Raw genomic sequence first — 56,178 nt, 5'->3', positions numbered from 1 at the left:
GACGGCGAGCTTCTTGGCCACGGCTGTCCCCTTACTCCCTGTACACCTGCGTGTTCTTACGGCTCCTGGCCGGACCTTAGCGTCCGGGAGCGCGCCGTTGGGGGGTTAGAGATGCGCGTCACGTCCCGAATGACGGACATCACACCGAGACGGCCACGGGCCGGGCCACACGCTGCAGTTGAGCCACTCGGGCCTCAGGGATCACATCGCGGGGCGGGTGCCGTACTCCAGCAGACGGTCGCTCAGCAGCCCCTCGATCTCGTCGAGCAGGCCGAGCGCCGCCCGCGAGGTCTCGGCGGCGGTGCGACCCGCGACCAGCTCGCCCTGGATGAACTCGGTCACCTGCGCCTGGATCCAGCCCAGCTGACCGGCCACCAGCCCGGGCAGCGGCCCGGCGTCGTCCCCCGCCTCCTCGGCGAGCACGGCGGCGAGCCGGTCGACGGCGTGGCGGCGCATACCGAAGACCCGGGAACGGAGGGCGGGCGACTCCTCGATGACGCGCATGAACCGGTCGAACCCGTCGACGAGCCCCATCCGCGGTGAGACGGCCACCACTTCGGCGCGCAGGGTGCGCAGCACGGCCGCGGCGGGGGACTCGCCGGCGGGGCGGCCGCGGACGGCTGCGGCGAGCCAGCCGAGGGCGTCGTCCTCGCGGTCGAGGAAGAGGTCCTCTTTCGAACGGAAGTAGTTGTAAACGGTATTGACGGACACGTCCGCGGCCGCGGCCACATCCGCGATCGTCACCGCGTCGAAGCCGCGCTCCAGGAACAGGCCGGTCGCCACGTCCGAGATGTGCTGCCGCGTCTGCCGCTTCTTCCGCTCCCTGAGCCCTTCTCCGGTCATGCCCCCATCGTAACCTTCGCTGCACTCCCTGAAATTTTGGAGGCATTGCAAACTTTCAGGGACTCTGCTTTTCTTGCGGCATGGACAGCAGCTTGGACAGCTCCGACAGCATCCGCACGTCCGGACTCGCCCGGACCTTCACGACCCCGCGCGGCCCCGTCGAGGCGGTGCGCGGCATCGACCTCACCGTCCGGCGCGGCGAGATCCTCGGCTTCCTCGGCCCCAACGGCGCGGGCAAGACCACCACGCTGCGCATGCTCACGACCCTGCTCGCCCCCACCGGCGGCACCGCGACCGTCGCCGGCCACGACCTCGCCCGCGACCCCCGCGACGTCCGCCGCCGCACCGGATACGTGGCCCAGTCCGGAGGCGTCGACCCCGCCGTCTCCGTACGCGAGGAACTGGTCACCCAGGGACGGCTCTACGGGCTCCGCAAGGCCGAAGCGGCGGCACGCGCCGATGAGTTGGCGCACGAGCTCGGCCTCACCGGTCTTCTGGACCGGCCGTGCGCCGCCCTCTCCGGCGGCCAGCGGCGCCGGCTCGACATCGCCATGGCCCTCACCCACCGGCCCGAGGTCCTCTTCCTCGACGAGCCGACCACGGGCCTCGACCCCGGCAGCCGCGCCGACCTCTGGGACCTCGTACGCCGCATCCGCGCCGAGTGGGGCACGACGGTCTTCCTCACCACGCACTACCTCGACGAGGCCGACGCGCTCGCCGACCGGCTGGTCGTCGTCGACCGGGGCACCGTCGTGGCGGAGGGCACCCCGGCGGAGCTCAAGACCCGCTACGCCGGCTCTGCCGGCGCCACGCTGCAGGACGCGTTCCTCGCGATCACCGGGCGGGGGCCGGTGGAGCGGGATGCGGCGCCCGTGGCCGTATGACGCACCGCCCGTCAGGGCGGCTCCGCCCCGTGGGCGCGACCGGAGGCGCCCCGTAAGGGGCGCGGGCCCACGCGGCGGAGCCGCATATCGAGTTCAAGGAGTCACACCACCGTGCCCACCATCCTCACCGACACCGCCCTCGTCTTCGGCCGGTACGCCCGCCAGACCCTGCGCTCGAAGGCCGCCATGACCTTCGGCGCGCTGATGCCCTCGCTCTACCTCGTCCTCTACGGCCCGCTGCTCGCGCACATGCCGCTCGGCGGGACGGGCTCCTCCTGGCAGGTCCTCGTCCCGGGCCTGCTCCTCCAACTCGCCCTCTTCGGCGCCTCGTTCGCCGGCATGGCACTGATCATCGAGAAGCAGCACGGCATCGTCGACCGGATGCGGGTCACCCCGGTCAGCCGGCTGGCCCTGCTGCTGGGGCGCATCCTGCGGGACGCGGCGCTGCTCACCGTGCAGGCGGCCGTGATCGTCCTCGTGGCCGTGGCCATGGGCCTGCGGGCGCCGCTGCCCGGCGTCCTGCTGGGCTTCGCGTTCACGGCGGTGCTGGCGCTGTCGCTGGCGTCCCTGTCCTACGCGCTCGCCATGAAGGCGGCCGCGCCCACGTCCTTCGCCCCGCTCGTCAACGCCGTCAACATGCCGGCCATGCTGCTCTCCGGCCTCCTGCTCCCCATGTCCCTCGCACCCGGCTGGCTCGACGTGCTCTCCCACGTGATGCCGCTGCGCTATCTGGTGGACGCCGTCCGCGCCGCGTTCGTCGGCCACTACTCCGACCCGGCGCTGCTGCGCGGCACGTTGGCGGCCCTGGCACTGCTGGCCGTCTCGGTGACGGCCGGGACGCGGTACTTCCGGAAGGCCGGAGCATGATTACGCTCGGGGCATGGTCAATCTGACGCGTATCTACACCCGCACCGGCGACGACGGCACGACCGCCCTCGGCGACATGAGCCGGACCGTGAAGACCGACACCCGCATCGCGGCGTACGCCGACGCGAACGAGGCCAACGCCGCGATCGGGGTGGCCATCGCGCTCGGACAGCTGCCGGAGGACGTCGTCGCGGTGCTCGTCCGGGTCCAGAACGACCTCTTCGACGTGGGCGCCGACCTGGCGACCCCCGTCGTGGAGAACTCCGCGCTTTCCAAAAAAACGGCCCCGCCGCTGCGCGTCGAACAGTCCTACATCGACCGCCTGGAGGCGGACTGCGACCGCTTCCTGGAACCGCTGGAGAAGCTGCGCAGCTTCATCCTGCCGGGGGGCACACCGGGGGCGGCGCTGCTGCACCAGGCGTGCACGGTGGTGAGGCGCGCGGAGCGCTCGACGTGGGCGGCGCTGGAGATGCACGGCGACATCATGAACCACTTGACGGCCACGTACCTGAACCGGCTGTCGGACCTGCTGTTCATCCTGGCGCGCAGCGCCAACCGGGACGTCGGGGACGTCCTGTGGGTACCGGGCGAGAACCGCTGACACCTCGCCCCGTAAGGGGCGCGGGGGGCACCTCTGGGGATCCCCCAGCGCCCCTTACGGGGCGACTACGGCGCCTTCTTCGGCCACACCGTATAGCTCAGTGCAACGACCACGTTGATGCCCGCCACCCACAGCATCGTCGACTGCCACGCCCGCAGCGAGCTCACGTCGCCCGAACCGCCCACGTACCAAACCGCCGCCTGCAACAGCGCGGCGGCCACGGTCGCGGCCAGGATCCAGCGGCCCGCCGTCTTCCATTCGTGCACCGTGCGCGCCGTCCCGTACTTCGGCGGCCGCACCGGCGGCGGCCCGCCCGCGAAGCGGTGGGCGAAGCGGGCGTCGGCCCAGCGCAGCGTGGAGTGGCCGAGGCCGGCCGAGAAGCCGATGTAGACGGCCGCGAGGCCGTGCTTCCAGTCGGCGCTCGCGCCGTTCTTCAGGTCGATCGCAGTCGCGATGAGCAGCACGAGTTCCAGGACCGGCTCCAGCAGCAGTACCGCGACCCCCGCGCGCGGCATGCGCGCCAGATAGCGCAGGCTCAGTCCACCGGCCAGCAGCACCCAGAAGCCCACCTCGCAGGCGACGATCAGCGTGACGATCACGGCTCCGCTCCCTTCCCTTCCCTTTCCTCCCCTCCAGCGTCACCGACGCCGACCGCCCCCGCCTCGTCGCAGAAGACGATCCCCGACTGCATCGTTCGATGTACTGACCTGCGGCTACGGCATGCTGTGATGGACCTGTGCAGCTCACCCTCCCCCGCCGCCCCGACCGCGACGCCCTGCTCGTCGCGGCCGCCGGACTGCTCGGCGGTGTCCTGCTCCACGCGCTGGGGCTGCGCAGCAGACCCGCGCTGCCGCTGCCGCCGTGGCTCGCGCTCGTCGCGCTGGCCGTCATGGCCGGCGCCGAACTGCTGCGCCGCAGCGCCCCGCTGGCAGGGCTCGCCCTCGCCACGGGGGCGCTCGTGCTCGACATCTGCGCGGGCAGTCTCATCGCGAACGTCGGCATGTTCACGGACCTCGTCTACGCGGCGGTGCTGTACGGGCCGCAGGCCGCGTACCGGTTCATCCCGCGCGCGACCGAAGTGCTCACCGTGCTGGGCACGTTGCTGGCCGTCGCCCTGGTCCGCAAGCCGGAGGCGCTGCTGGTCGGCATCGGGCTGGGTCTGGTGACCATCGCACCCGCCTGGACCGGCGTGGGCGTCCGCGTGCACCGCGACGCCGCCCGGTCCGCACGGCTGGCGGCCGAGCGGACGGCGCTGCTGGCGGAGCTGGACCGGCGCGAGGCGGTGGGTGCGGAACGGTCCCGAATGGCACGGGAGTTGCACGACATGGTGGCGGGGCATCTGTCGGCCATCGCGATCCACTCCACGGCGGCGCTGTCGATCGGCGAGCCGGAGACGTCCCGGGAGGCGCTCGCGGTGATCCGCGAGAACAGCGTCCAGGGCCTCGCCGAGATGCGCCGTCTCATCACCCTCCTGCGCACCGGCGAGGAGGGGCCGGCGGCCACGCCCACACTGGCCGGTCTCGATGCGCTGCTGGCGCAGGCCCGCCGTGCCGTGCCGGACGAGGGCAGGTTCCGCTTCGTCCTGCACGACGAGCGCGGCCCCGGACGGCTGCCCGCGCCCGTCGAGTTGGCGGCCTACCGCATCGTGCAGGAGTCGCTGACGAACGCGGTCAAGCACGCGGCACCGGGCGAGGTGACGGTACGCCTGGCCCGCACGCCCGACGGCCCGCTGACCGTCCGCGTCACCAGCCCGCTGGACGACCGGCCGGCCCCGCGCGCCCCGGGTGCGGGGGCGGGAATCGTCGGCATGCGGGAGCGCGTCGCCCTCCTGGGCGGCCGGCTGGAGACGGGGCCGCAGGGCGACGGAAAGACGTTCTGGGAAGTACGGGCCGAACTGCCCGTCGAAGGCGAGGAGATGTGATGACGATCCGGGTGCTGGTCGCCGAGGACCAGGCCGCCGTCCGGTCCGGCCTGGTGCTCATCCTGCGTTCCGCACCCGGCATCGAGGTGGTCGGGGAGGCGGCGGACGGCGAGGAGGCGGTGCGGCTGACCCGGTCGCTGCGGCCCGATCTGGTCGTCATGGACATCCAGATGCCCCGCCTGGACGGGGTCTCGGCCACCCGGCAGATCACCACGGAACAGCTCGCCGACGTACTCGTACTGACCACCTTCGACCTCGACGAGTACGTGTTCGGGGCACTGCGCGCGGGCGCTGCGGGGTTCCTGCTCAAGGACAGCGAGGCCGCCGATCTGGTCGCCGCCGTGCGGACCGTGGCCCGGGGCGAGGGACTGATCTCCCCGGCCGTCACCCGCCGCCTGATCGCCGAGTTCGCCCGCCCGGCCTCGGCGGCACCGCGCCCGTCCGCGGACCTCGCCCTGCTGGACGCGCTCACGCGCCGCGAGCGCGAGGTGCTGGTCTGCCTCGGCGAGGGCCTGGCGAACGCGGAGATCGCGGCCCGGCTGCAGATGGCGGAGGCGACGGTGAAGACGCATGTGAGCCGCCTGCTGGGAAAGCTGGAGCTGCGCAGCAGGGTCCAAGCGGCGGTACTCGCCCAGGAGTTGGGCCTGGTCCAGACCTCTTGACCATTGGTACGGACCTTCTTACGCTCCCCACACAACTGCGCACCCCCCACCCTGTACAGACTCCACTCGAGGAGCACCCTTGAGCACAGGAACAGCGGGACACAGCAGACGCTTCACCCTCACCGCGGCGTTCGCCGCCTTCCTCCTCCCCCTCGCCGCCCTGATCGGGCTCGCGGCCCCGGCCCACGCAGCGGCCTCCGCGACGGCGGTCTTCGCCAAGACGTCCGACTGGGGCACCGGTTACCAGGGCGAATGGACGATCAAGAACACGGGCTCGACGGCCATCGACGGCTGGACCGTCGAGTGGGACTTCCCCTCCACCACCACCGTCGGCTCGTACTGGGACGCCCTGATCAGCAACAGCGGCACCCACTACACCGCCAGGAACCGCGACTACAACGGCACCGTCGCCCCCGGCGCCTCCGTCACCTTCGGCTTCGTCGCCGCAGGTGACAACGCGCCGAACGGCTGCAAGCTCAACGGCGGTTCCTGCGACGGCAGTTCCCAGGGCAGCCCGCCGAGCGCCCCCGGCGCCCCGCAGGCCACGGCCGTCACCGACACGACCGTCTCCCTCAAGTGGACGGCCGCCACGTCCGGTACGGGCATGAAGAACTACGACGTCTACCGCGGCACCAGCAAGGTCGCGACCGTCGCCAAACTCGCCTACACGGACACCGGATTGACCCCGGGCACCGGCTACACCTACACCGTCGTCGGCCGCGACACCGCCGACCGGACCGGGCCCGCCAGCCCGGCGCTGACCGTGAGGACCACCGGCGGGGGCGGCAGCCCGCAGCCCGGGACCGGCTACGCCAAGGTGGGCTACTTCGTGCAGTGGGGTATCTACGGCCGCGCGTACACCGTGAAGTCCCTGGACGCCACGGGCGCAGCCGCCAAGCTCACCCACCTCAACTACGCCTTCTCCAACATCGATCCGGTCAACCTGACGTGTCTCAACGGCGTCACCAAGGCGACCGGTTCCAACCCCGAGGACCCCAACCAGGGCGACGGCGCGGGCGACTCCTGGGCCGACTACGAGAAGGGCTTCGGGGCCGGCGACTCCGTCAACGGCGTGGCCGACACCTGGGACCAGCCGCTCGCCGGAAACTTCAACCAGCTCAAGGAACTCAAGGCCAAGTACCCCGACCTCAAGATCCTGATGTCGGTGGGCGGCTGGACCTACAGCAAGTACTTCTCGGACGTCGCGAGGACCGATGCCTCCCGGCAGAAGTTCGTCCAGTCCTGCATCGACATGTACATCAAGGGCAACCTCCCGGTCAGCAACGGCCGCGGCGGCCCGGGCACGGCGGCCGGGATCTTCGACGGCTTCGACATCGACTGGGAATGGCCGGGCTCCGACGGCCACCCCGGCAACCATGTCTCCCCGGACGACAAGGCCAACCTCACGCTGCTGATGGCCGAGTTCCGCAAGCAGCTGGACGCGCTGGGCGGCAAGCACTACCTGCTCACCGCCTTCACGCCGGCCGACCCGGCCAAGATCGCGGCAGGCTGGCAGATCGGCGGCAAACCGAACGTCTTCGACTCCATGGACTACGCGAACGTCCAGGGCTACGACTTCCACGGCTCGGGCAGCGACAACAGCTGGGAGCCCAACCGCACCGGCCACCAGGGCAACCTGTACGCCGACCCCAAGGACCCGTACCCCACGAAGTTCAGCGTGGAGAAGACCGTCCAGACGTACCTCGACGCGGGCGTCGACCCCCGCAAACTGGCCCTGGGGCTGGCGTTCTACGGGCGCGGATGGCAGCAGGTCGCCGACGGCGGGGCGCGTGGCGTCTGGCAGACGGCGAACGGGGCTGCGGCCGGGCAGTTCCCCGAGGAGGCGGGTACACGCGGCTACGACAACTTGATCGCTTCGGTGCCGAACATGACCGTCTACCACGACGATCAAGTCGTGGCCACCTATGGCTACACCGGCGACAACGGGCAGTGGTGGACGTTCGACGATGCCTGGTCGATCGCCAAGAAGACGGCTTGGCTTCGCCAGAAGAATCTGCTGGGCGTGATGATCTGGGAGATGTCCGGTGACAGCGGCACCCTGATGAGCGCCGTCAACGACGGACTGACTTGATCTGCGGGTCGGTTGTGGCTGATCGCGCAGTTCTCCGCGCCCCGTAAGGGGCGCGGCACTACGCCACGTTGACCCGCTGTCCCGGAGGCGCCGCCTCCAGCCACGCCAGGAAGCCCGTCAGTGCGTCCTCGCTCATCGCCAGTTCCAGGTGCGTGCCACGGTGCAGGCACGACAGGACCACCGCGTCCGAGAGCAGCGCCAGTTCCTCCTCGCCCTGCGGCGTGCGCCGCGCCTGCACCTCGATCGAGGCGCGCTCCAGGATGCGCCGGGGGCGCGGGGCGTACGAGAAGACCCTGAACCACTCGATCCGGTCACCGTTGTAGCGGGCGACGCCGTACACCCAGCCCTTGCCGAGGGGTTCGGGGTCGTCCTCGGGGACGTTCCACCGCAGACTGCAGTCGAAGGTCCCGCCGGACCGCTGGATGAGCCGTCTCCGCAGCCCGAAGACGAAGAGCCCCAGTACCACCAGCAGTACGACGATGCCGCTCACGAGCAGAGCGAGGACCATCTCCACCGACCTCCTCGCATCATCTAGAGCAACTGCACCTGTATTGCCTCAGCCGCGGACCGCCCTGGAAGATCCAGTGCGGCCCGCGGCTGAGGGACGTATCGATGGTCGGTCGCGGCCCTAGTGCCCCGCGACCGCACGCAGCCGGACATCCGCGCGCCGTTCGGCGGCGGCGTCCGCCTCCGACTTGGCCCGCTCCAGCGCACGCTCGGCGCGCTGGACGTCGATCTCGTCGGCCAGCTCCGCGATCTCGGCGAGCAGCGAGAGCTTGTCGTCGGCGAACGAGATGAAACCCCCGTGCACCGCGGCGACCACGGTGCCCTCGGCGGTCTTGATGGTCACCGGGCCGGACTCCAGCACACCGAGCAGCGGCTGGTGGCCGGGCATGACGCCGATGTCACCCGATGTGGTACGCGCGATGACCAGAGTGGCCTCGCCGGACCAGACGCTTCGGTCCGCCGCGACCAGCTCGACGTGCAACTCAGCAGCCAACGTGGCTCCTCGGGTCTCCACCTGCCGGGCGCGGCAGGTGTTGGGTCAAAGAATAGGGGACGTGACGTCCGGGGGCGGGACTGCCCCACCCCCGGACGCCGAGCACAAGGCTCAGGAGACGCCCAGCTCCTTGGCGTTCTTCTTCAGGTCCTCGAGGCCACCGCACATGAAGAAGGCCTGCTCCGGGAAGTGGTCGAACTCACCGTCGCAGATCGCGTTGAACGCGGCGATGGACTCGTCCAGCGGAACGTCCGAACCGTCGACACCGGTGAACTGCTTCGCCGCGTGGGTGTTCTGCGACAGGAAGCGCTCGACGCGACGGGCGCGGTGGACGACCAGCTTGTCCTCTTCGCCCAGCTCGTCGATACCGAGGATCGCGATGATGTCCTGGAGGTCCTTGTACTTCTGCAGGATTCCGCGGACCCGCATGGCGGTGTCGTAGTGGTCCTGCGCGACGTAGCGCGGGTCCAGGATGCGGGACGTCGAGTCCAGCGGGTCGACCGCCGGGTAGATGCCCTTCTCCGAGATCGGACGCGACAGAACGGTGGTGGCGTCCAGGTGGGCGAAGGTGGTCGCCGGGGCCGGGTCGGTCAGGTCGTCCGCGGGGACGTAGATCGCCTGCATCGAGGTGATCGAGTGACCACGGGTCGAGGTGATGCGCTCCTGCAGGATGCCCATCTCGTCGGCCAGGTTCGGCTGGTAGCCCACCGCGGAGGGCATGCGGCCGAGCAGGGTCGAGACCTCGGAACCGGCCTGCGTGAAGCGGAAGATGTTGTCGATGAAGAACAGCACGTCCTGCTTCTGCACATCGCGGAAGTACTCCGCCATGGTCAGACCGGCCAGGGCGACGCGCAGACGGGTGCCCGGGGGCTCGTCCATCTGACCGAAGACCAGCGCGGTCTTGTCGAGAACGCCGGCCTCCTCCATCTCGACCATGAGGTCGTTGCCCTCACGGGTGCGCTCACCGACACCGGCGAACACGGAAACACCCTCGTGCAGCTTCGCCACACGCATGATCATTTCCTGGATCAGAACGGTCTTGCCGACACCGGCACCACCGAACAGACCGATCTTGCCGCCCTTGACGTACGGGGTCAGCAGGTCGACGACCTTCAGGCCGGTCTCGAACATCTCGGTCTTGGACTCGAGCTGGTCGAAGGCCGGGGCCTTGCGGTGGATCGACCAGCGCTCGGAGCCCTCGACCGAGGCCGGGTCCTCGTTGAGGACCTGGCCCAGGGTGTTGAACACCTTGCCCTTGGTCACGTCACCGACCGGGACGGTGATGCCCGTGCCCGTGTCGGTCACCGGGGCCTGGCGGACCAGACCGTCGGTGGGCTGCATCGAGATGGAGCGCACGAGGCCCTCGCCGAGGTGCTGCGCGACCTCGAGCGTCAGGGTCTTCCTGCCACCCTCGACCGCCGGGTCCTCGACCTCGACGTGCAGGGCGTTGTAGATCTCCGGCATCGCGTCGACGGGGAACTCCACGTCGACGACGGGGCCGATGACCCGCGCGACGCGGCCCGTGGCGGCGGCCGTCTCAACAGTGGTCGTCATTACTTGTCACTCCCCGCGGTCGCGTCGGCCAGGGCGCTGGCGCCACCGACGATCTCGCTGATTTCCTGGGTGATGTCGGCCTGTCGGGCCGCATTGGCAAGCCGCGTCAGCGACTTGATGAGCTCTTCCGCATTGTCGGTCGCGGACTTCATCGCACGGCGGCGGGCGGCGTGCTCGGAAGCAGCCGACTGCAGCAGCGCGTTGTAGATCCGGGACTCGACGTACCGCGGCAGCAGCGCGTCGAGCACGCCTTCCACCGAGGGTTCGAACTCGTACAGCGGAAGGATCTTGCCCGTGGCGGCTTCCGTCTCCTCCGCCGTGGCCTCGAGGCTCAGCGGCAGCAGGCGGTTGTCCACCGGCGTCTGCGTCATCATCGAGACGAACTCGGTGAAGACGATGTGCAGTTCGTCCACGCCGCCCTCGGCGGTGTCCTGACGGACGGCCTCGATCAGCGGACCGGCCACGCGCTTGGCGTCGGCGTAGGTCGGGCTGTCGGTGAAGCCGGTCCAGGACTCGACCACCGGGCGGTCACGGAAGCCGTAGTACGCGACGCCCTTGCGGCCGACGATGTACGTGACGACGTCCTTGCCCTCGGCACGGAGCCGCTCGGTGAGCCGCTCGGCCGTCTTGATGGCGTTCGAGGAGTAGCCGCCGGCCAGACCGCGGTCGCTCGTGACGAGCAGCACCGCGGCCCGGACCGGGTTCTCCGCCTCGGTGGTCAGGGCGTGCTTGGTGTTGGAGCCGGTGGCAACCGCGGTCACTGCCCGGGTGAGCTCACTGGCGTACGGAGTGGATGCGGCCACCTGGCGCTGCGCCTTGACGATGCGCGAGGCGGCGATCATCTCCATCGCCTTGGTGATCTTCTTGGTCGCAGTGACGGACTTGATCCGTCGCTTGTAGACCCGGAGCTGGGCACCCATATGCTCAGCCCTCGCCCAGCAGCTTGCCGTCCGCGGTCTCGAACTGCTGCTTGAACGTTGCGATCGCGTCGGCCACGGACTGCAGCGTGTCGTCGGACATCTTGCCGCCCTCACGGATGCTGGTCATGAGGCCCTTGTGCTCGCGGTGCAGGTAGTCCAGCAGCTCGCGCTCGAAGCGGCGGATGTCCTCGACCGGAACGTCGTCCATCTTGCCGGTGGTGCCGGCCCAGACGGAGACGACCTGGTCCTCGGTGGAGTACGGGGCGTACTGCGCCTGCTTCAGCAGCTCGACCATGCGCTTGCCGCGCTCCAGCGCCGCCTTGGAGGACGCGTCCAGGTCGGAACCGAAGGCGGCGAACGCCTCCAGCTCGCGGAACTGGGCGAGGTCCACGCGGAGCCGGCCGGAGACCTGCTTCATGGCCTTGTGCTGGGCGGAGCCACCGACACGGGAGACCGAGATACCGACGTTCAGCGCGGGGCGCTGACCGGCGTTGAACAGGTCCGACTCCAGGAAGCACTGGCCGTCGGTGATGGAGATGACGTTGGTCGGGATGAACGCCGAGACGTCGTTCGCCTTGGTCTCGACGATCGGCAGACCGGTCATCGAACCGGCACCCATCTCGTCGGAGAGCTTGGCGCAGCGCTCCAGCAGACGCGAGTGCAGGTAGAAGACGTCACCCGGGTAGGCCTCACGGCCCGGCGGGCGGCGCAGCAGCAGGGAGACGGCGCGGTAGGCGTCGGCCTGCTTGGACAGGTCGTCGAAGACGATCAGGACGTGCTTGCCCTGGTACATCCAGTGCTGGCCGATGGCCGAACCGGTGTACGGGGCGAGGAACTTGAAGCCGGCCGGGTCGGACGCGGGAGCCGCGACGATCGTCGTGTACTCCAGGGCGCCGGCCTCCTCCAGCGCCGCACGCACCGACGCGATGGTGGAGCCCTTCTGGCCGATGGCGACGTAGATGCAGCGGACCTGCTTCTTCGGGTCGCCCGTGCGCCAGTTGTCGCGCTGGTTGATGATCGTGTCGACGGCCAGCGCGGTCTTGCCGGTCTGCCGGTCACCGATGATCAGCTGACGCTGACCGCGGCCGACCGGGGTCATGGCGTCGACGGCCTTGTAGCCGGTCTCCATCGGCTCGTGGACCGACTTGCGCTGCATGACCGTGGGGGCCTGCAGCTCGAGGGCGCGGCGGCCCTCGATGCCGGTGATCTCGCCGAGGCCGTCGATCGGGTTGCCCAGCGGGTCGACGACGCGGCCGAGGTAGCCCTCGCCCACCGCGACGGAGAGCACCTCACCGGTGCGCTGCACCGGCTGGCCCTCCTCGATGCCGCTGAACTCGCCGAGGACGACCGCACCGATCTCGCGCTCCTCGAGGTTGAGGGCGAGACCGAGGGTTCCGTCCTCGAACCGCAGCAGCTCGTTCGCCATGGCCGAGGGAAGGCCCTCGACCTTCGCGATGCCGTCGCCGGCAACGCTGACCGTACCGACCTCCTCGCGCGAGGCCGCGTCCGGCTTGTACGCCTGGACAAAGTTCTCCAGCGCGTCCCGGATCTCCTCCGGCCGGATCGTGAGCTCCGCCATCTGGGTTCCCTGCTCTCCTTGTTGGGCCCGAAGTATTTCTTCCCCGGGGGAGTTCCCCCGGAGGACACCGTCGGCCCAACCCGGGCCGTCAGTCATGCTCTTGAGTTGGTCGCCGGTCAGCCGGCCATCCGCCGTTCCGCCTCGGCGAGGCGGTCCGCGATGGTGCCGTTGATGACCTCGTCGCCGATGCGCACCTGGATGCCGCCGATGACCTCGGGGTCGACGTCCATGTTGAGGTGGACGCGACGCCCGTAGAGCTTCGCCAGGGCGTCGCCGAGGCGCTGCTTCTGCCGGTCGTCCAGCGGCACCGCCGAGGTGACCACCGCGACCGTGCGGTCCCGGCGCTCCGCGGCGAGCTTGGAGAGGGCGTTGAGCCCTGCCTCCAGGCTACGGCCACGCGGCACGGTCACCAGGCGGTCGACGAGCCGCGCGGTGAACGGGTTCGCCCGGCCGTCCAGCAGCTGGTGCACCAGGGCCGCCTTCGCGGCCCGGTCGGCGACCTTGTCGGTCAGCGCGGAGCGCAGTGCGGAGTCCGAGGCGACGATCCGGCCGAAGCGGAACAGCTCGTCCTCGACATCGTCCAGCACGCCCTGCCGCTCGGCGGCGATCAGGTCGGCGCTGCTCGCCAGCTCCTCGATGGCGTCCACCAGGTCGCGCGAGCGCGACCAGCGCAGGCGCACCATGCCGGCCACCAGGTCGGCGCACTCGCCGCCGACCTGACCGGACAGCAGGCGCTTCGCCAGATCGGCCTTGGCCTCGCCGGCCTGCGCCGGGTCGGTCAGGACCCGGCGCAGCGACACCTCGCGGTCCAGCAGTGCGGTGACGGCGGCGAGTTCGTCCGCCAGCTTCGCCGCGTCCACGGACGTGTTGTCCGCCAGCGCGTCGAGGCTCTCCCGTGCAGAGGCCAGGGCCTCGCGGCTCGCAAGGCTCATCGCTTCGCCTCGGCCTTCGTCATGTCCACCGACTTCTCCTCGAGGGCATCGAGGAAGCGGTCGATGGTCCGGCCCTGACGGGCGGAGTCCTGCAGGGACTCGCCCACGATCCGGCCCGCCAGGTCGATGGCCAGCTGGCCGACGTCCTGACGGAGCGAGGCGGAAGCGGCCTTGCGGTCGGCCTCGATCTGGGCGTGACCGGCAGCGATGATCTCCTCACGCTGCCGCTGGCCCTCGAGCCGCATCTCGGCGATCAGCGCGACGCCCTGCTCCTGCGCCTCCTGGCGCAGACGCGCGGACTCGTGGCGGGCGTCGGCGAGCTGAGCCCGGTAGTCCTCGAGTACCTGCTGAGCCTCGGCCTGGGCGGCCTCGGCCTTCTCCATGCCGCCCTCGATGGCCGCCCGGCGCTCGTCCAGAACCTTGTTGATGTTCGGGAGGAGCTTCTTGCCGAGGAACAGGAAGACGATGAGGAAGGCGACAAGGCCGATGACAAGCTCTGGGATCGGCGGGAGGAGAGGGTTCTCCATCTCCTCGGCCGCCAGCTGTGCCAGGGCGTTCACATCAGTGCCTTTCGTCGAAAAGGTGTGTCAGCAAGCAGTGATTACTTACCGAACACGAACGGCATGACGATGCCGATCAGGGCGAGCGCCTCACAGAAGGCGAAACCCATGATCTGGTTGGCGCGGATCAGGCCGGCCGCCTCGGGCTGACGGGCCAGCGCCTGGGTGCCGTTGCCGAAGATGATGCCGACGCCGACGCCGGGGCCGATCGCGGCGAGGCCGTAGCCGATGGAGCCGAGGGAGCCGGTGACGCCGTCGGCGGCAAGGGTCTGGAGAGCGGACATGCCGGTTCTTCCTTCTCTTTCACGGACCGGTGGGGGTTGGCCACCGGACGGTCAGTGGGTCTGGGTGAGGTGGGGCTCAGTGGTGCTCGGCGAGCGCGCCCTGCACGTAGTTGCAGGCCAGCAGCACGAACACATACGCCTGGACGGCCTGGATGAAGAGCTCGAAGGCGGTCATCAGGATGGTCATCACGAACGAGACACCGGCGTAGGCGATGCCGATGCCGTTCAGCAGGTACCAGCTGGCGATGGTGAACATCACGATCAGCAGGTGGCCGGCGAACATGTTGGCGAAGAGTCGGACCGCGTGGGTGAACGGCCGGACCAGGACGTTCGAGAAGAACTCGAGGACGACGACCATCGGCAGGATGCCACCGAGCGACTTGTCATAGCCGGTGATGTTCTTCAGGCCGCCGGTGAATCCGTGCTTCTTGAAGGTCAGGTACATCCACAGGACGTAGACGATCAGGGCGAGGCCCGCCGGGAAGGCGATGATCGACGTGACCGGGAACTGGGCGACCGGAATGATCGACCACAGGTTCATGATCCACACGAAGAAGAACAGGGAGACCATGAAGGGGACGTACTTGTCGCCCTCCTTCTTCCCGAGCGCCTCGTAGACGATGCCGCGGCGAACGAAGTCGTAACCGGCCTCGCCGACCATCTGCAGCTTGCCCGGCACCACCTTCGCCTTGCCGAAGGCCACCCAGAAGAAACCGATGATGGCGATCGAGCCCAGCAGGGCGAGCAGCATCGGCTTGTTGAAGTCGTATCCGCCGATCGAGAAGAGCGGCTTGAAGACGAACGAGTGGAGCCCTGGGGCCGGGAAGCCGCACCCATCGAAGATGTGGCAATCGGTCTCGAAGGCGAGCATCTGGTCAGCACTCACCGCGAGCTCCTTCAGCGTGGCGCATAGGTACGGCAACCTCGTTGTGTCGGCGCGGCGTGCAGCCACGGAACGGCACTGGACTGGTCTTACGGATGGGGGTGCGGCAGGTCGGCCGGCGGCCGGAAGACATCGCAGGCGTCAGCTGCACGGGCGGCCGATTCTCTCCCCCGGGACTCGGGGTTCCGGCTGCCTTCGTCCGCTGCACCTCAGATGGCACCGGACGATAGCAGGTGAGCACAGGAGCCTTTATCGCGGCCCTACCTCTCATGAGGGAGAACCGGCGGGCGCAGGCTTCTGCGCATCACCGGACTCCGGATCCACGTACAGGACCTTGGCCTTCATGTGGGCACGCGTCTGCGCCGCGATCCACACGAGGACCGCGGCGAGCAGGGCAAAGGCGAAAGCCTTGGTGTCGAACAGCGTGGTGTGCTTGAAGACCGCCAGAAAGACGGCGACGAGCAGGAACTGCGTCATGAAGAGCACGAGGCCCATCGACTGGAAGAGATGCGGAAGGTGCTTCGCCGTCCGCTGGAGGACGATCAGGCCCATGGCCATCACGCCGCCCGCGAGGAGCGTGCCGACGGCAGCACCGATGCCGCCCTTGCCCCCGGCGAGCACCAGGGCCGCGGCGACGGCGATGATCCCGCTCACGGCGGTCGGGACGGCGCACTGAAGAAGGGTCCGGGCGTCGTTGGACTGCATGAAGGGTTCTCCGGCGAAGGTCGGAAGCAACGATTCGTCGTGGGCGAGCGTATCCCCGGGAATCAGAGACGACTCTGCGACGAAGGGCCGCCGCGCAGCGATTTCATCGGGCCCTTCGCCTCTAGCACCGGGTTTAGTGAACGGTATCACAAACTATTTGATGAGGTCTTTACCTGGTTCGTGTGCCACGCGTCACACTCAAGGGTCAACCCCCTGGTCGACGGGCTGACGGACTGCCAGTTCGTCTGCTAGAGGCGGACTTTACCCATGGTTACCCGTGGTGCGTACTGGTGCGCGTGAAACGGGAGCGGTCCCCGATGGCGGTCGCGCCGTGCAGGCCGGCCGGCACGGGCTCGCGCGGCTCCCCCGGAACGGCGCCCTCCGGAGCCGCCTCCGGCGGGACGGCCCGTCGGCGGTAGCGCGGCGGAACGAACCGCTCCGCCCACCGCGGTGCCCGCGGGGTGAACCGCGGCATCAGCAGCAGGCCCAGGCCGACCGCGCTCAGTGCGGTGATGACCAGCAGGATCCACACACTGGCCGACTGCACCGAGTAGGCCACCGTGCCGAAGGCGATGAGCGCCGACCAGAAGTACATGATGAGCACCGCCCGGCTGTGCGAGTGCCCGATCTCCAGCAGCCGGTGGTGCAGGTGCCCGCGGTCGGCGGCGAACGGCGACTGGCCCTTCCAGGTGCGCCGGACGATGGCCAGCAGCAGGTCCGCGACCGGCACCGCGATCACCGTCAGCGGCAGCAGCAGCGGGATGTAGACCGGCACCGTGGCCTGCACGGCGGCCCGTTCGGATCCCTCGAAGAGCTTGAGGGCGTCCGGGTCGAGCTGCCCGGTCAGGGAGATCGCGCCGGCCGCCAGCACCAGGCCGATGAGCATGGAGCCGGAGTCGCCCATGAAGATCCGGGCGGGGTGCATGTTGTGCGGGAGGAAGCCCAGGCACATGCCCATCAGCACGGCCGCGAACAGCGCGGCCGGAGCGGCCGCTTCCAGGTTGTGCCCGTACCAGAGCCGGTAGGCGTAGACGAAGAACGCGGCGGCGGCGATGCAGACCATGCCGGACGCCAGGCCGTCGAGACCGTCGACGAAGTTCACGGCGTTGATGGTGATGACGACCAGCGCCACCGTGAGCAGCGTGCCCTGCATGGGGGTGAGCGAGACATTGCCGACGCCGGGGACGGGGATCCACAGGATCGTCAGGCCCTGCAGGACCATCACGCCGGCCGCGATCATCTGGCCGCCCAGCTTGACCAGCGCGTCCACGCCCCACTTGTCGTCGAGGACGCCGAGCAGCCAGATCAGCCCGGCGCCCGAGAGCAGCGCGCGCGGCTCGTTGGACAGCTCGAAGACGGGTTTGAGATTGGCCAGGTGCGCGGCGACCAGCAGGCCCGCGCAGAGTCCGCCGAACATGGCGATACCGCCGAGCCGTGGCGTCGGTTCGCGGTGCACGTCGCGGGCGCGGATCTCCGGCATGGCGCCGGCCGCGATCGCGAATTTCCGCACCGGACCCGTCAGCAGATAGGTGACTGCCGCGGTGACGCACAACGTCAGCAGGTATTCACGCACGGGCTGCCCCAGGAATCTCGCCGGACATCACAGCCCCACACCATATTCGCGTCCGCCCCCGATCCGTGAATGCCGGGGAAGACGCAAGGGCTCCGCGGGTGGTTGCCGGGGGCGCCAAATGATCACATGTGCGGCGGATACGGGGGGAAGTTTCCGGCCAGCTCGGCGACCTCCGCTCTGATCCCGGACTCCTTCCCCTCACCGCGCAGCGCGGCACCCAGCAGGGTGGCGACCCGCATCATCTCGGGTTCCCGCATGCCCTGGCTGGTGAGGGCCGCGGTGCCCAGCCGCAGGCCGCGGGCCCGGCCGTGCGGCAGGGCGCAAGTGTCCAGCACGATGCCCGCGGCGGCGAGCCGGCGGCGGGCCGTGAGGGCCTCCAGGGCGAGCGGGGAGACGTCGGCCGTGATGATGTGCGTGTCGGTGCCTCCCGTGGCGATGACGAGGCCTTCCGAGGCCAGGGCGGCGGCAAGAGCGCGGGCGTTGGCCACGACTTGGTGGGCGTAGGCGGTGAAGGCCGGGGTGGCGGCCTCCCCGAAGGCGACCGCCTTCGCGGCGACCGCGTGCATCTGGGCGCCGCCCTGGGTGAACGGGAAGACCGCCCGGTCCACCCGCTCCGCCAGCCGGGCACCGCACAGGACCAGCCCGCCGCGAGGCCCGCGCAGCACCTTGTGGGTGGTGGCGCAGACGATGTCGGCGTACGGGACCGGGCTCGGCGCGGCTCCCCCGGCGACCAGCCCGATGGGATGCGCCGCGTCGGCGATGAGGGCGGCGCCCGCCTCGTCGGCGATCTCCCGGAAGGCGGCGTAGTCGGGGTGCCGCGGGTAGGACATCGAGCCGCACACGATGGCGGCGGGCCGGCGCTCGCGGGCCAGGTCGCGCACCTGGTCGTAGTCGATGAGGCCGGTGTCCCGGCAGACCCCGTAGCCGACGAAGTCGAACCAGCGGCCCGAGAAGTTGGCCGGGGAGCCGTGGGTGAGGTGTCCGCCCTGCTGGAGGGACATGGCCAGCACCGTGTCACCGGGACGCAGCAGCGCGGCGTAGGCGGCCAGCACGGCGGAGGAGCCGGTGTGCGGCTGGACGTTGGCGTGCTCGGCGCCGAAGAGGCCTCTGGCGCGCTCGACGGCGATGCGCTCGGCGAGGTCGACGAGTTCGCAGCCGCCGTGGTGGCGGGCGCCGGGATAGCCCTCGGCGTACTTGTTGGCCAGCGGCGAGCCGAGGACGGCCAGGACCGCGGGCGAGGTGAAGTTCTCGGCGGCGATCAGCTGCAGCCCGGTCGCCTGCCGGTCGGCTTCGCCGAGGAGGAGCCCGGCCAGTTCGGGGTCCTGGCGCACCAGCGCCTCGAAGCCGGTGCCCCATGCGGGGGTGCTGCGCTGGGCTGCTGGTGCGGGGGTGACGGACATCGCCGGCTCCTAGCGGTGGGCGGCGGGTCTGTCACCACTGTATGTCCGTACGGCCTTGCATGCCCTATCGGGGCCGGGGCACTCCCGTGAGGGCTGTGACCACCGGGTCCAGGGCCTGGTTGATCTCGTCGCCGATGGAGCGGAAGAAGGTGATCGGGGCGCCGTAGGGGTCGTGCACCTCGTCGGCCTCCGCGCTGGGGGCGAGCAGCCAGCCGCGCAGGGCGGCGGCGGCCTGCACCAGGGCGCGGGCACGGTCGACGACGCCACCGGTGCGCTCGGGGTCCGGCAGGGTCGCGGGGTCTATGGCCCGCACCAGCCGGGTGAACTCCTTCAGCGTGAAGGTGCGCAGACCCGCGGAGTGGCCCATGGAGATGACCTGGGCGCGGTGGTCGCGGGTGGCCGTGAGCACCAGGTCGGCGCGGATGACGTGCTCGTCGAGGAGCTCGCGGCCGGTGAAGCCGTGCGGGTCCGCGCCGAAGTCGGCCAGGACGGTGGCGGCGTGCGCCTCCATCGGCGCCCCCTCGTGGCCCCAGGTGCCGGCGCTCTCGACCACCAGGCCGCCCGTGGAGGGGTCGCCGAGCCGGTGCGCGAGGGCATGCCGGGTCAGCCGCTCGGTGATGGGCGAGCGGCAGACGTTGCCGGTGCTGACGTGGAGGATGCGGAAGGTGCCGACGGAGGTGTCCGGTCCCGCTATGCCACGCCCCTGTGGGGCGATCAATTGGCCACCTCGAGGTCGGGTACCACCTCGCGGAGCTGCTCGGCGCTCACGGCACCGGCGCGCAGCAGGACGGGCACCGGGCCGGTGACGTCCACGATGGAGGACGGGACGTCCGCCGGGGTGTGGCCTCCGTCGAGGTAGACGGAGACGGAGTCGCCGAGCATCTCCTGGGCGGCGTCGCAGGACTGCGGCGCCGGGTGGCCGGTGAGGTTGGCGCTGGAGACGGCCATGGGGCCGAACTCGGTGAGCAGCTCGATGGCGACCGGGTGCAGCGGCATCCGCACGGCGACGGTGCCGCGGGTCTCGCCCAGGTCCCAGGTGAGCGAGGGCTGGTGCTTGGCGACGAGGGTCAGCGCGCCGGGCCAGAAGGCGTCGACGAGCTCCCAGGCCTGCTCGGAGAAGTCGGTGACCAGCCCGTGCAGGGTGTTGGGGGAGCCCACGAGGACGGGCGAGGGCATGCCGCGGCCACGGCCCTTGGCCTGGAGCAGGCCGCCGACGGCCTCGCGGCTGAAGGCGTCCGCACCGATGCCGTAGACGGTGTCGGTGGGCAGCACGACCAGCTCGCCGCGGCGGACCGCGGCGGCCGCTTCGCGCAGACCGGTCTTGCGGTCGGTCGCGTCGCTGCAGTCGTATCGCCGTGCCATCACATCTCCTTCGCGAAGCTGTCGGTTCCCTGGGCCGCGGTCACGGCATGGCCTTCCGGGCCGTCGCGAACCGCGGGCGGTTGTTGAGGTCGGGGTGGTCGGCCGCGTCCGCCCAGCCCGACTCCTCGGAGAAGATCCACGGCACCTGGCCGCCCTGGGTGTCGGCGTGCTCGATGACGACGACGCCGCCGGGGCGCAGCAGGCGGTGGGCCGTGCGTTCCAGGCCGCGGATGGTGTCGAGGCCGTCCTCGCCGGAGAACAGGGCGAGCTCCGGGTCGTGGTCGCGGGCCTCGGGTGCGACGTATTCCCACTCGGTGAGCGGGATGTAGGGCGGGTTGCTGATGACCAGGTCGACCTGGCCGTCGAGCTCGGGGAGCGCGGTGAGGGCGTTCCCGTGGTGCAGCGTGACCCTGGAGCCCTCGACGTTCTTGGCGGCCCAGCCGTGGGCGGTCTCGTCCAGCTCGACGGCGTGCACCCGGGAGCGGGGCACCTCCTGCGCGAGGGCGAGGGCGATGGCCCCGGAGCCGGTGCACAGGTCGACGATGAGGGGCTCGACCACGTCCATCGCGCGGACGGCGTCTATGGCCCAGCCGACCACGGACTCGGTCTCCGGGCGGGGCACGAACACGCCGGGGCCCACCTGGAGTTCGAGGTAGCGGAAGAACGCGCGGCCGGTGATGTGCTGCAGCGGCTCGCGGGCCTCGCGGCGGGCGACGGCCTCCCAGTAGCGGGCGTCGAAGTCCGCGTCGGCGACCATGTGCAGCTCACCCCGCTTGACGCCGTGCACGAAGGCGGCCAGCTCCTCCGCGTCGAAGCGCGGGGAGGGCACGCCGGCGTCGGCCAGCCGCTGGGTGGCCTGCGCCACCTCGGCGAGCAGCAGGTTCACGGTGTTCCCTCTCGCGTCGTCACGGTCGTTCCGGGGTTTTCGGGCCGGGCCTCGGGCAGCACGGCCCGGTGGTCAGCTGGTGGCCGCGAGCTTCGCGGCCGAGTCGGCGTCGACGCAGGCCTGGATGACCGCGTCCAGTTCGCCGTCGAGCACCTGGTCCAAGTTGTACGCCTTGAACCCCACGCGGTGGTCGGAGATCCGGTTTTCCGGGAAGTTGTACGTCCGGATCTTCTCGGAGCGGTCGACGGTGCGGACCTGGCTGCGGCGCGCGTCCGCGGCCTCGGCCTCGGCCTTCTCCTGCGCGGCGGCCAGCAGCCGGGAGCGCAGGATGCGCAGGGCCTGCTCCTTGTTCTGGAGCTGGCTCTTCTCGTTCTGGCAGGAGGCGACGACACCGGTCGGCAGGTGCGTGATGCGCACGGCCGAGTCGGTGGTGTTGACGGACTGGCCGCCGGGGCCGGACGAGCGGTAGACGTCGATCCGCAGGTCGTTGGGGTTGATCTCGACGTCGATCTCCTCGGCCTCGGGCGTGACGAGCACGCCGGCGGCGGAGGTGTGGATGCGGCCCTGGGACTCGGTCGCGGGCACGCGCTGGACGCGGTGCACCCCGCCCTCGTACTTCAGCCGGGCCCAGACGCCCTGGCCGGGCTCCGGGGTGGCGTTGCCCTTGGTCTTCACCGCGACCTGGACGTCCTTGTAGCCGCCGAGCTCGGACTCGGTGGAGTCGATGATCTCGGTCTTCCACCCGACGCGCTCGGCGTAGCGCAGGTACATGCGCAGCAGGTCGCCGGCGAACAGGGCGGACTCGTCGCCGCCCGCGCCCGCCTTGATCTCCAGGATGACGTCCTTGTCGTCGCTGGGGTCGCGCGGGATGAGCAGCAGGCGCAGCTTCTCGGTGAGCACCTCGCGCTGGGACTCCAGCACCTTGACCTCGGCGGCGAAGTCGGGGTCGTCGGCGGCGAACTCGCGCGCGGTGTCGATGTCGTCCCCGGTCTGCTTCCAGGCGCGGTACGTGCCGACGATGGGGGTCAGCTCGGCGTAGCGCTTGTTGAGCCTGCGGGCGTTCGCCTGGTCCGTGTGCACGGAGGGATCGGCGAGCCGCTTCTCGAGGTCGGCGTGCTCGCCGATCAGTTCCTCGACTGCCTCGAACATCAAGATTCCTTCACCGGAAGTGGGGCCTGCTGGACGCGAAAGCGCCGGTCCGGTCGCCCCTCGCATGCGAAGGGCGACCGTGAACCGGCGCCTGCGGGTCGCTACTTCTTGGCCGACCCGGCGTTCTTGCCGAAGCGGGCCTCGAACCGCGCCACACGGCCACCGGTGTCGAGGATCTTCTGCTTGCCCGTGTAGAACGGGTGGCACTCGGAGCAGACCTCGGCGCGGATGGCGCCGCCGGCGATCGTGCTACGGGTGGTGAAGGAGGCGCCACAGGTGCAGCTGACCTGGGTCTCCACGTACTCCGGGTGGATGTCGCGCTTCAAGGGGTTCTCCTAGGTTCGGGAGGGCACCGGGTCGTAGAGGCGGGATTGCCGTACGTGAACCGGGGCCGACGTACCAGTTTGCCAGTACTGGCCGCATCCCCCAAAACGGGGGGTGGGGCCCCGGTATTCCCGGGGCCCCGGCCCGCTACTTCACCGCGTTGTCGGCCTCGGTCTTCGTGCCCGCGCCGTCCTTGAGGGCGGACTCGGGGATCTCCTTGTCCTGCCGGAGCGCGTCCCAGACCTCCTGGGAGGCGGCCTTGATCGGGGCCACCCGGTTGCTGTCGAGCGGGTCGGTGCCCACCGGCAGCGTCACCATGTGCATGTCGTCGGCGCCGATGCCCTTGAGGCCCTCGGCGAAGCCCAGCAGCTTGTCCACGGAGGCCAGCTCGGAGTCGGTGGTCAGGGCCTTGGTGGCGGTGTCGGCGATCCCGTACAGCTTGGTGGGGCTGGTGAACAGGCCGATGGACTTCACCTGCTTGATCAGCGCCTTGACGAAGGCCTGCTGGACCTTGATCCGGCCCAGGTCGCTGCCGTCGCCGACGCCGTGCCGGGTGCGGACGAGGCCGAGGGACTGCTCCCCGTTGAGCTTGTGGGTGCCCGCGTCCAGGTCGAGGTGGCTGTACTTGTCGTGGATGGCCTTGGTGGTGGTGACCTCGACGCCGCCGAGCTGGTCGATCAGCTTCTGGAAGCCGGCGAAGTCGACCTCCATGTAGTGGTCCATGCGGATGTTCGTCATGGCCTCGACGGTCGCGACGGCGCAGGGCGCGCCGCCCACCGTGTAGGCCTCGTTGAACTGCGCCCGCTGGGTGGCCGGGACGGTCTTGCCGCTCGGGGCCTTGCACGCGGGCCGGGGGACCATCAGGTCCCGCGGGATGCTGACAACGCTGGCCTGCTTGTGGCCCGCATAGATGTGGACGATCATCGCCGTGTCGGAGCGGGCGGTGCCCTCGTCCCGGCCGTACTCGCTGTTGGCGCCGGCCCGGGAGTCGGAGCCGAGGACGAGGATGTCCTGCGAGCCGTTGTCGATGTTGGCCGGGCGGTTCTTGCCGAGGGCGGCGTTGATGTCGACGCCGTTGATGTTGCCGTTGAGCTTGAAGTAGGCGAAGCCCAGTCCGGAGCCGCCCACCAGCAGCACGGCGACGGCGCTCCAGCCGGCTATTCGCCAGCCCTTCTTGCGCTCCGGGGGCTTGCGTCGCCGGCCGCGCTTCCCGCCGGCACGGCGGCGGCCCGATTCCGCCCTCGTGCTCCTGCTCTCGTCGGCCATGCGCTCCTCAGTCCTTCGTGCTGGTCCGGCTGCCCCAGTCAGACGGGGAAGCTTGCGACAGGGTTGCACAACGGGTTCTGAGGACCGTCTTAGAAAACCGGGGGCCGCTCCCCCGCTCCGCAGGCCGCGCGCACCGCTGTCACCTGCGGTTTCGGCCGGATTGGCGAGATTGCCACCGCGTGTTTGCCAGTGGTGCGCCTGTGGCGGATGTCTCAAAAGGTCACAGGGAGATCACAAAGGGGCCGGGCCCCCGCCACGGCTGTGGCGGGGGCCCGGAATGCGCTGCGGTGCCTGCGCGGCGGATCAGTCGTTGCCGTTGCCCGGGGCGGGCGTGGTCTTGGCGATCTGCATCAGGAACTCCGCGTTGGACTTCGTCTGCTTCATCTTGTCGAGGAGCAGCTCGATGGCCTGCTGCGAGTCGAGCGCGTGCAGCACCCGGCGGAGCTTCCAGACGATGGACAGCTCCTCGCCGCCCAGCAGGATCTCCTCCTTGCGGGTGCTGGAGGCGTCCACGTCCACCGCGGGGAAGATGCGCTTGTCCGAGAGCTTCCGGTCGAGCTTGAGCTCCATGTTGCCGGTGCCCTTGAACTCCTCGAAGATCACCTCGTCCATCCGCGAGCCGGTCTCGACCAGCGCGGTGGCCAGGATGGTCAGCGAGCCGCCGTCCTCGATGTTGCGCGCGGCACCGAAGAACTTCTTCGGCGGGTAGAGCGCGGTCGAGTCGACACCACCGGACAGGATGCGGCCCGAGGCCGGGGCGGCCAGGTTGTAGGCACGGCCCAGACGGGTGATCGAGTCCAGCAGGACGACCACGTCGTGACCCAGCTCCACAAGACGCTTGGCGCGCTCGATGGCCAGCTCGGCGACGGTGGTGTGGTCCTCGGCCGGGCGGTCGAAGGTCGAGGAGATGACCTCGCCCTTGACCGACCGCTGCATGTCGGTGACCTCTTCCGGACGCTCGTCGACCAGGACGACCATCAGGTGGCACTCGGGGTTGTTGGTGGTGATCGCGTTGGCGATGGCCTGCATGATCATGGTCTTGCCGGTCTTCGGCGGGGCCACGATCAGACCGCGCTGGCCCTTGCCGATGGGCGCGACCAGGTCGATGATGCGGGTCGTCAGCACGCCCGGGTCCGTCTCCAGCCGCATACGGTCCTGCGGGTAGAGGGGGGTGAGCTTGCCGAACTCGGGGCGGCCGCGGCCGGTTTCGGGCGCCATGCCGTTCACCGAGTCCAGGCGGACGAGGGCGTTGAACTTCTCGCGCCGCTCGCCGTCCTTGGGCTGGCGGACCGCACCGGTGACGTGGTCGCCCTTGCGCAGGCCGTTCTTGCGGACCTGGGCCAGGGAGACGTAGACGTCGTTCGGGCCCGGCAGGTAGCCGGAGGTGCGGATGAAGGCGTAGTTGTCGAGGATGTCGAGGATGCCCGCGACCGGGATCAGGACGTCGTCCTCAGAGACCTGCGGCTCGTTGCCGAAGTCCTCGCGGCCACGGCGGCCACGGCGGTCGCGGTAGCGGCCGCGACGGCCACGGCGGCCGCCCTCGAAGTCGTCGTCCTCCTGCTGCGGGCGGTTGTCCCGCTGCTGACGGCCCTGGCCGCCCTGCTGGCCGGCCTCGCCGTCGCGGTTGCCGCGGCGGTCGCGGTCGCGCTGGCCGCGCTCCCGGCGCTCGCCCTTCTGGCCGCGCTCGGCGCGCTCGCCGCGCTCCTGGCGCTCGCCGCCCTTGGCGGCCTTGCCCTCGGCGCTGTCCAGCGCCGCCTCGGCCTTGGCCTCCTTGGCCTCGGCGCGGTCCTCGCCGCCGGCGGCCTGCTCGGCCTGCTCGGGGCTGCCGGCGGGCGCGGTGGCACGCCGACGGCGGCGCTCGCCGGCCGGGGCCTCGTCCCCGCCGGGCTGGCCCGGGATCTCGATCTGCTGCTGGGCAGCGGCCTTCTCGGCGGCCTTCTCCGCGTCACCGGTACGGGCGCGGGAGGTCGTACGGCGCTTGGGCTTCTCGGCTGCTGCGTCGGCCTCGGTCTTGGCGGGCGCCGCGGCACTGCCGCCGGCCTGCTTCTCCTTGATGACCTCGATCAGCTGGCCTTTGCGCATCCGCGCGGTGCCCTTGATGCCGAGGCTGGAGGCGAGCTGCTGGAGCTCGGCCAGGACCATGGCGTCGAGGCCCGTGCCCGAGCGGCGCCGCCTGGGGGCGGTGGTGGCACCGGTGGCGGACGCAGCGGGAGCGTCCGTGGCGGGCGCGGAGGCATTCACGCCCATCAGATCGGTGGTGTCGCTCACGAAGGGGTCCTTCCCTGGAGCGGGCGTCGGCCTGTCTGGCTCGGCGACCGGTTGTGCTGTCCGGCTGCGGTCCTGATGTGCGGACCGGCCGGGGCGGTGGTCCGCCGGTACGGCGGAAGAATCAGTTCATTGGTTCCGGCGTGAAGAAATCAGTGAAGACAAGACGACTACTTCACTCACGTCGCCCACGCCGATTCCGGAGCGTGCTCGAATCTGCTCAGGCAGGCTGCTCAGGCAGTTTGGGAGGCTCCCGGAAGAAAAGCGGTCCCTGATCGGGACACAGAGCACCGAGCCGATGCGACTTCGGGTGCAGACTTGAGGTTAACACTACCGGATCCCACAAACATTCCCCCTCTCCAAGACCGGCAACCGCGTTTTTCGTGGCCCCGGGGCCCCTCCCCGGAACGCACAGGTCAAGCGAGCGGCAGCACGCTCGTCCCCCCGGCGTCGAGGGACAGCCGATTGGCCGCCCACCCCTCGCCCGCCAGCCGTGCGACCTTGTCGGCCGCACCGTTCTCGACCAGTGCGAGCACCGTGGGGCCCGCACCGGAGATGACCGCGGCGACCCCGTCCGCACGCAGTCGATTGACCAGGGCGACGCTCTCCGGCATGGCCGGAGTGCGGTATTCCTGGTGCAGCCTGTCCTCGGTGGCCGGCAACAGCAGCTCGGGACGCCTGGTCAGGGCCTCGACGAGCAGTGCGGCGCGGCCCGCGTTGGCCGCCGCGTCCACATGGGGGACGGTGCGCGGCAGCAGCCCCCGTGCGGTTTCGGTCAGCACCGGGTTCGCCGGCACGAAGACCACCGGAACGATGGAATCCGCAGGGTCCATCCGCACGGCACGGGCCACTCCCGACTCCATCCAGGCCAGCGTGAATCCGCCCAGCAGACAGGCCGCGACATTGTCCGGATGACCCTCGATCTCGGTGGCCAGCTCCAGCATCGCCGCGTCGTCGAGCCGGGCGTCGCCGCCTATGGTCACCGCGCGGGCGGCCACGATGCCCGCGCAGATCGCCGCCGAGGAGGAACCCAGGCCCCGCCCGTGCGGAATCCTGTTGGCACAGACGACCTCCAGGCCGCGGGGCTGGCCGCCCAGCAGGTCGAAGGTGGTGCGCAGGGACCGGACGAGCAGATGACTCTCGTCGCGCGGGAGGGACTCGGCACCCTCTCCGGCGATGTCGATGTGCAGCCCGGATTCCGCCACCCGGACCACGACATCGTCGTAGAGACCCAGGGACAGGCCGAGGGCGTCGAAGCCGGGACCGAGGTTTGCGCTGGTGGCGGGGGTGCGCACTCGGACGGCGGCGGCGCGGAAGGCGGGACCGGCCATCGCTCGATGACTCTCCTTGGTGTGGCCTTGGCAGGGCGTGCGACTACCGCAAGGGCCGCGACGGCGATGCCGCGTGGGGGCGGCAGCGGTCTGCGACGGGGCGGAGTGAGCACAGCCTATCGAAGGAAGGTTCTGTGGCGACATAGGGCGCACGGGAGGCGCACGATGCGTTTCGCCTGCGGCGCGCCCGGTTTGAGGGCGTTGCCCCCGATTCCGGGTGGTGCCGCGCCCCGAAGGGGCGCGGGGAACTGCGCGACCGGCCACGGACAGCCCGCAGCCGAAGGACCAGGAACCCGGGGGCGGAGCCCCCGGGAGGAAACCCCTACCCCAACCCGAGCTGCTGCGCAGCAGCGTTGGCGTCCACCGGAACGGTGACCGGCTGCGGGGCACCCGCGACCGCCCAGTCCGGGTCCTTCAGGCCGTTGCCCGTGACCGTGCAGACGATGCGCTGGCCCGGGTCGACCAGGCCCAGTTCGGCCGCCTTGAGGAGGCCGGCCACGCTCGCGGCCGAGGCCGGCTCGACGAAGACGCCCTCCTGGGAGGCCAACAGGCGGTAGGCGGCGAGGATCTGGCGGTCGGTCACCTCGTCGATGAGGCCGCCGGATTCGTCGCGCGCCTGCTCGGCGAACTGCCAGGAGGCCGGGTTGCCGATGCGGATGGCGGTGGCGATGGTGTGCGGGTCCTTCACCGGCTCGCCGCGCACGATCGGCGCCGAACCGGAGGCCTGGAATCCCCACATCCGCGGGTTGTGCGTGGACACCGCGTCGGCGGCGTACTCGCGGTAACCCTTCCAATAGGCGGTGATGTTGCCCGCGTTGCCCACCGGGAGGACATGGATGTCGGGCGCGTCGCCGAGCGCGTCGACGATCTCGAAGGCCGCGGTCTTCTGGCCCTCGATGCGCACCGGGTTGACCGAGTTGACCAGCGCCACCGGGTAGTTGTCGGAGAGCGAACGGGCCAGCGTCAGGCAGTCGTCGAAGTTGCCGTCGACCTGGAGGATGCGGGCGCCGTGCACCAGCGCCTGGCCCATCTTGCCGAGCGCGATCTTGCCCTGCGGGACCAGCACGGCGCACACCATGCCGGCACGCACCGCGTAAGCGGCCGCGGACGCCGAGGTGTTGCCGGTGGAGGCGCAGATGACGGCCTGCGCGCCCTCCTCCTTGGCCCGCGTGATGGCCATCGTCATGCCGCGGTCCTTGAAGGAGCCGGTGGGGTTGGCGCCCTCGACCTTGAGGTGGACCTCGCAGCCGGTGCGCTCGGAGAGGACCTGCGCCGGGACGAGCGGCGTACCGCCCTCGCGCAGCGTCACCACCGGAGTGCTGTCCGTGACCGGAAGCCGGTCGCGGTACTCCTCGATGATGCCGCGCCACTGGTGAGTGCCCGCGGAACCGCGGGAGTTGCTGTTACCGGACATTGCTCTCGTTACTCCCCTTCAACCCGCATGATGCTCGCGACGCCGCGGACCGTGTCCAGCTTGCGCAGCGCCCCGACGGTCGCCTGCAGGGCGGCGTCGGCGGCGCGGTGGGTGACCACGACGAGGGACGCCTCGCCGTCCTTGCCCTGCTGGCGGACCGTGTCGATGGACACGCCGTGCTCGGCGAAGACGGTGGCGACCTGGGCCAGGACACCGGGCTTGTCGGCCACGTCGAGGCTGATGTGGTAGCGCGTGACGACCTCGCCCATGGGGCTCACGGGCAGCCGGGTGTAGGCGGACTCGCCGGGTCCGGTGGTCTCGGCGACCTTGTTGCGGCAGACGGCGACGAGGTCGCCGAGGACCGCGGAGGCGGTCGGCGAACCGCCCGCGCCGGGCCCGTAGAACATCAGCTGGCCGGCCGCCTCGGCCTCGACGAACACCGCGTTGTACGCCTCGCGGACGGAGGCGAGCGGGTGGCTGAGCGGGATCATCGCCGGGTGCACGCGGGCGGTGACCGACTTCCCGTCCTCGGCGCGCTCGCAGATGGCGAGCAGCTTGATGGTGCAGCCCATCTGCTTCGCGGACGCGAAGTCCGCGGACGTGACCTCCGTCATGCCCTCGCGGTGGACGTCGTCGAGGCGGACGCGGGTGTGGAAGGCGATGCCGGCCAGGATCGCGGCCTTGGCGGCGGCGTCGAAGCCCTCGACGTCGGCGGTCGGGTCCGCCTCGGCGTAGCCGAGGGCGGTGGCCTCGTCGAGCGCCTCGGAGTAACCGGCACCGCTCGTGTCCATCTTGTCGAGGATGAAGTTGGTGGTGCCGTTCACGATGCCCAGCACCCGGTTGACCTTGTCGCCCGCGAGGGACTCGCGCAGCGGGCGGATCAGCGGGATGGCGCCGGCCACGGCGGCCTCGTAGTAGAGGTCGGTGCCGTGCGTCTCGGCGGCCGCGTGAAGTTCCGCGCCGCCCTGGGCGAGCAGGGCCTTGTTGGCGGAGACGACGCTCGCACCGTGCTCGAAAGCCGTGGTGATCAGCGTGCGGGCGGGCTCGATGCCGCCGATGACCTCGACGACCACGTCGATGTCCCCGCGTTTGACGAGCGCCGTGGCGTCGGTGGTGACGAGCTCCGCCGGGACCCCCGCCCGGACCCGGTCCGGGCGGCGCACGGCGATGCCGGCCAGCTCGACCGGTGCACCGACACGGGCGGCGAGGTCGTCCGCGTGCGTCGTCATGATGCGCGCCACCTCTGAGCCGACCACTCCACAGCCCAGCAGCGCCACTTTCAGCGGACGCGTACGCATCATCCGACCTCGTTTCTCGCTCTTCATCGGTAGCACCAGTCTCACTCACTGGACGGGGCTTTTCGGACCCCGTCCACTATTCGAGATCTCTTGCGGCCTCAGCCGACATCGAGACGCAGAAGGTCCTCTTCCGTCTCGCGCCGGACGATCACCCGCGCCGTGCCGTCCTTCACCGCGACCACCGGCGGGCGCAGCGCGTGGTTGTAGTTGCTCGCCATCGAGCGGCAGTACGCGCCGGTGGCCGGGACGGCAAGCAGGTCGCCGGGGGCGGTGTCGGCGGGCAGGAAGGCGTCGCGCACGACGATGTCGCCGGACTCGCAGTGCTTGCCGACCACGCGCGCGAGCATCGGCTCGGCGGTGGAGGCGCGGGACGCCAGCGCCACGCTGTACTCGGCGTCGTAGAGCGCGGTGCGGATGTTGTCGGACATGCCGCCGTCCACGCTGACGTAGGTGCGCAGGCCCGGCAGCTCCTTGACCGTGCCGACCTCGTACAGCGTGAAGGCCGTCGGGCCGACGATCGCGCGGCCGGGCTCGACGGACAGCCGCGGCACGGTGAGCCCGGCGGCGCGGCACTCGCGGGTGACGATCTCGCGCAGCGCGGTGGCGATCTCGTACGGCTCGCGCGGGTCGTCCTCGGAGGTGTAGGCGATGCCGAGGCCGCCGCCGAGGTCGATCTCGGGCAGCTCGACGCCGTGTTCGTCGCGGATCTGCCGCAGCAGGCCGACGACGCGGTGGGCGGCGACCTCGAAGCCGGAGGTGTCGAAGATCTGCGAGCCGATGTGCGAGTGGATGCCGAGCAGTTCCAGCCCGTCGAGCTTGAGCGCCCGGCGCACGGCCTCGGCGGCCTGCCCGCCGCCCAGGGCGAGACCGAACTTCTGGTCCTCGTGTGCGGTGGCGATGAACTCGTGCGTGTGCGCCTCGACGCCGACCGTCACCCGGATCAGCACGCGCTGGCGCTTGCCGAGCCGCTCGGCGATGTGCGCGACGCGCGCGATCTCCTGGAAGGAGTCGACCACGATCCGCCCGACGCCGGCCTCGACGGCGCGGGTGATCTCCTCGGTCGACTTGTTGTTGCCGTGCAGGGCGATGCGCTCGGCGGGCATCCCGGCGTCGAGGGCGGTGAGCAGTTCGCCGCTGGAGCAGACGTCGAGGTTGAGGTCCTCCTCGTGGATCCAGCGCACGATCGCGCGGGAGAGGAAGGCCTTGCCGGCGTAGAAGACGTCGGCCTCCGTGCCGAAGGCGTCGCGCCAGGCGCGGCAGCGGGCGCGGAAGTCCTCCTCGTCGAGGAAGTAGGCCGGGGTGCCGAACTCCTCGGCGAGCGCGGTGGCCTTGAGGCCGCCGACGGTGATGACGCCGTCCGCGTCGCGGGTGACCGTCCGGGACCACACGTGCGCGTCGAGCGCGTTGAGGTCGGCCGGGGGTGCCGTGTAGTGGCCCTCCGGAAGGACGTCGGCGTAGCGGGGGCCGGCGGGGTGGGCGGAACGGCTCATGACTCTGATCCCCTCAGAGGTGTGCGGGTGCGGTGACGCCGAGCTGGTGGAGGCCGTCGGCCAGCACCTTGCCCGTGGCCGCGGCGACGGCCAGGCGGGCTCGGTGGACGGCCGAGGGTTTCTCCTCTCCGCGCGGCAGCACCGGGCAGTCGGCGTGCCATCGCAGGAAGGCGTCGGCGAGCCGCTCGAGATGCCGGGCGAGCCGGCCGGCGTCGCGGGCGGCGGCGATGCGGGGGTGGTCGGCGAGGGCGGCGAACAGCGGCCCGTCGGCGTCGGCGAGTTCCTCCGCGCCGTCCTCCGGGAGCTCCGGCCCGAAGCCGAGGTCGCGGGCGTTGCGCAGCAGGGCGGCGGTACGGGCGTGGGCGTACCGGACGCGGAAGAGGGGGTTGCTCTCGCGCTGGACGAGGAGCAGGTCCCGGTCGAGGCCGGGCGGGCTGAGCAGGCTCCAGCGGGCGGCGTCGGGGCCGAGGCGGGCGAGGAGTTCCGGCGGGGGCGGGGGCAGGTCCAGCGGCGTGCCGGGGTCCGCGGTCCGCAGGAGGCTGCGGACGACACGGGCCTGGGGGGCGCTCGCCAGCGTGATGTTGAGGAAGCCCGGCCCTGCGATGTCCACCCGGGCGATGCCGGGTTCCGCGGCGAGCCGGCGGCGCAGGATTTCGGCCACTTCGCGGGCGGGGCGGCCGCTGTCCTTGGCGAGCGGCAACGCGACGTTGGTGGCGTAGTCGCCGCAGTCGGGGCGGGGCGGAACGCGCACGGTGACCCGCGACGGCACGGCGGCGCGCAGCTCGTCGGCCTCGACGGCACAGCGCACGGTGTGCAGCACGGTGCGGGAGACATCGGCGGGGGTCACAGGGCAAGCCTATGCGCTCCGCTGGGGGTGGGGTTCGGCAACTGCGGGCTCGTCGTGGCCGGTCGCGCAGTTCCCCGCGCCGCGTGGGGCGCGATCGTGCACCGCACGCACCAGACCGCGGACGAGGCGGATCATTTCCGCGGGCTCGAAGGGTTTGGCCAGAAACGCATCCACCCCCGCGGCCCGGCCGTTCTCCAGTTCCCACTGGGTGCAGGCACTGATGACGGCCACGGGTATGTCCCGGGTGCGCGGGTCGGCCCGCAGCCGGGCGGCGGTGAGCAGCCCGTCGAGCCGGGGCATCACGACATCCAGGGTCACCACGTCGGGCCGCACCCGGTGCACGATCTCCAGACACTCGGCACCGTCGGCCGCGGTCACCACCTCGAAGCCCTCCAGCTCCAGGTTGACCCTGATCAACTGCCGGATGACCCTGTTGTCGTCCACAACAAGGACCCGGCCGGACAAGCCAGGCACAATCCCGAGAGTAGGCGCGCCCCCCGCGCTGCGTCCGGGTTTTCCCCACTTCCACCCCCTGCGAGCGAGCCCGCCGACGGCGAATGATCACTCGTTGCGGGGCACCCCTCGGGAGCTGCTAATGTTCTACCTGTCGCCGCGAGCGAGCGGACGACGAGCCCCCGTAGCTCAGGGGATAGAGCAACGGCCTCCGGAGCCGTGTGCGCAGGTTCGAATCCTGCCGGGGGCACCTCGCATGAGGTGCGAAAAAAATCCGCATCGGGCCCGACGGCCTGCTGCGGCAGATAGGCGCTCGTAGCTTAACGGATAGAGCACTTGACTACGGATCAAGAGGTTGCAGGTTCGAATCCTGCCGAGCGCACATGAGGCCGAAGGCCCGTTCCGATCGCTGTCGGAACGGGCCTTCGGTGTTTCTCAGACCTTCGGGAAGCTGAATGTGTACCCGTGTTCCTTCAGCCACGGAATCGCCTGCTCCAGTGCGGCGACCGTCTCCCCGCGGTCGCCGCCGCCGTCGTGGACGAGGACGATCGGGCCGTCGGCCAGGCCCTGCTCGATCGCCTTGACGATGTGGTCGACGCCGGGGCGTTCCCAGTCGCGGGTGTCGACGCTCCAGCCGAGCGGGCGCATGCCGTGCCGGGCGGCGAGCTCGCGGCTGTAGGGGGTGAAGGCGCCGCCGGGAGCCCGGTAGTAGCGGATCGGGGTGCCGGCGCCCGCCGCCTTTTCGATCATCCGGCGGGCGTCCATGACCTGCTGCTCCTGGTAGGACTCCGAGCGCTTGTCCATGGCCGTGTTGTGGTCCACGGAGTGGTCGCAGAGGCGGTGGCCGTCGGCGACGACCTTGCGGACCAGGTCCGGGCGGGCCTCCGCCTCCGGGCCGATCATGCAGAAGACGGCCTTGACGTCGTACTTCTTCAGCAGGGCCAGCACCTTGGGGGTCCAGACGGGGTCGGGGCCGTCGTCGACCGTGATGCTGACGGACCTGCCGCCGGCCTCGGTGTCATGCGTGATCGACGCGTCCACCGGGCCGTCGTCCGGCGTGGCGGAGGCGGTGGGTGTCGCGGCGGGCTCGGGTGTCAGCTCGCCCGGGGCCGCGGGGTCCCGCGGGACCGCTCCCGGTTCCTCCGCGCTGGAGACGGGTGCGGCGCGTGCGTACTCCGTTGCCTTGGCCAAGGATCCCGTTATCACTCCGCTGAGCGCCACAACGGACACCACCACCAGGGCGAGATGCCGATTCCTGCCGGTCGTTCGAGCCATTCCAGCCATTCGAGCCATGAGCAGCCTCCCCCTGGAGCGCCCGTCTGCCTTCTCCTGCTCGTAGACGGCGGCTTACCGCAGGGCGTTCCCCCGCACGCCCTCGCTCACAGGATGACGGCAGAACCGGCACCCGGCCCATGAAATGCCTCCAATTACCCCTTCTTTGTTATCCGTTCGCGATCGTCTCCGCGACCTCCGCGGTACGGGCGGCCTCCTCCCGGGCGAACCGCCGGGCGTCCAGCTGTTCGGCGATCTCCTCGTCCTGGGTCATGAGGAGGTCGAGGTTCGCATCGCCCAGCTCGAAGACGCCCATGTCGACGTAGGCCTGTTGCAGTCGTTCGCCCCACAGGCCGATGTCCTTCACACAGGGCACGATGCGGCTGAACAGCAGTCTGCGGAAGACCTGCAGGTACTCCGACTGCTCGCTCAGCTCCGCCGCCTCGGCCGCGGGCACCCCGAAGTCGGCCAGCACCTCCTCGCCGCGCAACCGGTCGCGCATCAGCAGGCAGCCCTCGATCACGAACTCCTCGCGCTCGCGCCGCTCCGCGTCCGTCAGCTGCCGGTAGTGGTCGCGCAGCGCCATCCGGCCGAAGGCGACGTGCCGCGCCTCGTCCTGCATCACGTAGGCGAGGATCTGCTTCGGCAGCGGCTCGTCCGTGACGTCCCGCAGCAGGCCGAAGGCGGCCAGCGCCAGGCCCTCGATGAGGACCTGCATGCCCAGGTAGGGCATGTCCCAGCGGGAGTCGCGCAGGGTGTCGTCCAGCAGGGACTGCAGGCTGGGGTTGACGGGGTACTGCATCCCGATCTTCTCGCGCAGGAACCGGCTGTAGATCTCGACGTGCCGGGCCTCGTCCATGGCCTGGGTGGCGGAGTAGAACTTCGCGTCCAGGTCGGGCACCGTCTCCACGATGCGGGCGGCGCACACCAGCGCGCCCTGTTCGCCGTGCAGGAACTGGCTGAACTGCCAGGCGGCGTAGTGGTGGTGGAGGCTGCGGCGGTCGGCCGCGCTCATCCGGTCCCAGTACCGGCTGCCGTACAGCGGGAGGTTGGCGTCGGGGATGCCCAGCGGGTTGTCCGGGTCGGTCTCGAGGTCCCAGTCGATGCGGGTCACGGCGTCCCACTGCTTGTCCTTGCCCTTCTGGTAGAGGGCCAGCAGGCGTTCGCGTCCGTCGTCGTAGTCCCAGCTGAAGCGGGCCGCCCCGGTCGCCGGGACCTCCCAAGTGGTGCCGTCGGGACGGGGGTCGGGGTGGTGGGGCATCGTCATCGTCGCGGCCTCCTGTGCCGTCGCGGGGATTGACTTCCCTTGCTGACAAGCAGTCTCATAAGCCTGTGACCGTCGGTAACCCCAACGTACCCCGGACGTCCCGAAGGTGAGGAGGCATCGGCCATGACCACCGCGACCGGCCGCTCCCGGCCCGCCCGGCTCCCCCACGACGCCCTCGGCCCGCTCAGGGACCGCGAACGGGTCGCCGAGCGGCTGCTGGAGTCCTCCGCACGGCACTCCTTCGACCCGGACGCCGAACTCGACTGGGACGCACCGCCCGAGGACGGCAAGTGGTACTGGCCCCCGGAGCTGCTCTCGCTCTACGGCACCCCGCTGTGGCGGCGGATGCCGGAGGAGCAGCGCAGGGACCTCGCCCGGCACGAGGCCGCGGCGCTGGCCTCGCTGGGCATCTGGTTCGAGATCATCCTGATCCAGCTGCTGGCCCGGCACATCTACGACAAGCCGCTCACCAGCGCCCATGTGCGCTACGCGCTGACCGAGATCGCCGACGAGTGCCGGCACTCCAAGATGTTCGCCCGCATGATCGAGAAGGGCGGCGCCCCCGCGTACCCCGTCTCCGGGCTGCACCACGCACTCGGCCGGGTCGCCAAGACGATCGCCACCACACCCGGCATCTTCGCGATGACCCTGCTGGGCGAGGAGATCCTCGACTACATGCAGCGGCTGACCTTCCCCGACGAGCGGGTGCAGACCCTGGTGCGCGGCGTCACCCGGATCCACGTGATCGAGGAGGCCCGCCATGTCCGGTACGCCCGCGAGGAGTTGCGGCGCCAGATGGTCACCGCGCCGCGCTGGGAAACGGCGTTGACCCGCGTCAGCTCGGGCGAGGCCGCCCGCGTCTTCGCCTTCGCCTTCGTCAACCCCGCCGTCTACACCAATGTGGGCCTCGACCGCCGCGAGGCCGTCGCCCAGGTGCGGGCCAGCGGCCACCGGCGCGAGGTGATGCAGGCGGGCGCGAAGCGGCTGACCGACTTCCTCGACGAGATCGGCGTGCTCCGCGGCACCGGCCGCAGGCTGTGGAGGAGTTCGGGCCTGCTGGCCTGACGGTACCCTGCGGGGCATGACCGGGGCCGTCCGCACCACCTACCGCAGGCTGGGCGTCGCCGAGCGCCGGGCGCAGCTGATCTCCGCCGCGCTCGGGCTCTTCGCGCACCGCGCGCCGGAGGAGGTCTCGCTGGACGATGTCGCGGCCGCCGCCGAGGTCTCCCGGCCGCTGGTGTACCGCTACTTCCCGGGCGGCAAGCAGCAGTTGTACGAGGCCGCCCTGCGCAGCGCCGCCGACGACCTCGAACTGTGCTTCGCCGAGCCGCAGTCGGGCCCGCTCACGCGCCGCCTCGGGGCCGCGCTCGACCGCTACCTGGGGTTCGTCGACGAGCACGACGCGGGTTTCAGCGCCCTGCTGCAGGGCGGCAGCGTCGTCGGGACCTCCCGCACCGGCGCCATCGTGGACGGGGTCCGCAGGGCGGCCGCCGCCCAGATCCTCAAGCACCTGTCCGTGCCCGAGCCCGGGCCGCGGCTGCGCATGATGGTGCGGACGTGGATCACCGCCGTCGAGGCGGCGTCGCTGATCCGGCTGGACGAGGAGAAGCAGCCGCCGCGGGACGAGCTCCGCGACTGGCTCGTGGACCACTTCGTGGCCCTGCTGACCGCGACCGCGGCGAGCGACGCCCAGGCGGCGGAGGTGGCGCGGGCCGCCTTCGCCGCGGAACCGGCCGACGGCCCGGTCGGGCGGCTGGCACGGCGGACGGTGCCGCTGTTCGAGGACGCGGGGCATCTGCTGTCCTGAGCCGGTACGGCCTGCGGCCCGCGCCGAAGAGCGGCACCTGGTGCCGCGGGGGGAGAGACTGGGGTCGTGAGAAGCGAGAAGACGCCCTTCGAGGGCGGGCCCATGGACGGGCGGGTGCTGCCGGTGCTGGTGGGGCTCAACGGGTTGCCGCCCAAGGTGTACCGGATCCCGGTGCCGACCGGGGAGGACGGCGGGGCGCCGGCGGTACTGGTGTACCGGCGGGTGCCTGCCGCCACTACGCGGCGCTTGGGCCTGCCGAAGGGGTGGAAGTACGTGTACGAGGGGTAACGGGGCGGCGCCCCGTAAGGGGCGCGGGGAACTGCGCGAGCAACCAGCGGCGACCCGCGGCCGCTCACCCACACGATTGCCATTAGTCGCACCGCGCATGGCACGATCCTCCCCCGGGCACGATCATGCTGCCCCCCACCGGAGGTGATCCCGTGTCAGGACGGTTCGTGCGTTCGGCCTGCATCGTCGTCGCCCTGATGGCCGGCGCCGGCGCCCTCGTCCCGCCCGCCGCCGCGGCGCCGCCGCCCGCGCAGCCGGTCGGCGCGCTCCTCGTCCAGCTCCGGTCGCTGTACCAGAAGGCCGAGGAGGCCACCGAGGCCTACAACGCCACCGCGGAGAAGCTGAAGAAGCAGAGAGCCAAGGTCGACAAGCTCGACGAGGACCTCGCCGAGACCCGGATCGCGCTCACCGCGAGCCGGGACGCCGCCGGCCGGCTCGCCCGCGAGCAGTACCGCGGCACCGCGAGCCCGCTCTCCCCGTACGTGACGTTCCTCCTCAGCGGCGACCCGCAGCAGGCCCTCGTCCAGAGCCACGAGTGGCGCCGCGCCGCCGGCCGCCGGGCCGTCACCGTCGACCGGCTCACCGCCGGCGAGAAGCGCTCCGCCGCGCTGGCCTCGGAGGCCCGCGACGCCCTCAACGTGCAGCAGACCCTGGCCGCCACCCAGAAGCAGCAGCGCGACACGGTGCAGAAGCGGCTCTCCGAGGTCGAGCGGCTGCTCTCCTCCCTCGACGGCGCGCAGCTCGCCGAACTCCGGCGCCTGGAGGCCGGCCAGGCGGACGACGCCCAGCGCCGGTTCCTCGCCTCCGCCCGCCTGACCGGCTCCCGGACCCCGTCCGCGGCCGGCGCCAAGGCGATCGACTTCGCGTACCAGCAGCTGGGCAAGCCGTACGTGTGGGGCTCCGAGGGCCCCGAGTCCTTCGACTGCTCCGGGCTCACCTCGCAGGCCTGGGCCCACGCGGGCGATGCGATACCGCGCACCAGCCAGGAGCAGTGGGCGTCCCTGCCCAGGGTGCCGCTGAGCGACCTGCGGCCGGGCGACCTGGTGCTGTACTTCGAGGGCGCCACGCACGTCGCGCTCTACATCGGCAACGGCCTGGTGATACAGGCGCCCCGGACGGGCGACCGGGTGAAGATCTCACCGGTGGCGGGCAACCCGTTGCTGGGGGCGGTTCGTCCCGACGCCGGGGCGCCGCCGCTGGCTTCGTATGCGCCGCCCGGTGACTAACTGCGGGTCGTGCTCGGCCGACGGGCCCGCGCCACGTAGTGCCCCGCCTTCGCCGCGTCGTAGAACCACTCGTCGAAGTCCGCCGGATCGTCGAACCCGTTCGCGAAGCGATCGGCAACCGGCTGCAGACCGGCCGCCGCCCCCAGCACGTCACGCACGTGCACCGGCAACGGCCCCAGCATCAGGTTCGTCCACTTCGTCGCATGCCGCGCCCCCGCCCACCAGCGGGCGAACGTCGCCCGCATCCAGGCCGCGTCGAACGGGGCGTCCCCGCGCTCGGTGATCGCGGCGAGGTAGACGGCGGCGCACTTGGCCGCCGAGTTGGCGCCCTGCGCGGCGACCGGGTCGTTGAGCACGACCGCGTCCCCGGCGCCGAGCACCGGCACCCCCGACGGCAGCACGCCCACCGGCTCGCGCACGGCGGGGGTGTAGCGGCCGGTCAACGTGGCCTGCGCATCGGTGAGTTCGACGGCCGTGGCACGCCCGTACTCCCATGGCGTGAACCGCTCCATCAGCTCCAGCGTCCGGGCCAGATGCTCGCCCGGGTCCTCGGCCCGGCGGAAGACGTCCAGCGGGCCACCGGGGAGGCCCTCCCAGAAGAGGATGTCGGCGCGGCCGGAGGCGGTGAACGCGGGGATCACCCACAGCTCGCCGACGCCGGGCACGAAGTTGCAGCGGACGGCGTCGTATTCGGGATGTTCCGGGCGCGGGCCCAGGCCGTGCACATAGGCGAGCGCGAGGCAGCGCTGCGGTGCGGTGTACGGGGAACGGGCGGGATCGCGGGCGAAGAGCGAGGCGAGTTCGCCCTTGCCGGCCGCGATCACCACGAGGTCGTAGCGGTGGGCCAGGAAGTCGAGGTCGGAGACGGCGACCCCGTGCACCACGACCCGGCCGCCGCGCTCGGAGAACGTCTCCAGCCAGCCCGCCATCTTCAGCCGCTGGTCGACGGACTGGGCGCAACGGTCCAGCCGGCCGGCCCAGTCGACCACACGCCGGACCCCGGGGCGCCCGGCCACCGTGCCGGCCATGGACACGCCGAGGCGCTCGATGCGCGGGGCCCGGTCCTCCCAGAAGTGGAGGCCGAGGCCGCGCTCGTGCTGCAGGGCGGTGTGGAACATGACCTGGGTGGACATGACGCGGCCGGAGCGGATCTCGTCGGGCGACCGGTGCGACATGAGCGTCACGTCGTAGCCCCGTCCCTGGAGTCCCAGGGCGAGTTGGAGGCCGGCCTGGCCGGCTCCGACTATGAGGATCCGGCGCATCTCAGAGCCGCCCGGGGGTGATTTCCAGGGCCCTGCCGACGAGGGTGAGCAAGGTGTCGACGACGGTGATCCGCTTGCGGGCGTCCATCACCAGCACCGGCACCTGGGCGGGCAGGGACAGCGCCTCGCGCACCACCTCGGGCTCGTAACGGGCCGTGCCCTCGAAGTGGTTGACGGCGACGATGTAGGGCAGCCCGCCGCTCTCGAAGTAGTCGAGGGCGGGGAAGCAGTCCTCCAGGCGCCGGGTGTCGACCAGCACCACCGCCCCGATGGCCCCGCGCACCAGGTCGTCCCACATGAACCAGAACCGTTTCTGGCCGGGCGTGCCGAACAGGTAGAGCACGAGGTCGGATTCGAGCGTGATGCGCCCGAAGTCCATGGCGACCGTGGTGGTGTCCTTGTCGGGGACGGCCTCGAAGTCGTCCACCGCCTCGCCCGCCTCCGTCATGACGGCCTCGGTGCGCAGCGGGGTGATCTCCGAGACGGAGCCGACGAAGGTGGTCTTGCCGACGCCGAAGCCGCCCGCGATGACGATCTTGGTGACGGCGGGGGCCCGGGAGCGGTCGGTCTGCCAGCTCCGCGGGCCCTGGTGGTCCGCTTCGGGTCCCGTTGTCGTGTCAGAGCCTGCGTAGTCCACTCTGCACCCTTTCCAGCAACGCGCGGTCGGGCCGTCCGGTGGCGTCACCGGTGCCGTAGACGCGGATCCTTCCCTGGTCTGCGAGGTCGCCGAGGAGCACCCGCACCACGCCCAGCGGCATCTTCAGCAGTGCGGAGACCTCGGCGACCGAGCGCAGCCTCCTGCACAGCCCGACGATGGCGCGGACTTCGGGCATCACCCGGGCGGCCAGCCCGCCGGGGGCCGGTGCGGGCTCCTCGTCGGGGTCGGCCGAGGCGGCCACGAAGGTCTCCACGAGCAGCACATGGCCGAAGCGGGTGCGTCCGCCCGTGAGCGAGTACGGGCGGACGCGCGCCGTTCTCCGGCCCGGCGCGGCCGCGCGGGCGACCGGGCCGACGGCGGAGATGACCGGTGCGGCAGTCACCTGACCGCCTCCACCGACTGCCGCAGCTCGCGCCGGAGTTCGGGGGTGAGCACATGTCCGGCCCGGCCCACGAAGAGCGCCATGTGGTAGGCGACGATGCTCATGTCGCAGTCGGGGGCGGTGTGGACGCCCAGCAGCGAGCCGTCGCTGATGGTCATCACGAACAGGCTGCCGTGGTCCATGGCGACCATGGTCTGCTTGACCGGGCCGCCGTCCATCAGCGTCGCCGCCCCCGTGGTCAGGCTGCCGAGCCCGGCCACGATGGTGGCCAGGTCGGCGGAGGAGCCGCGCGGGCCCTCCTGCCGGTCCGTCCCCGCGGCCGCCGGCCGCCAGTCCGTCTCGGAGGAGAGCAGCAGCAGCCCGTCCGAGGAGACGACGGCGACGGACAGCACGCCCGCGACCTCCTCGACCAGGTCCGTCAACAGCCAGTGCAGATTGCGGGCTTCGCTGCTCAGTCCCCCGAGCGCGGTGTCCATGGTGCCGACGGGGGTGACGGGCGTCGCCCCCTGGGAAAATGCAGTCAACCGCGTGCCTCCTCGACAGTGCCGCCGTCGTCCGATGCCCCCGTGCGACGCCGACCAATATCACGTTCCGTCAACTCCGCTTCGACGTCGCGCCGTCCGTCCCGGGCGCCCTGCTGGAATCCGGCGAGCTTGCGGCGCAGCGCATCGGCGTCCACCCCGTGCCGCACGCTGAGCGGTACGGGCTTCTGGACGACGGTCTTCGGTGTGCGCTTGGGCAGGCCCGTACCGGTGACCTCGCGGGGCTCCGGCGCGGGCCGCGGGGCCGGTGGTTCCGGGGCGGGGGCGGGTTCCGCGGGGCGGCGGGGGGCCGGCGCTCCGGGGCGGGCGTGGCGGCCCGGCGGGGGGCGGTGGCCGTCCCGTACGGCACGCAGCTCCATCGTCTGCTCGGAGGCGTCGGGTGCCGTGGCGTGGACCGGGGAGCGGTGTGCGGTTTCAGCCGTTCGGAGGGGGCGGCCGGGCAGCGTATGGGAGTTGGCCTCGGCGACGGCGCCCGGCAGGTTGACGCGCGGCGGGGCCGTCCCGGCGCCGGGCACGGGCGGTGCGGCGGCGGGGTCGGGTGCCGGGGCGTCGGCGGGCAGCAGGTGGGCGGGCAGCACGACGACGGCGGTGATGCCGCCGGGGCGCTGCTCGCGCAGTTTGACGCGCACCCCGTGCCGGGCGGCGAGCCGGGCGACGACGTACAGGCCGAGGCCCATGACGGGGCGGGAGGCCTCGTCGCCCGTGCCCGGCCCCTGGCCCTGCTTGCGCGTCCCCATGGGGATCCGGCCCGGATCCGGGTCGGGCTGGGCGAGGAGGGCGTTGAGCTCCTCCAGGCGTTCGGGCGACATGCCGATGCCCTCGTCCTGCACGGAGAGCATGACCTCGCCGTTCTCCAACAGCCATCCGGACACCTGCACTTGCACGTCCGGCGGGGAGAACGCGGTGGCGTTCTCCAGCAGTTCGGCCACGAGATGACTGACGTCGTCCGACGCGAAGCCGACGAGCTGGGAGCGGGCGGGGAGGGAGTGGATGCGGACGCGCTCGTAGCGCTCGATCTCGCTGACGGCAGCCCGCAGCACGTCCAGCAGCGGGACGGACCCGGTGTGTCCGCCGCCGTGCTCGGCGCCGGCGAGGACCAGCAGGTTCTCGTTGTGGCGGCGCATCCGCGTGGCAAGGTGGTCAAGTTTGAACAGCACGGCGAGGCGGTCCGGATCGGCCTCGTGGGCCTCCAGGGACTCGATGACCGAGAGCTGCCGCTCGACCAGGCCGAGGGTGCGCAGCGAAAGGTTGACGACGGTGGCGTGGATCCGCCCGGTGAGACAGGCCAGCCGGTCGGCGAGCTCCTGATGCCGGGTGCGCAGCGTGTCGCGCTCCTCGGCCATGTCGCGCCGGGCGCCGTCGAGCCGGGTGCGCTCGCCCTCCAGGAAGTTCATGCGCTCGCGCTGCCGGACGACCGTGCCGTGCAGCACGTTGACCGCCCGGGCGATCTCCGCGAACTCGTCGTCCCGGCCCTTGACGGCGACCGGGTCGCGCGTCAGCGGCTCGGCGCACACGCGCCGGGCGCCGCGCCGCAGCGCGGACAGCGGCCGGGTGACCGACCGGGCGGCGGCGGTACCGGCGCCGAGGGTGAGGAGGAAGCACAACGCAGCGAGCGCGCTGCGGACTTCGAGGGCTTCGAGGTCGTGGGTGCGGAGCCGGCCGAGGCGGGCCATGGCGTCCGTGGCGAGGCCGGACTCGACCCCGCGCATGGCCTCGATCCGGGTGGTCAGGGCCGCATGGATCTCGTCCGGCGACCTGGCGCCCTCCGCATCGGCCGCCGCCGTGGCGGGCGATGCGGTGACGAGGTGGTCGAGCAGGGCGACGGCGTCGGCGGTACCGGGGCCGCCGACGGCGCGGGCGTACGAGTCCCGCGTGTCGGCCCCGGCCAGTTGCCGGAAGTCGGCAAGGGCAGAACGCTCGCGCAGTGCGGACTGCTGGGCGGCGGCGCCCAGTTCGGACCGGCCGCGGGAGGCGAGCGCGGCCAGCAGCAGCCCGCGGGTGGCCGAGGCCTCCTCGACGGCGCGGCCCAGCGGGGGCAGCGCCGCCGCGTCCCCCGCGGCGGCCCGGGCGGGCAGCCGGTGGACGAGCGCGCCGCTGACCCCGTGCAGGGCCTGCACGACGGCGGTGTAGGCGGTGAAGACCGTCAGGGCGTCACCGGGCCCGGCGAGCGCCTTGTGGCGGACCTCGGGAAGCCCTGCGAGGAGATCCCGCACGGACGCCGGGGCGGACTGCCCGAACTCCTCGATCTGCCGGTCCACACGCGCCCGTTGGGCACCGGACACGGCGGCCGCGCCGCCACGGCCCGCGGCCACGTAGGCGGTCATGGCGTCGCGCTCGTCGGCCAGCGAGTGCGCGAGCGCGACGGCCGCGTTGTCGGCTCTGGCGAACGCGGCCAGCCGCTGGGACTCCGCGCGGTCCCGCAGGGCGTCGGCGATGCCGAAGGCGCCTGCGCCGAGAACCGTGAGCGACACGACCGTCACGGAGGCGATGAGCCGGTTGCGGACGCGGACGGTGCGCTCCGGCACCGCCGTGGTCTGCTGTTCGCGCTGGGCGCCCCGAAGCCGCTTCTTCCGCACCGGTGCTCACAATCTGTCTCGCGTCCGCCCCGCCCCTGGTCCTGCGGCACTGATTTGACCCTTTCAGCACCCGTCTGAGGCAGGCCTGCTTCACTCCCCCGCTCATTCGAAGGAGTGAAGTTCACCCGGAACTTCACTGTTGATCCCCTGAATCCTGCTGACGGCACCCGCCGCACTTCCCCCTGGCGCATGCCCACCCGGTAAACCGCCCGGCACGCCGGAAGGATGCGCGCCAACGGCCGGGGAAATTCCGGCATCCTGCACACTGGCCGCATGCGTATCGAACTCGCCACTCAGCCGGGTGTTCCGGGGCGCCGGAACGAGGATTTCGCGTCGGTGGGCGGAGGGGCGGACGGGGCGTTCGTCCTTCTCGACGGGGTGACCCCACCGGAGGACGGCGGTACGGGGTGCCGGCACGGGGTGCCGTGGTTCGTGGGGCGGTTGGGCGGGGCTCTGCTGAACCTCGCGTGCGGCGAACGGGAGTTGCCGCTGGCCGACTGCCTGTCGGCCGCCATCGGCCGTACCGCTGCGGCGCATCGGGACACGTGCGACCTGACACACCGGCGGACGCCGCAGGCGACGGTGGTGATTGCGCGGTGGGACGCGGAGCGGGTGGAGTATCTGGTGCTGTCGGACTCGGTGTTGCTGCTGGCGGACGGGCGCGCGGTGCGCGCCGTCCGGGACGACCGGATCGAGCGGCTGGCCGCGCTGGGCCCCGTCACGGACGCCCACCGCAACGCGGAGGGCGGCTTCTTCACGGCCGCCGCGGACCCGGCGGTGGCCGGCCGGGCCGTCACGGGTGCGCTGCCGCGGGCGGCCGTGCGGGCGATGGCGGCGATGACGGACGGGGCGAGCCGGTGGGTGGAGGTGTTCGGGGAGGGGGACTGGGCGGACTGCCTGACCCTTCTGGCGAAGGAGGGGCCGCAGGCGCTGATCGACCGGGTGCGCGCTGCCGAGCTTGTGACCAACCGCCGACTCGGCAAACGGCACGACGATGCGACGGCGCTGTATGTGGTGCCGTAGAAGGGGGCCGCCGGGCCCCGTCAGGGCACCCGGCCTACCGCCCCCCGGAACGCTAGCCCTCCGCGCTCGCGTTCAGCTGATGCAGCAGACGCGCCAGCTCCGCGATCTCGCCCCGGTCCCAGTCCGCCAGCTTGCTCATGTACTGCGCGCGCCGCGCATCCCGAACCCGCTGGAAGCGCGCCCCGCCCTCCTCCGTGACGCGGATCAGGGACGCCCGCCCGTCGGCGGGATCCGGCTCCCGCTCGACGAGCCCCAGGTCGCACAGCGCCCGCAGCTGACGGCTCATCGTGGCCTTCCCGACCCCGAAATAGGCAGCGAGGTCCGTGGCCCGCTGCTGCCCCGCCTCCACGAGGCGGATCAGCAGCCCGTAGGCCGCCGGCTCAAGGTCGGGATGGACCTCCCGGGCCAACTCCCCGGACGAGGCGCGGGCGCGGCGCAGGAACACGGCCAGCTCGCGCTCCAGGGCGAGAAATTCCTCGTGGTCCGCGCCGTCGCCGGGCTCCGGGATACCGGTCTGGTGCACGTCAGGGCCCTCTCCGCGTTTTTCAGCCGATGAAAAGTTCTTGCGTCCGCGGACCGTCGCCGCAGCTCTGTCAGTATTTCGCAGGATTAGACCAACGGCAGCACCCCGGGGCCCTACCGCGGCGTGTATCGGCGCCCATAGCGTCGGTAATGGCATGGTCATACCAAGCCACACCCACCGGAGGCACGCCAATGCCCGTGCACTGCTCCGGCCGGGAGCGCCGCAGACCCCCTGCACCGCCCCGGCTGGTCGCCCCCCTGCTGTCCCTCCTGGCCGCCCTGGCCCTGCTGATCACCCTGCCCGGCGCGGCCGACGCGTCGTACGCCCCCGCCAAGCACCCCACCCACCCCGCACAGGACTGGATGGGCGTCACCGTCACGGACCACGAAGGAGGCCAGGACGAGGCCCAGGGCCCGCGGTCCGCCTCCGTCGAAGGCGTCGACGTCAGCAGCCACAACGGCAACGTTTCCTGGTCCAAGCTGAAGAAGAGCGGGGTGCGCTTCGCCTACACGAAGGCGACCGAGGGCACCAGCTACACCAACCCCTACTTCGCCCAGCAGTACGACGGCTCGTACGACGCCGGCATGATCCGCGGCGCGTACCACTTCGCCCTGCCCGACAACTCCAGCGGCACCGCGCAGGCGGACTACTTCGCCCGGCACGGCGGCGGCTGGTCGCGTGACCACAAGACGCTGCCGGGCGTCCTCGACCTGGAGTGGAACCCCTACGGGGACGCCTGCTACGGAATGAGTTCGGACGACCTGATCGACTGGGTGACCGACTTCTTCGACCGCTACTACCGCCGCACCGGGCGGGACGCCCTGCTCTACACCGCCACCAAGTGGTGGAAGGAGTGCGTGGGGAACTACAGCAGATTCGGCTCGGTCAATCCGTTGTGGACACCGCAATACAGTTCGTCGGTCGGGGAGCTCCCGAAGGGCTGGTCCTTCCACACCATCTGGCAGTACACCGACTCGGGCCCCACGGTCGGTGACCACAACCGCTTCAACGGCACGTTCAGCCGCCTGCAGGCGCTGGCCGACGGCTGAGGCACGGACAGCGGGCCCCCGGCACATCGGCGCCGGGGGCCCTCGGCTTGCGCGGGGTCAGCCGCAGGTGCCCGCGGGGCGGGTGCGCGTCACCAGGTCGGTGAAGCCGGTGGTGCCGTCGAGCCACACGACCTGCCGGCCGGCGGTCCCTGCGGCTGCGAGGTGACGGTCACCGCGTCCTGCGAGACGGTCAGGTAGCGGCTCTGCTTGCCGGCGAGGTGCGCGCGGGCGGCGTCGGCGCGGTCGCGAATCCCGTCGACGAGGGAGGATGCGGAGGTGCCCTATCCCGGGACCGACGTCAGGCCCTGGTGCGGCGGATGTGGCAACCGCCTGCACGGGCACCGCGGAAACGACGAGGGCGACAGCGCCGAGTAGCGCTGGAGGGTCAACTTCCGGCCGCAGGCGGCCGATCCGGCGTGCGACGACCCAATTGCCGGCAGAGGCCGTGGCCGTCCCGAGGTGTTGCGACGCGAATCCTCACGACTGGCCGTGTTCGCTGTACGTTCGCGGCAAAGAGCTCCGTGCCGCAGGGCTGTTGCCGTACCGGAGCGCCTGCGGCCAGTGCGTCGAACTGGACGCCGCCCGGCAGAAGGCCGACACCGACGAGCGACCTCGGGCCACCGCCGCCACGTGGACGCACTGGATTGCTGCGCACTCGGCGCCGAGTCGGCGCGCGTGAACCAGCACCCACAAGTCGAGGCACCCAGTGCGGGTGCGCCGCCTCATCGGACGCGGCGCACCCGCACGTGCATCACTCCCGGCGGAACCTGTCCGTGGCCAGGGTCAAACCGAGGACGGTTCCGGTCAGGTCGATCGGATCACCGAACTTGAGAGCCACCGCATTTCGGTACTCGCTGCCCTGCGGCGACGTGTACACATGGCAGAGGCCGGTGTACGGATCTGCGATCACGTATACGGGAATCCCGCCCGAGGCGTACGCGGCCTTCTTCCTCCCGTAATCGCTGTCGGCGGTCTCCCGCGAGATCACCTCGAAGACGAACTCGACGTCCTGGTAGTGCCAGTTGTCCTTCACATCCGGCTCTGCCCCGTCCGCAACCTTGTAGAGGTCCGGGACAAAGCCATTGCGATAGCCGGGGAGGTCGAGACGGACATCGCACTCGATACTGCTGTCCGGTCCGAAGTGATCCTCGAGCTGACGCAGCACGACCCTGATGCCGGCCCAGTGCTTGCGCCTCTGCGGCGACATGTGGATGGCCCCCCCGACGATCTCGCCCTTGTATCCCTCGGGGACGATCTCGTAGAGGAGCCGGAACATGTCGTCCAGACTCTGCTCGTCGTTGTCGGCCATCTCGGTCCTGCCGGTCAATGTGGTGGTCACCGTGGCGCTCCTCCCCGCTGCCGCTGGTATCAGCAGCCGCGCAGTACAACGATACGCACGGTGGGACGGACACGCCGGGGCTCCGAAGAGCGCGTCACCCGTCCACCGGCTCCCACCCCGGCACCCCGCCATCCCCCGGCACCACGCGCCCGAACTGCACGTCCGCGAAGTGGATGCCGAAGCCCACCGTCCCCGGCTCGGCGAGCCTGGACGCCAGCCGGCGCCGGAAGGCGATGGCGCCCTCCGGGTCGTGGTCGACCGCCACGCGCCACTCCGGGTGGGTGATCTGCAGCGGCGTGTGGAACACGTCGCCGAAGGCGATCAGACGGCGGTCGCCCCCATCGATCACATACGCCGCATGGCCCGGTGTATGGCCGGGGGTGAGGAGGACGTGGACGCCCGGGAAGATCTCTTCCCCGTCCGCCACCGTGCGGACCCTCGGCTCCATGGCCTTGAGGGTCTCCGCCGGCGGAGCATGGTGCACCACGTCGCGGTGCTGCCACTCCCCCTCCGAGAACAGGAACTCCGGGCCGCTCAGGGCCTCGTGGTCGACCCAGCCCACGTGGTCGCCGTGGAGGTGGGTGAAGGCCACCGCCTCGATGCGGTCGGCCGGGCGGCCGAGGCGGGTGAGGTGGTCGGGGAGGGTGCCGCCCTGCATCACGCCGACGATGCTGTCCGGTTCCGCCGGGGTGGACACCGGGCCGAGGCCCGAGTCGATCAGCAGGGCGCGGTCGCCCCGCTCGACCAGCAGGCCGCCGGCGCTCGCCACGAAGTAGCCGGCCTCGTCCAGGTAATCACCGTAGTCCGCGTCCCTCGTGTCCGGGAACCAGTGGTGCGGCGACAGCTGCACCACACCGTCCGGCACGTACGTGACCTTCGTTTCGCCCAGCTGCAGGGAGCGGATCCCGGCCACGCGCCTCAGTCGTTCACTCATGCCCCACCCCTTCGTCGTCACGCCGCCGCAGCAGGCACCGCGGCGGCCGTCGCCGGTGTCAGTGCCAGCTCCAGGACCTGACGGACGTCCGACACCGGGTGGACGTCCAGCGTGGCCAGCACCTCTGCCGGAACGTCGTCCAGATCCGGCTCATTCCGCTTCGGGATGATGACGGTCGTCACTCCGGCCCGATGCGCCGCAAGCAACTTCTGCTTCACGCCGCCGATCGGCAGGACGCGGCCCGTCAGCGAGACCTCGCCCGTCATCGCCACGTCCGGGCGCACCTGACGGCCCGACAGCAGCGAGGCCAGCGCCGTCGTCATCGTGATGCCCGCGCTCGGGCCGTCCTTCGGCACCGCGCCTGCCGGAACGTGCAGATGGACGCCGCGCTCCTTGAAGTCGCCCACCGGAAGCTCCAGTTCCGCACCGTGCGAGCGGAGGAAGGACAGGGCGATCTGCGCCGATTCCTTCATCACGTCGCCGAGCTGGCCCGTCAGGGTCAGGCCGGCCGCGCCCGTCTCCGGGTCGGCCAGCGACGCCTCCACGTACAGGACGTCGCCGCCCGCGCCCGTCACCGCCAGGCCCGTCGCCACGCCCGGTACGGACGTACGGCGCTCCGCCGGGTCCTGCGCGGACTCGGGGGTGTGGTGCGGCCGGCCGATCAGCGGGCGGAGCTGTTCCGCGCCGATCGTGAACGGCAAGTCCTGCTCGCCCAGTTCGTGCTTGGCCGCCACCTTGCGGAGCAGGCGCGCGACGGCGCGTTCCAGGTTGCGTACGCCCGCTTCGCGCGTGTACTCGCCGGCCAGCTTGCGCAGCGCCCCGTCCTCCAGGACGACCTCGCCGGGCTCCAGGCCTGCGCGCTCCAGCTGCCGCGGCAGCAGGTGGTCGCGCGCGATGACGACCTTCTCGTCCTCGGTGTAGCCGTCGAGGCGGACGAGCTCCATGCGGTCCAGCAGGGCCTCCGGGATGGCCTCCAGGACGTTGGCCGTGGCGAGGAACACCACGTCCGAGAGGTCGAGTTCGACCTCCAGGTAGTGGTCCCGGAAGGTGTGGTTCTGGGCCGGGTCCAGGACCTCCAGCAGGGCCGCGGCCGGGTCGCCGCGGAAGTCCGAGCCGACCTTGTCGATCTCGTCGAGGAGGACGACCGGGTTCATGGAGCCGGCTTCCTTCAACGCCCGGACGATACGGCCGGGGAGTGCCCCCACATACGTGCGCCGGTGGCCCCGGATCTCGGCCTCGTCGCGGACGCCGCCCAGGGCGACCCGGACGAACTCGCGGCCCATCGCCCGCGCCACGCTCTCCCCGAGGCTGGTCTTGCCGACACCGGGCGGGCCGACGAGCGCGAGCACCGCGCCCCCGCGCCGCCCGCCGACCACACCCAGCCCCCGGTCGGCGCGCCGCTTGCGCACCGCCAGGTACTCGGTGATCCGTTCCTTGACGTCCTCCAGGCCCGCGTGGTCCGCGTCCAGCACGGACTTGGCGCCGGGGATGTCGTACGCGTCCTCCGTGCGCTTGTTCCAGGGGAGTTCCAGGACGGTGTCCAGCCAGGTGCGGATCCAGCCGCCCTCGGGGCTCTGGTCGGAGGCGCGCTCCAGCTTGTCGACCTCCTTGAGCGCGGCCTCACGGACCTTCGCCGGGAGGTCGGCGGCCTCGACGCGGGTGCGGTAGTCCTCGGACTCGTTCTCCGGGTCGCCGTTGAGCTCGGCCAGCTCCTTGCGGACGGCCTCCAGCTGGCGGCGCAGCAGGAATTCGCGCTGCTGCTTGTCCACACCCTCCTGGACGTCCTTGGCGATCGACTCGGCCACGTCCTGCTCGGCGATGTGGTCGCTGAGCCACTTCACGGCGAGGCGGAGGCGGGCCACCGGGTCGGCCGTTTCGAGGAGTTCGACGCGCTGGGCGACCGTGAGGAACGGCGAATAGCCGGAGTTGTCGGCGAGCTGGCCGGGGTCCTCGATCTGCTGCACGCGGTCCACGACCTGCCAGGCGCCGCGCTTGCGGAGCCAGGTGGTGGCCAGGGCCTTGTACTCCCTCATCAGCTCGGTGACCGCGCCGGGGAGGGGGTCGGGGGTGACCTCGTCGATGCGGGTGCCCTCGACCCAGAGCGCGGCGCCGGGGCCGGTGGTGCCGGCGCCGATGCGGACGCGGCCGATGCCGCGGATGAGGGCGCCGGGGTCGCCGTCCGAGAGGCGGCCGACCTGCTCGACGGTGCCGAGGGTGCCGGCGGCGGCGTAGGTGCCGTCGATGCGCGGGACGAGGAGGACGCGGGGCTTGGCGCCGGCCGTGGCCGCGGCCTGGGCCGCCTCGACCGCTGCGCGGACCTCTGCGGCGGAGAGGTCCAGGGGGACGACCATGCCGGGGAGGACGACTTCGTCGTCCAGGGGCAGGACGGGGAGGGTGAGCGGTGTGGACGTCGAAGCCATGATCTTCCCTTCGGCAGGCAAGTTGAGCTACTGGGACTCAACTGCGCCGGGGGTGCGGGATGTTCCCGCGGTTGTTCGCTGTGAGCGATCAGCGCCCCATCAGGGGCGCGGGAACCGGGCGATCAGCCACGACGCGCCGACAGCCGAGGTTCTCGGGGCTGCGCCCCGGACCCCCCGGGTGGTGCGTTCAACTGCGGGCCGGTGGGGGCTGGTCGCGCAGTTCCCCGCGCCCCTTACGGGGCGCGGGAACCGGGCGTGCGGGGCGCGGGCTAAAGCAGGACGTCCTCGTCCGTCGCCTCCGCCGCGCGGGGGCCCGGCACCGCCGCCGGCCCGGTCCCCCCAGCTGATCCGTCCTCACGGATCAGCGACCGGCACGCCACCCCCGTCAGCAGCGCGATCGGGTGCCCCCAGCTCGACAGCGGGTCGATCAGCTCGATCAGGTCCTGTGCGCACGTCAGGACCGCCACCCCCAGCAGGGCCACCTCGCCGCGCCGCGGCAGCAGGCCCGACAGGGCGCCCACGCAGGCCATCAGGCCGAAGCTGATGCCGTAGTCGAGGCGGTGCATCGACGCCTCCGGCAGGGAACCCGCCGCCACCGCGCCCGCCACCGGGAGTTCCGTGGCCAGGGTGGCCAGGACGTGGCCGAGGAGGAAGACGCCGGCCGTGCGGGCGCCGCCCACCCGGCGTTCCAGCGCCGCCAGCACCAGGGCGAAGGCCAGGCCGTACGCCGAGAGCAGGCCGCCCGCGACCCACAGCGCGCTCGCGATCAGCACGACGAGCGGGCGCTCCGCGAGGTGCGCGCCGTCCGTGCTGGACTCGCGCAGCAGCAGGCTCACCGTCTCCTGGTCGCCGAAGTCGGCATACAGGGCGGTACCGAGCAGGATCAGCGCGTAACAGAACGTGAAGGGCGTACTGGTCGGCTTCGGCAGCATCCGCCACAGTCCGCGCAGCCCGCGCCGTGCGTGCTCGATCACGTGGGCCGCCCCTTCCGGCCTTTCCCGGCTTGCCACCAGAAACATTAAGGTGCAAGGGACTTCCGCGCAGCAAGCTCTGGCCGCAGGCCCTTACGGAGGCCGTATGACCACCCCGACCGGATCGCCCCTCACCCTCGACCGCCGCGACGGCCCGCACGGTGAAGTCGTGCTGCGGCAGCGGGGCTCACACTACGAGATCATCGCCAACGGGTGCTTCCTCATGGACACTTCCGACGGCCGCTCGGAGCGGCTGCTGGTCGACGCCGCGCTCGCGGCCCTGCCGCCGGGGCGGCCGGACCCGGCGGTGCTGATCGGCGGCCTGGGCGTCGGCTTCTCGCTGGCACGGGCGGCCGGCGAACCGCGCTGGGGGCGGATCGCGGTCGTGGAGCGGGAGCAGGCCGTCATCGACTGGCACCGCACCGGCCCGCTCTCGGCGGTCTCCGGCCCGGCGCTCGCCGATCCGCGCACGGAGATCGTGCACGCGGACCTCGTCGCGTATGTCCGTACCGCACCGCCCGCGCACTACGACGCGCTCTGCCTCGACATCGACAACGGGCCCGGCTGGACCGTCACCGAGGACAACGCCGGCCTCTACTCCCCCGCCGGGCTGGCCGCCTGCCGGGAGCTGCTGACGCCCGGCGGAGTGCTCGCCGTGTGGTCGGCGCAGCCCTCCCCGGAGTTCGAGGAAGCGCTCCGGAATGCCGGGTTCGCCGGGGTTAAAACCGAAGAGATCAGCGTTGCCCGGGGCGTCCCCGACGTGGTCCATCTCGGTCTCCACGCCGCGTAGCCGACCCCGCCCGCCTGCCCGTACGCTGCTTGCCACAACGGCACAAGTGGCCGGCGAAACGGGCATGGGAAGACGCTTAGGGGCGGGGCGCATGGAGCAGACACACATCGGCCCGAGCGGGACCGCGGCAGCCGCCGGGGCGCAGCGTCGGGTACTGATCGTCGAGGACGACCGGACGATCGTCGACGCCATCGCCGCACGGCTGCGGGCCGAGGGATTTCAGGTGCGGACCGCGGGCGACGGGCCCGCGGCCGTGGACACGGCCGAGGCGTGGCAGCCGGACCTGCTGGTCCTGGACGTCATGCTGCCCGGCTTCGACGGGCTGGAGGTCTGCCGCCGGGTGCAGGCGCAGCGGCCGGTGCCCGTCCTGATGCTCACCGCACGGGACGACGAGACCGACATGCTGGTCGGGCTGGGCGTGGGGGCGGACGACTACATGACCAAACCGTTCTCGATGCGCGAACTGGCGGCACGCGTGCATGTGCTGCTGCGCCGCGTGGAACGGGCGACGCTGGCGGCGCACACGCCGCGCAGCGGCATCCTGCGGCTCGGTGAGCTGGAGATCGACCACGCGCAGCGCAGGGTGCGGGTGCGGGGTGCGGATGTGCATCTGACGCCGACCGAGTTCGACCTGCTGGTCTGTCTGGCCAACACCCCGCGCGCGGTGCTCTCCCGGGAGCAGCTGCTGGCGGAGGTGTGGGACTGGGCGGACGCCTCCGGCACGCGGACGGTGGACAGCCACATCAAGGCGCTGCGCCGCAAGATCGGCGCCGAGAGAATCCGCACGGTGCACGGTGTCGGGTACGCACTGGAGACCCCGGCGGCATGACGGGCCGGCCGGGGCGGGGTCTGTGGAGCCGCGCGTGGGAGGGGCTGCGGCCGCTGGATCCGTACCGTTCGGTCAAGGCCGCGCTGGGGGCGCTGGTCATCGTGTCGGTGGTGATCACCACCTTCCTGGTGTCCGTCGCGATCCACTCGGCGACGGAGCTCAGGGTGATCACCATCTTCTCGATCATCGCCTCGCTGCTGATCACCCAGTTCGTGGCGCACGGCCTGACGGCGCCGCTGGACGAGATGACCGCGGTGACCCGGTCCATGGCGCAGGGGGACTACTCCCGGCGGGTGCGGACCGGGCGGCGGGACGAGTTCGGGGACCTGGCCCGGGCGTTCAACCGGATGGCCGCGGACCTGGAGGCGGTGGACACCCACCGCAAGGAGCTGGTGGCCAACGTCTCGCACGAGCTGCGCACCCCGATCGCGGGGCTGCGGGCCGTGCTGGAGAACGTGGTGGACGGGGTGTCGGCCCCCGATCCGGAGACCATGCGCATCGCCCTGCGGCAGACCGAGCGGCTGGGCCGGCTGGTCGAGCAGCTGCTGGACCTCTCGCGGCTGGACAACGGGGTGGTGCCGCTGCACACGCGCCGCTTCGAGGTGTGGCCGTACCTGGCCGGGGTGCTCAAGGAGGCGTCGATGGCCTGCGGCAGCGGCGCCTCGCCGCGCGCCCGCAAGGACGTCCACCTGCACCTGGACGTCTCACCTCCCGAACTGACGGCACACGCGGACGCCGAACGGCTGCACCAGGTGGTGGCGAATCTGGTGGACAACGCCGTCAAGCACAGTCCCCCGCACGGGCGCGTCACGGTGCGTGCCCGGCGGGGCGACGGTGCGCAGTCGCTGGCCCTGGAGGTGCTGGACGAGGGCCCGGGGATCCCGGAGGACGAGCGGCACCGCGTCTTCGAGCGCTTCAACCGGGGCGCCGCGGCCTGTCAGCAGGGTCCGGGCGCCGACGGGGGTACGGGCCTGGGGCTGGCGATCGCCCGCTGGGCGGTGGACCTGCACGGCGGGAGCATAGGGGTGGCCGAATCCCCGCGTGGGTGTCGCATCAAGGTCAGTCTTCCCGGCGTTCCCTGAGAGCGGAACTGACGTAGGGTCGGTGGTGGAGGCACACATTCGGGTGGATGTGGGGCGGGGTTCCGTGTACCGGAAACCCTGCGGCACCGCCGTCGAGCCGATGAAACTCCGTGTGTTTCCCGTCGAGTCATGCCCTCAAACCACAGGAAGAGTGTGACTTAGGCGACTGCTGGCCCGGGTGGCCTGCATCAAAGGTGCCGAGGGGCGTAGCCTTTATTCCCGCTGTCCACCAGTCTTAGGTAAGCGGAAGAGGGCGGTTGCCGCCGTGTCGCCACAGTCCCCCAGTAACTCGAGCATCTCGGCCGACCAAGCAGGGCAGGGCAAGAGCCCTGCCGATGTGTTCGGTCCCAATGAGTGGCTCGTCGACGAGATCTACCAGCAGTACCTCCAGGACCCGAACTCGGTCGACCGAGCCTGGTGGGACTTCTTCGCCGACTACAAGCCGGGCACTGCGGCGGCGAAGCCGCCGCAGGCAGTGACCGAGGGCCTCGTGGCCCCCGGCACCGCCGCCCCGGCGGGTACGGCGCAGGCCCCTGCCGCCGCTCGGCCGACTGCGGCCGCCGCCCCGGCCCCGCAGGCCGCGCCTGCCGCCC

Annotated in this window: 56 protein-coding genes and 2 tRNA genes (1 of these 58 only partly in view); 18 read left to right on the top strand and 40 right to left on the bottom strand. The window is 71.3% G+C overall.

Features of this window, described 5'->3' with window-relative positions; genetic code table 11:
• Both HG542_RS24930 and HG542_RS24925 read right to left on the bottom strand, forming a co-directional pair.
• A protein-coding gene (locus HG542_RS24930; RefSeq protein ID WP_171085128.1) for a 3-hydroxyacyl-CoA dehydrogenase family protein crosses the window boundary here: on the bottom strand, positions 1–21 show its 5' portion. 828 nt of this gene lie to the left of the window's left edge; 21 of the gene's 849 nt are visible here — the first part of the coding sequence; the start codon lies at positions 19–21; the stop codon falls past the left edge of the window.
• A gap of 180 nt (positions 22–201) precedes the next feature.
• Positions 202–843: a TetR/AcrR family transcriptional regulator gene (locus tag HG542_RS24925; RefSeq protein WP_171085126.1), complete on the bottom strand. Its 642-nt coding sequence runs from the start codon at positions 841–843 to the stop codon at positions 202–204.
• A gap of 80 nt (positions 844–923) precedes the next feature.
• On the opposite strand from HG542_RS24925, the gene HG542_RS24920 reads away from it, so the two are divergent.
• The 3 genes from HG542_RS24920 (at position 924) to HG542_RS24910 (ending at position 3,195) form a co-directional block, all read left to right on the top strand.
• A complete protein-coding gene (locus HG542_RS24920; RefSeq protein WP_171085124.1) occupies positions 924–1,727 on the top strand; it encodes an ABC transporter ATP-binding protein in 804 nt (267 codons plus the stop codon).
• 111 nt (positions 1,728–1,838) lie between these two features.
• Positions 1,839–2,594 carry an ABC transporter permease gene (locus HG542_RS24915; protein WP_171085122.1) on the top strand — a complete coding sequence of 252 codons (756 nt, stop codon included), beginning with the start codon at positions 1,839–1,841 and terminating at the stop codon, positions 2,592–2,594.
• Positions 2,595–2,607: 13 nt separating this feature from the next.
• Positions 2,608–3,195: a cob(I)yrinic acid a,c-diamide adenosyltransferase gene (locus tag HG542_RS24910; RefSeq protein ID WP_171085120.1), complete on the top strand. Its 588-nt coding sequence runs from the start codon at positions 2,608–2,610 to the stop codon at positions 3,193–3,195.
• A gap of 65 nt (positions 3,196–3,260) precedes the next feature.
• On the opposite strand, the gene HG542_RS24905 is transcribed toward HG542_RS24910, so the two are convergent.
• Complete coding sequence (locus tag HG542_RS24905; protein WP_171085118.1) at positions 3,261–3,794, bottom strand: hypothetical protein; 534 nt, start codon at positions 3,792–3,794, stop codon at positions 3,261–3,263.
• A gap of 137 nt (positions 3,795–3,931) precedes the next feature.
• Here HG542_RS24905 and HG542_RS24900 point away from each other — a divergent pair, with 137 nt between their 5' ends.
• The 3 genes from HG542_RS24900 to HG542_RS24890 all read left to right on the top strand — a co-directional run bounded on the left by HG542_RS24900 (position 3,932) and on the right by HG542_RS24890 (position 7,870).
• Entirely contained in the window at positions 3,932–5,116 is a 1,185-nt protein-coding gene (locus tag HG542_RS24900; RefSeq protein ID WP_171085116.1) for a sensor histidine kinase, read from the top strand.
• Entirely contained in the window at positions 5,116–5,778 is a 663-nt protein-coding gene (locus HG542_RS24895; protein WP_171085114.1) for a response regulator, read from the top strand. Before HG542_RS24900 ends, HG542_RS24895 begins: the two co-directional genes overlap by 1 nt.
• Positions 5,779–5,857: 79 nt before the next feature.
• Positions 5,858–7,870, top strand: a complete 2,013-nt coding sequence (locus HG542_RS24890) for a glycoside hydrolase family 18 chitinase (RefSeq protein ID WP_171085112.1) — start codon at positions 5,858–5,860, stop codon at positions 7,868–7,870.
• Positions 7,871–7,928: 58 nt separating this feature from the next.
• Here HG542_RS24890 and HG542_RS24885 read toward each other — a convergent pair whose 3' ends face one another.
• The 25 genes from HG542_RS24885 to HG542_RS24765 all read right to left on the bottom strand — a co-directional run bounded on the left by HG542_RS24885 (position 7,929) and on the right by HG542_RS24765 (position 33,366).
• Entirely contained in the window at positions 7,929–8,384 is a 456-nt protein-coding gene (locus tag HG542_RS24885; RefSeq protein WP_171085110.1) for a DUF2550 domain-containing protein, read from the bottom strand.
• A 114-nt stretch (positions 8,385–8,498) separates the two neighbouring features.
• Entirely contained in the window at positions 8,499–8,870 is a 372-nt protein-coding gene (locus tag HG542_RS24880; RefSeq protein ID WP_171085108.1) for a F0F1 ATP synthase subunit epsilon, read from the bottom strand.
• Between the two features lie 111 nt (positions 8,871–8,981).
• Entirely contained in the window at positions 8,982–10,424 is a 1,443-nt protein-coding gene (atpD, locus tag HG542_RS24875; protein WP_171085106.1) for a F0F1 ATP synthase subunit beta, read from the bottom strand.
• Positions 10,424–11,344, bottom strand: coding sequence for a F0F1 ATP synthase subunit gamma (locus HG542_RS24870; protein WP_171085104.1), 921 nt, complete (start codon positions 11,342–11,344; stop codon positions 10,424–10,426). The genes atpD and HG542_RS24870 overlap by 1 nt, the downstream gene beginning before the upstream one ends.
• 4 nt (positions 11,345–11,348) lie before the next feature.
• Positions 11,349–12,923 (bottom strand): F0F1 ATP synthase subunit alpha, encoded by a 1,575-nt coding sequence (atpA, locus tag HG542_RS24865; protein ID WP_171085102.1) that lies wholly within the window; start codon positions 12,921–12,923, stop codon positions 11,349–11,351.
• A gap of 116 nt (positions 12,924–13,039) precedes the next feature.
• Positions 13,040–13,855, bottom strand: coding sequence for a F0F1 ATP synthase subunit delta (locus tag HG542_RS24860; protein ID WP_171085100.1), 816 nt, complete (start codon positions 13,853–13,855; stop codon positions 13,040–13,042).
• The gene (locus HG542_RS24855) at positions 13,852–14,415 is read right to left on the bottom strand and encodes a F0F1 ATP synthase subunit B (protein WP_171085097.1); all 564 of its coding nucleotides are present in this window, start codon (positions 14,413–14,415) and stop codon (positions 13,852–13,854) included. The genes HG542_RS24860 and HG542_RS24855 overlap by 4 nt, the downstream gene beginning before the upstream one ends.
• Positions 14,416–14,456: 41 nt before the next feature.
• Positions 14,457–14,699: an ATP synthase subunit C-like protein gene (locus tag HG542_RS24850; protein WP_171085095.1), complete on the bottom strand. Its 243-nt coding sequence runs from the start codon at positions 14,697–14,699 to the stop codon at positions 14,457–14,459.
• Positions 14,700–14,775: 76 nt separating this feature from the next.
• Positions 14,776–15,585: a F0F1 ATP synthase subunit A gene (gene atpB, locus HG542_RS24845; RefSeq protein WP_494487497.1), complete on the bottom strand. Its 810-nt coding sequence runs from the start codon at positions 15,583–15,585 to the stop codon at positions 14,776–14,778.
• Between the two features lie 264 nt (positions 15,586–15,849).
• Complete coding sequence (locus HG542_RS24840) at positions 15,850–16,287, bottom strand: Cg1360 family ATP-synthase-associated protein (RefSeq protein WP_171085093.1); 438 nt, start codon at positions 16,285–16,287, stop codon at positions 15,850–15,852.
• A 271-nt stretch (positions 16,288–16,558) separates the two neighbouring features.
• Positions 16,559–17,860: an MraY family glycosyltransferase gene (locus HG542_RS24835; protein WP_229922513.1), complete on the bottom strand. Its 1,302-nt coding sequence runs from the start codon at positions 17,858–17,860 to the stop codon at positions 16,559–16,561.
• 122 nt (positions 17,861–17,982) lie between these two features.
• On the bottom strand, positions 17,983–19,260 hold the full coding sequence (gene glyA / locus HG542_RS24830) for a serine hydroxymethyltransferase (protein WP_171085091.1): 1,278 nt from the start codon (positions 19,258–19,260) through the stop codon (positions 17,983–17,985).
• A gap of 64 nt (positions 19,261–19,324) precedes the next feature.
• A complete protein-coding gene (locus HG542_RS24825; protein ID WP_171085089.1) occupies positions 19,325–19,978 on the bottom strand; it encodes an arsenate reductase/protein-tyrosine-phosphatase family protein in 654 nt (217 codons plus the stop codon).
• Positions 19,975–20,622: an L-threonylcarbamoyladenylate synthase gene (locus tag HG542_RS24820; RefSeq protein WP_171085088.1), complete on the bottom strand. Its 648-nt coding sequence runs from the start codon at positions 20,620–20,622 to the stop codon at positions 19,975–19,977. The genes HG542_RS24825 and HG542_RS24820 overlap by 4 nt, the downstream gene beginning before the upstream one ends.
• A 40-nt stretch (positions 20,623–20,662) precedes the next feature.
• Positions 20,663–21,508 (bottom strand): peptide chain release factor N(5)-glutamine methyltransferase, encoded by an 846-nt coding sequence (gene prmC, locus HG542_RS24815; protein WP_171085086.1) that lies wholly within the window; start codon positions 21,506–21,508, stop codon positions 20,663–20,665.
• Between the two features lie 72 nt (positions 21,509–21,580).
• Positions 21,581–22,657, bottom strand: a complete 1,077-nt coding sequence (gene prfA / locus HG542_RS24810) for a peptide chain release factor 1 (protein WP_171085084.1) — start codon at positions 22,655–22,657, stop codon at positions 21,581–21,583.
• Between the two features lie 101 nt (positions 22,658–22,758).
• Entirely contained in the window at positions 22,759–22,983 is a 225-nt protein-coding gene (rpmE, locus tag HG542_RS24805; protein WP_171085082.1) for a 50S ribosomal protein L31, read from the bottom strand.
• A gap of 145 nt (positions 22,984–23,128) precedes the next feature.
• Positions 23,129–24,247 carry an LCP family protein gene (locus tag HG542_RS24800; RefSeq protein WP_171085081.1) on the bottom strand — a complete coding sequence of 373 codons (1,119 nt, stop codon included), beginning with the start codon at positions 24,245–24,247 and terminating at the stop codon, positions 23,129–23,131.
• 303 nt (positions 24,248–24,550) lie between these two features.
• Positions 24,551–26,515, bottom strand: a complete 1,965-nt coding sequence (gene rho, locus HG542_RS24795; RefSeq protein ID WP_171085079.1) for a transcription termination factor Rho — start codon at positions 26,513–26,515, stop codon at positions 24,551–24,553.
• 413 nt (positions 26,516–26,928) lie between these two features.
• Complete coding sequence (thrB, locus tag HG542_RS24790; RefSeq protein ID WP_171085077.1) at positions 26,929–27,843, bottom strand: homoserine kinase; 915 nt, start codon at positions 27,841–27,843, stop codon at positions 26,929–26,931.
• A gap of 322 nt (positions 27,844–28,165) precedes the next feature.
• Positions 28,166–29,257 carry a threonine synthase gene (gene thrC / locus HG542_RS24785; protein WP_171085075.1) on the bottom strand — a complete coding sequence of 364 codons (1,092 nt, stop codon included), beginning with the start codon at positions 29,255–29,257 and terminating at the stop codon, positions 28,166–28,168.
• Between the two features lie 8 nt (positions 29,258–29,265).
• Positions 29,266–30,558: a homoserine dehydrogenase gene (locus HG542_RS24780; protein WP_171085073.1), complete on the bottom strand. Its 1,293-nt coding sequence runs from the start codon at positions 30,556–30,558 to the stop codon at positions 29,266–29,268.
• A gap of 95 nt (positions 30,559–30,653) precedes the next feature.
• The gene (gene lysA / locus HG542_RS24775; RefSeq protein ID WP_171085071.1) at positions 30,654–32,045 is read right to left on the bottom strand and encodes a diaminopimelate decarboxylase; all 1,392 of its coding nucleotides are present in this window, start codon (positions 32,043–32,045) and stop codon (positions 30,654–30,656) included.
• Between the two features lie 13 nt (positions 32,046–32,058).
• The gene (gene nrtL, locus HG542_RS24770) at positions 32,059–32,892 is read right to left on the bottom strand and encodes an ArgS-related anticodon-binding protein NrtL (RefSeq protein ID WP_171085069.1); all 834 of its coding nucleotides are present in this window, start codon (positions 32,890–32,892) and stop codon (positions 32,059–32,061) included.
• Positions 32,893–32,901: 9 nt separating this feature from the next.
• The gene (locus tag HG542_RS24765; RefSeq protein ID WP_171085067.1) at positions 32,902–33,366 is read right to left on the bottom strand and encodes a response regulator; all 465 of its coding nucleotides are present in this window, start codon (positions 33,364–33,366) and stop codon (positions 32,902–32,904) included.
• 157 nt (positions 33,367–33,523) lie between these two features.
• Between HG542_RS24765 and HG542_RS24760 the strand changes: the two genes are divergently transcribed.
• Together HG542_RS24760 and HG542_RS24755 are read left to right on the top strand one after the other, a co-directional pair.
• Positions 33,524–33,595 (top strand) — tRNA-Arg (locus HG542_RS24760).
• A gap of 59 nt (positions 33,596–33,654) precedes the next feature.
• Positions 33,655–33,727: transfer RNA gene (locus HG542_RS24755), tRNA-Arg, on the top strand.
• 53 nt (positions 33,728–33,780) lie between these two features.
• Here HG542_RS24755 and HG542_RS24750 read toward each other — a convergent pair.
• Both HG542_RS24750 and HG542_RS24745 read right to left on the bottom strand, forming a co-directional pair.
• Complete coding sequence (locus HG542_RS24750; RefSeq protein WP_171085065.1) at positions 33,781–34,620, bottom strand: polysaccharide deacetylase family protein; 840 nt, start codon at positions 34,618–34,620, stop codon at positions 33,781–33,783.
• A 166-nt stretch (positions 34,621–34,786) separates the two neighbouring features.
• On the bottom strand, positions 34,787–35,884 hold the full coding sequence (locus HG542_RS24745) for a ferritin-like domain-containing protein (protein ID WP_171085064.1): 1,098 nt from the start codon (positions 35,882–35,884) through the stop codon (positions 34,787–34,789).
• A 123-nt stretch (positions 35,885–36,007) separates the two neighbouring features.
• On the opposite strand from HG542_RS24745, the gene HG542_RS24740 reads away from it, so the two are divergent.
• From HG542_RS24740 to HG542_RS24725, 4 genes are all read left to right on the top strand, one after another.
• Entirely contained in the window at positions 36,008–36,949 is a 942-nt protein-coding gene (locus HG542_RS24740) for an AurF N-oxygenase family protein (RefSeq protein ID WP_171085061.1), read from the top strand.
• 16 nt (positions 36,950–36,965) lie between these two features.
• Positions 36,966–37,691, top strand: coding sequence for a TetR/AcrR family transcriptional regulator (locus HG542_RS24735; protein WP_171085059.1), 726 nt, complete (start codon positions 36,966–36,968; stop codon positions 37,689–37,691).
• 66 nt (positions 37,692–37,757) lie between these two features.
• Complete coding sequence (locus HG542_RS24730) at positions 37,758–37,979, top strand: DUF8847 domain-containing protein (protein WP_171085057.1); 222 nt, start codon at positions 37,758–37,760, stop codon at positions 37,977–37,979.
• A 152-nt stretch (positions 37,980–38,131) separates the two neighbouring features.
• On the top strand, positions 38,132–39,205 hold the full coding sequence (locus tag HG542_RS24725; RefSeq protein WP_229922516.1) for a C40 family peptidase: 1,074 nt from the start codon (positions 38,132–38,134) through the stop codon (positions 39,203–39,205).
• Here HG542_RS24725 and HG542_RS24720 read toward each other — a convergent pair.
• From HG542_RS24720 to HG542_RS24700, 5 genes are read right to left on the bottom strand one after another with little or no spacing between them, the layout of a single operon-like run.
• On the bottom strand, positions 39,202–40,467 hold the full coding sequence (locus tag HG542_RS24720) for a styrene monooxygenase/indole monooxygenase family protein (RefSeq protein ID WP_171085054.1): 1,266 nt from the start codon (positions 40,465–40,467) through the stop codon (positions 39,202–39,204). The two genes, HG542_RS24725 and HG542_RS24720, sit on opposite strands and share 4 nt — an antisense overlap.
• Position 40,468: 1 nt before the next feature.
• Entirely contained in the window at positions 40,469–41,104 is a 636-nt protein-coding gene (locus HG542_RS24715) for a GTP-binding protein (RefSeq protein ID WP_171085052.1), read from the bottom strand.
• On the bottom strand, positions 41,085–41,507 hold the full coding sequence (locus tag HG542_RS24710; protein WP_373313092.1) for a DUF742 domain-containing protein: 423 nt from the start codon (positions 41,505–41,507) through the stop codon (positions 41,085–41,087). The genes HG542_RS24715 and HG542_RS24710 overlap by 20 nt, the downstream gene beginning before the upstream one ends.
• Positions 41,504–41,983, bottom strand: coding sequence for a roadblock/LC7 domain-containing protein (locus HG542_RS24705; RefSeq protein ID WP_171085152.1), 480 nt, complete (start codon positions 41,981–41,983; stop codon positions 41,504–41,506). The genes HG542_RS24710 and HG542_RS24705 overlap by 4 nt, the downstream gene beginning before the upstream one ends.
• 44 nt (positions 41,984–42,027) lie before the next feature.
• Positions 42,028–44,625 (bottom strand): sensor histidine kinase, encoded by a 2,598-nt coding sequence (locus HG542_RS24700; protein WP_171085051.1) that lies wholly within the window; start codon positions 44,623–44,625, stop codon positions 42,028–42,030.
• A gap of 273 nt (positions 44,626–44,898) precedes the next feature.
• Here HG542_RS24700 and HG542_RS24695 point away from each other — a divergent pair, with 273 nt between their 5' ends.
• A complete protein-coding gene (locus HG542_RS24695) occupies positions 44,899–45,648 on the top strand; it encodes a hypothetical protein (RefSeq protein WP_171085049.1) in 750 nt (249 codons plus the stop codon).
• 52 nt (positions 45,649–45,700) lie between these two features.
• Here the strand turns inward: HG542_RS24695 and HG542_RS24690 are convergent, their stop codons facing one another.
• Positions 45,701–46,171: a MarR family winged helix-turn-helix transcriptional regulator gene (locus tag HG542_RS24690; RefSeq protein ID WP_171085047.1), complete on the bottom strand. Its 471-nt coding sequence runs from the start codon at positions 46,169–46,171 to the stop codon at positions 45,701–45,703.
• A gap of 191 nt (positions 46,172–46,362) precedes the next feature.
• Here HG542_RS24690 and HG542_RS24685 point away from each other — a divergent pair, with 191 nt between their 5' ends.
• Entirely contained in the window at positions 46,363–47,220 is an 858-nt protein-coding gene (locus HG542_RS24685) for a lysozyme (protein WP_171085045.1), read from the top strand.
• Between the two features lie 751 nt (positions 47,221–47,971).
• Here the strand turns inward: HG542_RS24685 and HG542_RS24680 are convergent.
• From HG542_RS24680 to HG542_RS24665, 4 genes are all read right to left on the bottom strand, one after another.
• Entirely contained in the window at positions 47,972–48,559 is a 588-nt protein-coding gene (locus tag HG542_RS24680; RefSeq protein ID WP_229922517.1) for a Uma2 family endonuclease, read from the bottom strand.
• Positions 48,560–48,653: 94 nt separating this feature from the next.
• Entirely contained in the window at positions 48,654–49,493 is an 840-nt protein-coding gene (locus HG542_RS24675) for an MBL fold metallo-hydrolase (RefSeq protein WP_171085039.1), read from the bottom strand.
• 17 nt (positions 49,494–49,510) lie between these two features.
• Positions 49,511–51,913: an endopeptidase La gene (gene lon, locus HG542_RS24670; protein WP_171085037.1), complete on the bottom strand. Its 2,403-nt coding sequence runs from the start codon at positions 51,911–51,913 to the stop codon at positions 49,511–49,513.
• A gap of 269 nt (positions 51,914–52,182) precedes the next feature.
• The gene (locus HG542_RS24665; protein WP_176606937.1) at positions 52,183–52,887 is read right to left on the bottom strand and encodes a rhomboid-like protein; all 705 of its coding nucleotides are present in this window, start codon (positions 52,885–52,887) and stop codon (positions 52,183–52,185) included.
• 103 nt (positions 52,888–52,990) lie between these two features.
• On the opposite strand from HG542_RS24665, the gene HG542_RS24660 reads away from it, so the two are divergent.
• The 4 genes from HG542_RS24660 to HG542_RS24645 form a co-directional block, all read left to right on the top strand.
• Complete coding sequence (locus tag HG542_RS24660; RefSeq protein WP_171085035.1) at positions 52,991–53,674, top strand: spermidine synthase; 684 nt, start codon at positions 52,991–52,993, stop codon at positions 53,672–53,674.
• Between the two features lie 91 nt (positions 53,675–53,765).
• Positions 53,766–54,503 (top strand): response regulator transcription factor, encoded by a 738-nt coding sequence (locus tag HG542_RS24655; protein ID WP_171085034.1) that lies wholly within the window; start codon positions 53,766–53,768, stop codon positions 54,501–54,503.
• Positions 54,500–55,585 (top strand): sensor histidine kinase, encoded by a 1,086-nt coding sequence (locus HG542_RS24650; RefSeq protein WP_171085031.1) that lies wholly within the window; start codon positions 54,500–54,502, stop codon positions 55,583–55,585. The genes HG542_RS24655 and HG542_RS24650 overlap by 4 nt, the downstream gene beginning before the upstream one ends.
• Positions 55,586–55,850: 265 nt before the next feature.
• Positions 55,851–56,178 (top strand): 2-oxoglutarate dehydrogenase E1 subunit family protein (locus HG542_RS24645; RefSeq protein WP_171085029.1); only part of this gene is annotated, 328 nt, incomplete at its 3' end.

The sequence above is a fragment of the Streptomyces morookaense genome, from assembly GCF_013030945.1.
Classification (GTDB): Bacteria; Actinomycetota; Actinomycetes; order Streptomycetales; family Streptomycetaceae; genus Streptomyces; species Streptomyces morookaensis.
This window is presented reverse-complemented; position numbering and strand designations above follow the sequence as displayed.

What these genes read in the sequence shown, in the direction of transcription:
- HG542_RS24850 (WP_171085095.1), bottom strand. Translation starts at nt 14,699, where the DNA reads ATGTCCGCTCTCCAGACCCTTGCCGCCGACGGCGTCACCGGCTCCCTC.
- HG542_RS24780 (WP_171085073.1), bottom strand. Translation starts at nt 30,558, where the DNA reads ATGATGCGTACGCGTCCGCTGAAAGTGGCGCTGCTGGGCTGTGGAGTG.
- HG542_RS24920 (WP_171085124.1), top strand. Translation starts at nt 924, where the DNA reads ATGGACAGCAGCTTGGACAGCTCCGACAGCATCCGCACGTCCGGACTC.
- glyA (WP_171085091.1), bottom strand. Translation starts at nt 19,260, where the DNA reads ATGTCCGTCACCCCCGCACCAGCAGCCCAGCGCAGCACCCCCGCATGG.
- HG542_RS24655 (WP_171085034.1), top strand. Translation starts at nt 53,766, where the DNA reads ATGGAGCAGACACACATCGGCCCGAGCGGGACCGCGGCAGCCGCCGGG.
- HG542_RS24860 (WP_171085100.1), bottom strand. Translation starts at nt 13,855, where the DNA reads ATGAGCCTTGCGAGCCGCGAGGCCCTGGCCTCTGCACGGGAGAGCCTC.
- HG542_RS24820 (WP_171085088.1), bottom strand. Translation starts at nt 20,622, where the DNA reads ATGGCACGGCGATACGACTGCAGCGACGCGACCGACCGCAAGACCGGT.
- prfA (WP_171085084.1), bottom strand. Translation starts at nt 22,657, where the DNA reads ATGTTCGAGGCAGTCGAGGAACTGATCGGCGAGCACGCCGACCTCGAG.
- lon (WP_171085037.1), bottom strand. Translation starts at nt 51,913, where the DNA reads ATGGCTTCGACGTCCACACCGCTCACCCTCCCCGTCCTGCCCCTGGAC.
- HG542_RS24735 (WP_171085059.1), top strand. Translation starts at nt 36,966, where the DNA reads ATGACCGGGGCCGTCCGCACCACCTACCGCAGGCTGGGCGTCGCCGAG.
- thrC (WP_171085075.1), bottom strand. Translation starts at nt 29,257, where the DNA reads ATGTCCGGTAACAGCAACTCCCGCGGTTCCGCGGGCACTCACCAGTGG.
- HG542_RS24870 (WP_171085104.1), bottom strand. Translation starts at nt 11,344, where the DNA reads ATGGGTGCCCAGCTCCGGGTCTACAAGCGACGGATCAAGTCCGTCACT.
- atpA (WP_171085102.1), bottom strand. Translation starts at nt 12,923, where the DNA reads ATGGCGGAGCTCACGATCCGGCCGGAGGAGATCCGGGACGCGCTGGAG.
- HG542_RS24740 (WP_171085061.1), top strand. Translation starts at nt 36,008, where the DNA reads ATGACCACCGCGACCGGCCGCTCCCGGCCCGCCCGGCTCCCCCACGAC.
- HG542_RS24660 (WP_171085035.1), top strand. Translation starts at nt 52,991, where the DNA reads ATGACCACCCCGACCGGATCGCCCCTCACCCTCGACCGCCGCGACGGC.
- thrB (WP_171085077.1), bottom strand. Translation starts at nt 27,843, where the DNA reads ATGGCCGGTCCCGCCTTCCGCGCCGCCGCCGTCCGAGTGCGCACCCCC.
- HG542_RS24705 (WP_171085152.1), bottom strand. Translation starts at nt 41,983, where the DNA reads ATGGACACCGCGCTCGGGGGACTGAGCAGCGAAGCCCGCAATCTGCAC.
- HG542_RS24925 (WP_171085126.1), bottom strand. Translation starts at nt 843, where the DNA reads ATGACCGGAGAAGGGCTCAGGGAGCGGAAGAAGCGGCAGACGCGGCAG.
- atpD (WP_171085106.1), bottom strand. Translation starts at nt 10,424, where the DNA reads ATGACGACCACTGTTGAGACGGCCGCCGCCACGGGCCGCGTCGCGCGG.
- HG542_RS24840 (WP_171085093.1), bottom strand. Translation starts at nt 16,287, where the DNA reads ATGCAGTCCAACGACGCCCGGACCCTTCTTCAGTGCGCCGTCCCGACC.
- HG542_RS24650 (WP_171085031.1), top strand. Translation starts at nt 54,500, where the DNA reads ATGACGGGCCGGCCGGGGCGGGGTCTGTGGAGCCGCGCGTGGGAGGGG.
- HG542_RS24745 (WP_171085064.1), bottom strand. Translation starts at nt 35,884, where the DNA reads ATGACGATGCCCCACCACCCCGACCCCCGTCCCGACGGCACCACTTGG.
- HG542_RS24750 (WP_171085065.1), bottom strand. Translation starts at nt 34,620, where the DNA reads ATGGCTCGAACGACCGGCAGGAATCGGCATCTCGCCCTGGTGGTGGTG.
- HG542_RS24910 (WP_171085120.1), top strand. Translation starts at nt 2,608, where the DNA reads ATGGTCAATCTGACGCGTATCTACACCCGCACCGGCGACGACGGCACG.
- HG542_RS24685 (WP_171085045.1), top strand. Translation starts at nt 46,363, where the DNA reads ATGCCCGTGCACTGCTCCGGCCGGGAGCGCCGCAGACCCCCTGCACCG.
- HG542_RS24675 (WP_171085039.1), bottom strand. Translation starts at nt 49,493, where the DNA reads ATGAGTGAACGACTGAGGCGCGTGGCCGGGATCCGCTCCCTGCAGCTG.
- lysA (WP_171085071.1), bottom strand. Translation starts at nt 32,045, where the DNA reads ATGAGCCGTTCCGCCCACCCCGCCGGCCCCCGCTACGCCGACGTCCTT.
- HG542_RS24695 (WP_171085049.1), top strand. Translation starts at nt 44,899, where the DNA reads ATGCGTATCGAACTCGCCACTCAGCCGGGTGTTCCGGGGCGCCGGAAC.
- HG542_RS24720 (WP_171085054.1), bottom strand. Translation starts at nt 40,467, where the DNA reads ATGCGCCGGATCCTCATAGTCGGAGCCGGCCAGGCCGGCCTCCAACTC.
- HG542_RS24800 (WP_171085081.1), bottom strand. Translation starts at nt 24,247, where the DNA reads ATGGCCGACGAGAGCAGGAGCACGAGGGCGGAATCGGGCCGCCGCCGT.
- HG542_RS24895 (WP_171085114.1), top strand. Translation starts at nt 5,116, where the DNA reads ATGACGATCCGGGTGCTGGTCGCCGAGGACCAGGCCGCCGTCCGGTCC.